The 41,535-nt window shown below is 74.7% G+C and carries 34 protein-coding genes; 18 read left to right on the top strand and 16 right to left on the bottom strand.

Features of this window, described 5'->3' with window-relative positions; genetic code table 11:
- Positions 1–115 precede the first annotated feature (115 nt).
- The 4 genes from AB0C78_RS44420 (at position 116) to AB0C78_RS44405 (ending at position 3,975) form a co-directional block, all read left to right on the top strand.
- Positions 116–988, top strand: a complete 873-nt coding sequence (locus AB0C78_RS44420) for a branched-chain amino acid ABC transporter permease (protein ID WP_360760601.1) — start codon at positions 116–118, stop codon at positions 986–988.
- A gap of 16 nt (positions 989–1,004) precedes the next feature.
- Positions 1,005–2,111 carry a zinc-binding dehydrogenase gene (locus AB0C78_RS44415; RefSeq protein WP_360760598.1) on the top strand — a complete coding sequence of 369 codons (1,107 nt, stop codon included), beginning with the start codon at positions 1,005–1,007 and terminating at the stop codon, positions 2,109–2,111.
- Between the two features lie 8 nt (positions 2,112–2,119).
- On the top strand, positions 2,120–3,079 hold the full coding sequence (locus AB0C78_RS44410; protein WP_360760595.1) for an aldo/keto reductase: 960 nt from the start codon (positions 2,120–2,122) through the stop codon (positions 3,077–3,079).
- A 92-nt stretch (positions 3,080–3,171) separates the two neighbouring features.
- Entirely contained in the window at positions 3,172–3,975 is an 804-nt protein-coding gene (locus AB0C78_RS44405) for an SAM-dependent methyltransferase (protein ID WP_360760592.1), read from the top strand.
- 104 nt (positions 3,976–4,079) lie between these two features.
- Here AB0C78_RS44405 and AB0C78_RS44400 read toward each other — a convergent pair whose 3' ends face one another.
- From AB0C78_RS44400 to AB0C78_RS44360, 9 genes are all read right to left on the bottom strand, one after another.
- Positions 4,080–4,922: an SMP-30/gluconolactonase/LRE family protein gene (locus AB0C78_RS44400; protein WP_360760589.1), complete on the bottom strand. Its 843-nt coding sequence runs from the start codon at positions 4,920–4,922 to the stop codon at positions 4,080–4,082.
- Positions 4,923–5,034: 112 nt separating this feature from the next.
- Positions 5,035–6,213: an aldose epimerase family protein gene (locus tag AB0C78_RS44395; RefSeq protein WP_360760586.1), complete on the bottom strand. Its 1,179-nt coding sequence runs from the start codon at positions 6,211–6,213 to the stop codon at positions 5,035–5,037.
- A 124-nt stretch (positions 6,214–6,337) separates the two neighbouring features.
- Complete coding sequence (gene mmsB / locus AB0C78_RS44390) at positions 6,338–7,609, bottom strand: multiple monosaccharide ABC transporter permease (RefSeq protein ID WP_360760583.1); 1,272 nt, start codon at positions 7,607–7,609, stop codon at positions 6,338–6,340.
- A complete protein-coding gene (gene mmsA / locus AB0C78_RS44385; protein ID WP_360760607.1) occupies positions 7,606–9,153 on the bottom strand; it encodes a multiple monosaccharide ABC transporter ATP-binding protein in 1,548 nt (515 codons plus the stop codon). The genes mmsB and mmsA overlap by 4 nt, the downstream gene beginning before the upstream one ends.
- A gap of 73 nt (positions 9,154–9,226) precedes the next feature.
- Positions 9,227–10,354 (bottom strand): multiple monosaccharide ABC transporter substrate-binding protein, encoded by a 1,128-nt coding sequence (gene chvE / locus AB0C78_RS44380; RefSeq protein ID WP_360760580.1) that lies wholly within the window; start codon positions 10,352–10,354, stop codon positions 9,227–9,229.
- A gap of 39 nt (positions 10,355–10,393) precedes the next feature.
- Positions 10,394–11,401 (bottom strand): hypothetical protein, encoded by a 1,008-nt coding sequence (locus AB0C78_RS44375; RefSeq protein WP_360760577.1) that lies wholly within the window; start codon positions 11,399–11,401, stop codon positions 10,394–10,396.
- The gene (locus AB0C78_RS44370) at positions 11,385–12,431 is read right to left on the bottom strand and encodes an alcohol dehydrogenase catalytic domain-containing protein (RefSeq protein WP_360760574.1); all 1,047 of its coding nucleotides are present in this window, start codon (positions 12,429–12,431) and stop codon (positions 11,385–11,387) included. The genes AB0C78_RS44375 and AB0C78_RS44370 overlap by 17 nt, the downstream gene beginning before the upstream one ends.
- Positions 12,428–13,579 carry a mandelate racemase/muconate lactonizing enzyme family protein gene (locus tag AB0C78_RS44365; RefSeq protein ID WP_360760571.1) on the bottom strand — a complete coding sequence of 384 codons (1,152 nt, stop codon included), beginning with the start codon at positions 13,577–13,579 and terminating at the stop codon, positions 12,428–12,430. Before AB0C78_RS44365 ends, AB0C78_RS44370 begins: the two co-directional genes overlap by 4 nt.
- Positions 13,580–13,667: 88 nt before the next feature.
- Positions 13,668–14,750 (bottom strand): LacI family DNA-binding transcriptional regulator, encoded by a 1,083-nt coding sequence (locus AB0C78_RS44360; protein ID WP_360760568.1) that lies wholly within the window; start codon positions 14,748–14,750, stop codon positions 13,668–13,670.
- 297 nt (positions 14,751–15,047) lie between these two features.
- On the opposite strand from AB0C78_RS44360, the gene AB0C78_RS44355 reads away from it, so the two are divergent.
- From AB0C78_RS44355 to AB0C78_RS44340, 4 genes are all read left to right on the top strand, one after another.
- A complete protein-coding gene (locus tag AB0C78_RS44355; protein WP_360760565.1) occupies positions 15,048–16,868 on the top strand; it encodes a histidine kinase in 1,821 nt (606 codons plus the stop codon).
- Complete coding sequence (locus tag AB0C78_RS44350; RefSeq protein WP_360760562.1) at positions 16,859–17,533, top strand: response regulator transcription factor; 675 nt, start codon at positions 16,859–16,861, stop codon at positions 17,531–17,533. The genes AB0C78_RS44355 and AB0C78_RS44350 overlap by 10 nt, the downstream gene beginning before the upstream one ends.
- Positions 17,534–17,843: 310 nt before the next feature.
- Positions 17,844–19,595, top strand: coding sequence for an ATP-binding protein (locus AB0C78_RS44345; RefSeq protein WP_360760604.1), 1,752 nt, complete (start codon positions 17,844–17,846; stop codon positions 19,593–19,595).
- Between the two features lie 140 nt (positions 19,596–19,735).
- On the top strand, positions 19,736–20,539 hold the full coding sequence (locus AB0C78_RS44340) for an inositol monophosphatase family protein (protein WP_360760559.1): 804 nt from the start codon (positions 19,736–19,738) through the stop codon (positions 20,537–20,539).
- Here AB0C78_RS44340 and AB0C78_RS44335 read toward each other — a convergent pair.
- Positions 20,493–22,655: a hypothetical protein gene (locus AB0C78_RS44335; RefSeq protein ID WP_360760556.1), complete on the bottom strand. Its 2,163-nt coding sequence runs from the start codon at positions 22,653–22,655 to the stop codon at positions 20,493–20,495. The genes AB0C78_RS44340 and AB0C78_RS44335 overlap by 47 nt on opposite strands.
- A gap of 360 nt (positions 22,656–23,015) precedes the next feature.
- Between AB0C78_RS44335 and AB0C78_RS44330 the strand changes: the two genes are divergently transcribed.
- Positions 23,016–23,636, top strand: coding sequence for a TetR/AcrR family transcriptional regulator (locus tag AB0C78_RS44330; protein WP_360760553.1), 621 nt, complete (start codon positions 23,016–23,018; stop codon positions 23,634–23,636).
- 31 nt (positions 23,637–23,667) lie between these two features.
- Here the strand turns inward: AB0C78_RS44330 and AB0C78_RS44325 are convergent, their stop codons facing one another.
- Complete coding sequence (locus AB0C78_RS44325) at positions 23,668–24,606, bottom strand: PaaX family transcriptional regulator (RefSeq protein ID WP_360760550.1); 939 nt, start codon at positions 24,604–24,606, stop codon at positions 23,668–23,670.
- A gap of 107 nt (positions 24,607–24,713) precedes the next feature.
- Between AB0C78_RS44325 and AB0C78_RS44320 the strand changes: the two genes are divergently transcribed.
- From AB0C78_RS44320 to AB0C78_RS44310, 3 genes are all read left to right on the top strand, one after another.
- Entirely contained in the window at positions 24,714–25,505 is a 792-nt protein-coding gene (locus tag AB0C78_RS44320; protein WP_360760547.1) for an IclR family transcriptional regulator, read from the top strand.
- A 121-nt stretch (positions 25,506–25,626) separates the two neighbouring features.
- A complete protein-coding gene (locus AB0C78_RS44315) occupies positions 25,627–26,649 on the top strand; it encodes an aromatic ring-hydroxylating dioxygenase subunit alpha (protein WP_360760544.1) in 1,023 nt (340 codons plus the stop codon).
- A complete protein-coding gene (locus tag AB0C78_RS44310; protein WP_192808960.1) occupies positions 26,646–26,792 on the top strand; it encodes a hypothetical protein in 147 nt (48 codons plus the stop codon). Before AB0C78_RS44315 ends, AB0C78_RS44310 begins: the two co-directional genes overlap by 4 nt.
- A 27-nt stretch (positions 26,793–26,819) precedes the next feature.
- Here the strand turns inward: AB0C78_RS44310 and AB0C78_RS44305 are convergent, their stop codons facing one another.
- From AB0C78_RS44305 to AB0C78_RS44295, 3 genes are read right to left on the bottom strand one after another with little or no spacing between them, the layout of a single operon-like run.
- Complete coding sequence (locus AB0C78_RS44305) at positions 26,820–28,457, bottom strand: ABC transporter permease (protein ID WP_360760542.1); 1,638 nt, start codon at positions 28,455–28,457, stop codon at positions 26,820–26,822.
- On the bottom strand, positions 28,454–29,371 hold the full coding sequence (locus tag AB0C78_RS44300; protein ID WP_360760540.1) for an ABC transporter ATP-binding protein: 918 nt from the start codon (positions 29,369–29,371) through the stop codon (positions 28,454–28,456). The genes AB0C78_RS44305 and AB0C78_RS44300 overlap by 4 nt, the downstream gene beginning before the upstream one ends.
- A gap of 12 nt (positions 29,372–29,383) precedes the next feature.
- Positions 29,384–30,079 carry a TetR family transcriptional regulator gene (locus AB0C78_RS44295; protein ID WP_360760537.1) on the bottom strand — a complete coding sequence of 232 codons (696 nt, stop codon included), beginning with the start codon at positions 30,077–30,079 and terminating at the stop codon, positions 29,384–29,386.
- A 143-nt stretch (positions 30,080–30,222) separates the two neighbouring features.
- Between AB0C78_RS44295 and AB0C78_RS44290 the strand changes: the two genes are divergently transcribed.
- The 3 genes from AB0C78_RS44290 to AB0C78_RS44280 all read left to right on the top strand — a co-directional run bounded on the left by AB0C78_RS44290 (position 30,223) and on the right by AB0C78_RS44280 (position 35,750).
- Positions 30,223–31,287, top strand: coding sequence for an iron chelate uptake ABC transporter family permease subunit (locus tag AB0C78_RS44290; protein ID WP_360760535.1), 1,065 nt, complete (start codon positions 30,223–30,225; stop codon positions 31,285–31,287).
- On the top strand, positions 31,284–32,309 hold the full coding sequence (locus tag AB0C78_RS44285) for an iron chelate uptake ABC transporter family permease subunit (protein WP_360760532.1): 1,026 nt from the start codon (positions 31,284–31,286) through the stop codon (positions 32,307–32,309). Before AB0C78_RS44290 ends, AB0C78_RS44285 begins: the two co-directional genes overlap by 4 nt.
- 81 nt (positions 32,310–32,390) lie before the next feature.
- Entirely contained in the window at positions 32,391–35,750 is a 3,360-nt protein-coding gene (locus AB0C78_RS44280; RefSeq protein ID WP_360760529.1) for an amino acid adenylation domain-containing protein, read from the top strand.
- Between the two features lie 66 nt (positions 35,751–35,816).
- Here AB0C78_RS44280 and entS read toward each other — a convergent pair whose 3' ends face one another.
- Positions 35,817–37,067 carry an enterobactin transporter EntS gene (gene entS, locus AB0C78_RS44275; RefSeq protein ID WP_360760526.1) on the bottom strand — a complete coding sequence of 417 codons (1,251 nt, stop codon included), beginning with the start codon at positions 37,065–37,067 and terminating at the stop codon, positions 35,817–35,819.
- A gap of 79 nt (positions 37,068–37,146) precedes the next feature.
- Here entS and panD point away from each other — a divergent pair, with 79 nt between their 5' ends.
- Both panD and AB0C78_RS44265 read left to right on the top strand, forming a co-directional pair.
- Positions 37,147–37,554, top strand: a complete 408-nt coding sequence (gene panD / locus AB0C78_RS44270) for an aspartate 1-decarboxylase (RefSeq protein WP_360760524.1) — start codon at positions 37,147–37,149, stop codon at positions 37,552–37,554.
- A 3-nt stretch (positions 37,555–37,557) separates the two neighbouring features.
- Entirely contained in the window at positions 37,558–39,156 is a 1,599-nt protein-coding gene (locus tag AB0C78_RS44265; RefSeq protein ID WP_360760522.1) for an AMP-binding protein, read from the top strand.
- A gap of 75 nt (positions 39,157–39,231) precedes the next feature.
- Here the strand turns inward: AB0C78_RS44265 and AB0C78_RS44260 are convergent, their stop codons facing one another.
- Positions 39,232–40,542 carry a salicylate synthase gene (locus AB0C78_RS44260; protein WP_360760519.1) on the bottom strand — a complete coding sequence of 437 codons (1,311 nt, stop codon included), beginning with the start codon at positions 40,540–40,542 and terminating at the stop codon, positions 39,232–39,234.
- Positions 40,543–40,684: 142 nt separating this feature from the next.
- Between AB0C78_RS44260 and AB0C78_RS44255 the strand changes: the two genes are divergently transcribed.
- Positions 40,685–41,535: condensation domain-containing protein (locus AB0C78_RS44255; RefSeq protein WP_360760516.1), on the top strand; the 851-nt coding region annotated here is incomplete at its 3' end.

Here is a 41,535-nt window from a genome sequence, read left to right as displayed (position 1 = left end):
GGCGGGGTGCGGGCCCGCCCGGGGGGTAACCCCGCCCCCCCCCCCCCCCCGGGGGGGCCCCCCCCCCCCCCCGGGCGGCCCCCCCCCCCCCCCCCGGCACCACCCGGAGGTATCCATGGTGAACTCTGTGATCGCCGGGCTGACCAGCGGCGGCGGCTACGCCCTGCTCGGCCTGTGCGTCGTGCTGACCTACCGGCTCGTCGCCGTGGTCAACTTCGCGCTGACGGCGGTCGGCGCCCTCGGCGCGTTCGTGATGGTGTCGCTCACCGACCGCGGCGTGAACGCGCCGCTCGCCCTGCTCGCCGGCGTGGTGTTCGCGGCGCTGCTGTCCGCGCTGCTCGGCGCGGCGCTGGTGCGCTGGTTCGCCGGGCACAAGGAGGGCACCAAGGCGGCCGTGACCGTGGCGATCTTCGTCGCGCTGACCGCGGTCGGGGTGCGGCTGTTCGGCGGCAACACCACCGGCGCGCACCGCTTCCCCAACCCGTTCGGCGCCCCGCTGTTCACCGTCGGCGACGTCGTCGTCCCGCAGTCGGTGCCGGTGTCGCTGGCGTTCGCGGTGCTGATCACCGTCGCGGTCGGGCTGCTGCTGGCCCGCACCCGGATCGGGCTGAGACTGCAGGCGCTGTCGGAGCGGCCCGGCACCGCCGAGGTCGTCGGCATCCCCGCGCCGCGGCTGGCCGTCGGCGTCTGGGCCGGCGTCGGCGCCGTCACCACGATGGTGGTCGTGCTGGTCGCGCCGCGGCTCGGCGGCGACTTCTCCACCCTGTCCGGGCTGATCAGCACGGCGCTGGCGGTCGCGATGGTGGGCGCGTTCCGCAGCCTGCCGCTGACCCTCGCCGGCGGGCTGATCCTCGGCTGCCTGGAGGGCCTGTCGTCCGCCCTCGACTCGATCCAGAAGTACCAGGGCGTGGTGCCCTTCCTGGTGATCCTCGTCCTGCTGTGGTGGCGCAGCCGCCGCGAGGTCTGGGACACCGAGCACGGCCGCTGACGAAACGAGGAGAGCGATGTCCCGGCTGACGTCCACGAGGGCGGCGGTGCTGCGCGAGCACGGCGCCCCCCTCGTCATCGAGGAACTGCCGCTGCCCGCCGAGGTGGAGCCCGGCGCGGCGGTCGTGCGGGTCGACTGCGCCACCCTGTGCGCGACCGACGTGCACCTGTGGTCCGGGGCGATGGCGTTCCCGGACATGCTGCCGATCGTCCTCGGCCACGAGACGATGGGCACCGTCTGCGCCGTCGGCCCGGGAACCCGCGACGCGCTCGGCCGCGCCGTCAAGGTCGGCGACCGGATCGGCTGGTCGGAGTCGGTGTGCGGGCACTGCTACGGCTGCACCGTGCTCCGCAACCCGGTCGCCTGCTCCGAACGCGGCTACGGCTTCCTGCTGCGCTCCGACCGGTTCCCCTACGCCACCGGCGGGCTCGCCGCGCACAACTACGTGACGCCCGGCGCGCTGAAGGTCGTCCTGCCCGACGACGTGAAGGACACGTGGGCGGCGTCCGCCGGATGCGCGGTCAAGACCGTCCTGCACGCCTGCGACCGCGCCGGGGGAGTGCGGCAGGGCTCCAGCGTCGTGGTGCAGGGCGCGGGCGCGCTCGGCATCGTCGCCACCGCGGTCGCGCGCGCGTCCGGCGCCGGCACCATCATCACGATCGGCGCCCCCGACGCCCGCCTGGAACTAGCCCGCGCGTTCGGCGCGGACGTCGTCATCGGCCTCGACGGCGGCGCCGAAGCGCGGCTCGCCACCGTCATGGACGCCACCCGCGGGCGCGGCGCCGACCTCGTCCTCGACCTCGCGGGCGCGCCCGGCGTCGGCGCCGAGGCGGTGGGCATGGCGGCGTTCGGGGGACGGTTCGTCGTGGTCGGCAGCACCGGCCCGCGCCCCGACGAGCTGCCGCTCGGCACCATCATGGGCAAGGAGCTGAACGTCCTCGGCTCGCTCAACGGCGACGTCGGTGACCTGTACCGCGCGATCGAGTTCCTGCGCGCCTCCCAGGACCGCTTCCCCTGGGACGACCTGTTCGGCGAGCCCGGCGGCCTCGGCAGCGCGTCCGGCGCGCTCGCGTCGATGCAGCGGCTCGAACAGGTCAAGGCCGTCGTCCACCCGCACCGGTAAGGAGAAACGTGAGCACCATCGTTCCGCGCCGCCGCCTCGGCACGGCCGGGCCCGAGGCGTCCGTGCTGTCCCTCGGCTCCTGGCACACCTACGACCGAATGGACTTCCGCGACGCCGTCACGATGCTGCGGCGCGCCGTCGACTCCGGCATCAACCTGTTCGACGTCGCCGTCTACGGCATGCCGGGCCACCCGCCCGTCTTCACCGACGTGCTGTTCTCCGCGATGGTGCGCGCGGCGGGCCTCGCCCGCGACGCCTACCTGCTGTCCACCAAGCTGTGGCTGGAGGGGTACCCGGAGCGGCCGCTGCGCGAGCAGCTCGCGAACGCGCTGTTCCGCGTCGGCGCCGACCACGCCGACGTCGCCGTGCTCGGGGACATCCGCAGCGACGACCTCGACCTGAAGCGGCTCGCCGAGGACCTCGCCGAACTGGAGAGTGAGGGGCTGCTCGGCTGCTGGGGCGTCAACAACTGGTCGGCGACCGCCGTCCGGACGATCCGCGCGCACGCGCGGGCCGCGGGCTCGCCCGGCCCCCAGCTCGCCCAGCTGAAGTACAGCCCGTGCCGCCGCTCCATCCCCGACGGCGAGCCGTTCGCCGCCGTCTTCGCCGAAGGCGTGTCGATGCAGGCGTCGGACGTGCTGGAGGGCGGCGTCCTCGCCGGCAAGAGCGGCACGTCCCGGCAGATCGGCCGCGATCCCGGCGGCGTCCGCGACAGGATCGTGGACGCGGCGAAGGGCATCGGCGAGCTCGCCGCCGACCTGGACGCGACGCCCGCGCAGCTCTGCATCGCCTTCACCCTCACGCACCCGTCCACCAGCACCGTGCTTTTCGGCGCGACCAGCGTCGACCAGCTCGAGGACGACATCGGCGCCCTGGACGTGCTGGAGCGGGTCGGCGCCGAGCGGCTGCGCTCGCTGCTCGACCCGTTCTGGGCCGACCGCGACGCCGTCGACCCGGAAGGCCGCTGAAAGCCCGGAAAGCCCGGCCGCGGTGCGTCCCGGCGCGAGCACGGCGCGTCCCATGAGACGATCGTTCTCCCCGGGACGAAGCGGAGTGTGCCATGGCCGAGGAGAGGTGGTCCCCCGCGGACGTCGACCTGACGACGCCCAACACCGCGCGGATCTACGACTACCTGCTCGGCGGCAAGGACAACTATGCCGCCGACCGGGAGGTGGCCGAGCAGCTGCTGGCCGTCATCCCGGAGGCGCGGGCGGCGGCCCGGGCGAACCACGCCTTCATCGGCCGCGCCGTCCGGCACCTCGCCCGGCAGGGCGTGCGGCAGTTCATCGACATCGGCAGCAAGCTGCCCGCCGCCGGCAACGTGCACGAGGTCGCGGCGCAGGTCGCGCCGGACGCGACCGTGGTGTTCGCCGACGGCGACCCCGTCGTCCTGGTGCACGCGCGGGCGCTGCTCGCCGGCACGAAGCGGACGGCGGTCGTGCACTGCGACCTCGCGCGGCCCGAGTCGCTCGCCGACGACCCGGACGTCCGCGAGCACATCGACTTCACCGAGCCGGTGGCGATCGTGCTCGACCGCGTCCTGCACTTCATCGGCGACGCCGCCGACGCCCGGCGGTCCGTCCGGCGGCTGCACGACGCCCTCCCGCCCGGCGGCCACGTGGTGTTCACGCACATCACGCAGGACCCGCAGCCGGAGTCGAGCGGCGACGTCGGGCAGGTGTTCAAGCCGACCAGCGGGCACTTCTGGGGCCGCACCCGCGCCGAGATCGCGTCGATCGTCGAGCCGTTCGACCTGCTCGACCCCGGCCTCACCTACACCCCGCTGTGGCGGCCCGACCCCGGCGAGGACGTGGCGCACCCCGAGCGGACGTTCACGCTCGCGGGCGTCGGCCGCCGCACCTGACGCGCGGCACCTGACTCGCGGCACCTGACTCGCGGCACCTGACTCGCGGCACCTGATCCGCGGCAGGCGATCCGCCGCGCCTGACGCGCGGCCCCGGGACAGGGTCAGGCGGCGAACGCGGGGGAGGGCAGGCCCTGCCCCGCGCCGGGGACGACGAACAGCGATCCGCCGTGGGGGTCGTCCTTCGGCGCGCCCACGGTCGCCGTCGTGACGTAGAGGTCGCGGAGGTCCGGGCCGCCGAACGCGCAGGCGGTGGTCTGCGCGGCGGGCACCTCGACGGTGCGGTCGAGGCCGCCGCCGGGCGTGTAGCACAGCACGCGGCCGCCGCCCCACAGGGCCACCCAGACCCGGCCGTCGGCGTCGGTGGTCAGCCCGTCCGGCTGCCCCGGAACGGTGGCGAACGCGCGGCGGCGGGCGGCGCCCTCCTCGGGATCGAAGTCGAAGACGTCGATCCGGCGCGTGGGCGTGTCCACGTAGTACATCAGCCGCCCGTCGGGGCTCCAGGCGATCCCGTTGCTGACCGTCACGTCGTCCAGCACCGTGGTCGTGCCGCCGTCCGGGCGGACGCGGCGCAGCCGGCCGCCTCCCGGCGCCTCGTCGTAGCGCATGGTCCCGGCCCAGAACGCGCCGTCCGGGCCGACGGCGGCGTCGTTGCCGCGGCAGCCCGGGACGGGATGCTCGGCGAGCCAGCGGAACGAGCCGTCGGGGTCGTAGAGCCCGACGCCGTCGCGGAGGTTGACGACCAGGCCGCCGCCCGCCCGGGGCCTGGCCGCGCCCACGTGCTGGGCCGTGTGGCGGACGGTGTCGGCGCCGGTGGCCGGGTCGTAGGCGTGCACCTCGTTGCCGAGGATGTCGACCCAGAGCAGCACGCCGGCGGCGGCGTCCCAGTTGGGCCCCTCACCGAGCCGGGCGCGGGCGGGCAGGGCGATCTCGATGCTGTGGTCCATGGGAATCCTCGGCTGGTCCATGGCGATCCTCGGCCGGCCCGGACGGCCGGGGGCGGGCACCGGCGTCGTGCCGGCCGGTGCCCGCCCCCGGCCCGGGGTCAGGACTCTGAGGTCAGGACGTGGAGAAGGAGTAGACGCTGGTGGAGTCGTAAGTCTGGCCGGGCCGCAGCGTGGTGCTCGGGAACTGCGGCTTGTTGGGCGAGTCGGGGAAGTGCTGGGTCTCCATGGCGAACCCGTCGCCCTGCCGGTACATCTTCCCGCCGGTGCCGACGAGCCGGCCGTCGAGGAAGTTGCCGGAGTAGAACTGCAGGCCGGGCTGGTCGGTGCGGATCTCCATCACCCGCCCGGTGGTCGGCTCGGTGACGCGGGCGGCGAGCTTCATGCCGGTGCCGTCGAGCACGAAGTTGTGGTCGTAGCCGCGCCCGTACACCATCTGCTGGTGGCCGTCGCGGACGCGCTCGCCGATCGTGTGCGGGCGGGTGAAGTCCAGCGGCGTGCCGTGCACGCTCGCGAGCTGCCCGGTCGGGATGAGGGTGGAGTCGACCGGCGTGTAGCGGGACGCGTTGATCTGCACCTTGTGGTCGTAGACCTCGCCGGACCCCTCGCCGGCCAGGTTGAAGTACGTGTGGTTGGTCAGGTTGACCACCGTCGGCTTGTCGGTGGTGGCCTGGTAGTGGATGCGCAGCTCGTTCGTACGGGTGACGGTGTAGGTGACGGTGGTGCGGAGGGTGCCGGGGTAGCCCTCCTCGCCGTCCGGGCTGACGTACGACAGCCGCAGCGACGCCCCGTTCCCGTCCTTGGCCGGCTGGGCCGTCCACACCCGCTTGTCGAAGCCGGTCGTGCCACCGTGCAGGCTGTTGTTCCCGTCGTTGGCGGGGACCTTGTAGGTCTTGCCGTCGAGGGTGAACTGGGCGCCGCCGATCCGGTTGCCGTAGCGCCCGATGAGCGCCCCGAAGTAGGGGTTCTCGTCCTTGTAGGTGTCGCTGAGGTAGCCGTCCAGGGTGCGGAACCCGAGCGCGACGTCGCCGGAGCGGCCGTGCTTGTCGGGGACGTCGAGGGACTGGACGATGCCGCCGTAGGTGAGGATGCGGACCTTCATCCCGTGGCCGCTGCCGAGCGTGTACCGGTCGATCTTCGTGCCGTCCGGCAGCGCGCCGAACGGCTCCTTGGCGATGGTGGGCGCGGACGACGCGGGCCCGGACGACGCGGCGGTCGCCGGGACGGCGAGCAGGCCGCCCGCGAGGAGGGCGGCGGTGGCGAGCGGGATGGTGAGGGGTGGGACGCGCTTCATCGGTGTTCCTCTCGCTGGGGGGGAGGGAGGAGACGGACTGGCGTGTACTTCTGGTCGGGGGGACCGGCGGATCGCCGCCGGCCCCCGGGAATCGTTTGGCCGGGTCGGACGGGTGGGCGCCGGGTCAGCGCAGCAGCGGCGACCCGGCCCGCCGCTTGGTCCAGACGTCGAACGCGACGGCGGCCAGCAGGACGAGGCCCTTGACGAGCATCACCCGCTCGCTGGGGGCGCCCATCAGCGACATGCCGTTGTTGATCACGCCCATGATCAGGCCGCCGGTGATGGCGCCGACCACCTTGCCGACGCCGCCCTGCACCGCGGCGCCGCCGATGAACGCCGCGGCGATCGCGTCCAGCTCGAAGGTGTTGCCGGCGGTGGGCCCCGCCTGGTTGAGCCGCCCCGCGAAGATGATCCCGGCCAGCGCCGACAGCACGCCCATGTTGACGAACAGCCAGAACACCACCGACTTGGCGCGCACGCCGGACAGCACCGCCGCCTGCAGGTTGCCGCCGACGGCGTACACGTGCCGGCCGAACACCGACCGGGCCGTCAGCAGCGAGTACGCCAGCACCAGCACCGCCAGCAGCACCAGCACCCACGGCAGGTTGTGGAACCGGGCCAGCTGCACGGTCACCGCCATGATCAGCGCGCCCGCCGCGACGATCTTCAGCAGGAACACCGGCACCGGGTCGACGGTCTGCCCGTAGCCGAGCCGCGTCGCGCGGGTCCGCCACCGGGACACCGCCAGCCCCGCCACGAGCACGATCCCGACGAGCAGGCTGAACAGGTCCGCGCCGCCCAGCGGGCCGAGCCCGACGTTGCCGAGGTAACCGGAGGTGAACCCGTTCGACAGCGTCCGGACCTGGTCGGGGAACGGGCCGAGGCCCTGGTTGCCGAGCACCGTCATGGTCAGCGCCCGGAACAGCAGCATCCCGGCCAGCGTGACGATGAACGACGGGATGCCGAAGAAGGCCGTCCAGTACCCCTGCCACGCGCCGATCGCGGCGCCCGCCACCAGCGTCAGCAGCAGCGCGACCGGCCACGCCACATGGTGGCTGACCATCAGCCAGGCCGCGATCGCGCCGGTCACGCCGACCAGCGAGCCCACCGACAGGTCGATGTGCCCGGAGATGATGATGAGGATCATCCCGATCGCGAGGATCAGGATGTAGGAGTTCTGCACGATGATGTTGGAGATGTTCTGCGGCTGCAGCAGATCGCCTCCGGTCAGCACCGCGAACAGCACGACGATCAGCGCGAACGCGATGTAGATGCCGCTCTGCCGCACGTTCACGGTCAGCCGCGGCCGGCCGGCGGGCGTCGCCGCCCCGGGCGGTGCCGCCGCGGCGTCCGCGGTGGCCGCGGCGCCGGTCTTCGCAGGTGCGGTACGGCTCATCCGGCCTGCTCCCTTCCCATGGTCATGTAGGACATGAGGCGCTCCTGCGTGGCCTCCGCCCGCGGCACCTCGCCGGTGATCCGGCCGGCCGCCATCGTGTAGATCCGGTCGCACATGCCGAGCAGCTCCGGCAGCTCCGAGGAGATCAGCAGGATCGCCCGGCCCTCCGCGGCGAGCCGGTTGATGATCGTGTAGATCTCGTACTTGGCGCCGACGTCGATGCCGCGGGTCGGCTCGTCCAGGATCAGCACGTCCGGATCCGTGAAGATCCACTTGGACAGCACGACCTTCTGCTGGTTGCCGCCGCTCAGCTGCCCGGCCACGGCCGACACGCTCGGCGCCTTGATGTTCATCCCGCCGCGGAACTCCTCGGCGACCCGGTACTCGTCGTACTCGTTCACCCACCCGGCCCGGGACAGCTTCCCGAGCCGCGCGGCCGACACGTTCCGCTTGATGTCCTGGATGAGGTTGAGCCCGTAGCGCTTGCGGTCCTCGGTGGCGTAGGCGATGCCGTGCCGGATCGCGTCCCGCACGGTCCGCAGCCGGACCTGCTCGCCGTCCTTGTAGACGCGACCGGAGATGTCCACCCCGTAGGACCGCCCGAACACGCTCATCGCCAGCTCGGTGCGGCCCGCGCCCATCAGCCCGGCGAGGCCCACGATCTCGCCGCGCCGGAGCGTCAGGGCGGCGCCCGACACCACCGCGCGGTCGCGCTGCGCCGGGCTGTGCACCGTCCAGTCCTCGATCCGCAGCGCCTCCTCGCCGATCTCCGGTTCGCGGGGCGGGAAGCGGTGCTCCAGGTCCCGGCCGACCATCCCGGAGATGATCCGGTCCTCGGTGACGCCGCCGCCGGACGGGTCGAGCGTCTCGATCATCCGGCCGTCGCGCAGCACGCTGACGGTGTCGGCGATCGCGAGCACCTCGTTCAGCTTGTGCGAGATGATCACGCAGGTGATGCCGTCGTCGCGGAGCCCGCGCATCAGGTTCAGCAGGTGCGCGGAGTCCGCGTCGTTCAGCGCGGCGGTCGGCTCGTCCAGGATCAGCAGCCGCACCCGCTTGGACAGCGCCTTGGCGATCTCCACCAGCTGCTGCTTGCCGACGCCGAGGTCGGCGATCGGGGTCACCGGGTTCTCCGGCAGCCCGACCCTCTCCAGCAGCTGGCCCGCCTCGTGGTTGGTGCGGTTCCAGTCGACCAGGCCCCGGCCGAGGAGCCGCCCGCCGAGGAGCCCGCGCGCCGCCCGCTCGTTGCCGAGGAAGATGTTCTCGGCGATCGACAGCTGCGGGCACAGCGCCAGCTCCTGGTGGATGATGACGATCCCGCGCTCCTCGCTGTCGCGGATGCCGGAGAACCGGCACGGCTCGCCGTCGAAGAGGATCTCCCCGTCGTACGAGCCGTGCGGGTAGACCCCGGACAGCACCTTCATCAGCGTGGACTTGCCGGCCCCGTTCTCGCCGCAGATCGCGTGGATCTCGCCGCGGCGCACGGTCAGGTCGACGTCGGCGAGCGCGTTCACCCCGGGGAACGTCTTGGTGATGCCGCGCATCCGCAGGATGTCGCCGCCTCCCGGGCCGCCGGCCGCGGCCGCCGCTACGGTGGTGTCGTCGGTGGTCACGGCGTCATCCCAGCTGCGCCTGCGTGTAGTAGCCGGACTGCACCAGCTCGGTCTGCACGTTCGACTTGTTGACGATCACCGGCTGCAGCATCTGGGTCGGGACGACCTTCTTGGTGTTGTTGTAGTCGGTGGTGTTGTTGACCTGCGGCTTGCCGCCCTTGAGGATCGCGTCGGACATCTTCGCGGCCTCGTCGGCGAGCTTGCGGACGTCCTTGAAGATGGTGGAGTACTGCTCGCCGGCCAGGATCGACTTCACCGACGCCCGCTCCGCGTCCTGCCCGGTCACCACCGGGTACGGCTGGCTCGGGGTGCCATAGCCGTTGCTCTTGAGCGCCGACAGGATGCCGATCGACAGGCCGTCGTACGGCGACAGCACACCGTCGACCTTGGCGCCGCCCCGGTAGGTCTTGGTGAGGATGTCCTCCATCCGCTTCTGCGCCGTGGCCGGGTCCCAGCGCAGGATCGCCATCGTCTTGAAGTCGGTCTGGCCGCTCTTGACGACCAGCGTGCCCTTGTCGATGTACGGCTTCAGCACCGACATCGCGCCGTTGTAGAAGAACGGGGCGTTGTTGTCGTCGGGGGAGCCGGCGAACAGCTCGATGTTGAACGGGCCCTTCGCCTTGCCCTCCGACCCGTCCTCGTTCTTGATCTTCAGGCCGGTGAGCAGCGAGGTCGCCTGCTCCACGCCGACCTTGAAGTTGTCGAAGGTGACGTAGTAGTCGACGTCCGGGCTGCGCATGATGAGCCGGTCGTAGGAGATCACCGGGATGTGGTTCTGGTGCGCCTCCTGCAGCTGGCTGGTCAGCGCGGTGCCGTCGATGGACGCGACGACCAGCAGCTTGGCGCCCTTGGTGATCTGGTTCTCGATCTGGCTGACCTGCGTCGGGATGTCGTTCTCGGCGTACTGCAGGTCCACCTTGTAGCCGAGCTTCTCCAGGTCGGCCTTGAGGGTGTTGCCGTCGCGGATCCAGCGCTCGGACGACTTCGTCGGCATCGTGACGCCGATCAGCGCGCCCTTGGTGTCGCCGGACTTGGCCTTCTTGTCGATGCTCTTCTCGCTGGAGCCGCACGCCGTCATGGCGGTCGCCAGGACCAGCGCGGACATAACCGTGGTGATGCGCCGGAGTCTCATCTCGTTCTCCTTCGGGGTGGGGGAGGGCAGCGGAGCGAATCAGCGTGGGACGGCGGACGTGGGCAGGGCCTCGGGCAGGGCCGGGAACCGCCGCAGCGGCCCCGGGGCCCGGGACCCGATCGGGGACATCCCCTCGCCCGCCCCGAGCCGGGCGAGGGTGTCCAGGACGAGCCGGCCGCGCCGCACCCGCTCCCGCGCGCTCGCCACGGCGGCGGGCAGCAGGTGGTGGCCGACCGGATAGATGCCGGGCGCGTTGCGCAGCCCGAACTTCAGATAGAGGGGCGCGCCGCAGCGGATCAGCTCCGCCGCGTCGTAGAAGCGGACGAACCCGCCGAGGTCGTCGGGCGCCTCGACGTAGAAGTCCATCGGCGCGGCGCTGACCGCGCGGATCTCGGCGAGCTGGCCGAGCGCAAGGTCGCTCGGCACATTGACCGAGTCGGCGCCGAGGCCCTCCCACACCGCGAACGAGGCGGGGTTCACCGGCCCGACCAGCGCGGACACCTTGAACGTGGTGTCGGCGGGCAGCCGCCCGGCCTCGCGCAGCCGGTGCAGCGTCCACAGCACGCCCTCGTCGGCGACCAGCAGCGACCGGACACCGAGCGCCGTCGCGCGCTCGGCGTCCTCGACGCACTGCGCGAGCTGGTCGCGGCCCCGGGCGCGCGGCCCGGAGGCGTTGTAGGAGCGGCCGCCGGCGCCCGGCTCCCAGGTGCCGCGCGGGCCGAGGAACAGGCACAGCTCGATGCCGCGCGCGTCGCAGCCGTCCACCATCTCGCCGATCTCGGCGTCGGTGAGCATCCAGACGCCGCTGCCCTGGCTGATGCGGTGCAGCGGGACGTCGAGCCGCTCGCTCTCCTCCAGCACCGCCGCCAGCACGGCGGGCCCCTCGCAGGACGGCAGCTCGGTGCGCCAGCTGCCGCCGTCGGGGAACCGCAGGCCGGACGCGGGCGGCCGCGGCGGGGCGCCGGGCCAGCCGAGCGAGCGCAGCGCGTCCTCGCCGGGCGCGCGGCCGCCGGCCGAATCGGCGAGCTCGTCAGAGAAGGGGTCCATCGGTCCTCCCGCCGGTCGGGGAAGTGTCGAGGTCGGGGCGCAGCAGCACCTTCCCGGCGTCGGGGGAGCCGCTGAGCTTCAGCGCCGCCGCGAACTCGGTCAGCGGCAGCTCGTGGGTGATCAGGGACGCCGGCCGCAGCACGCCGCTGCCGAACGCGCGCACCGCGTACGCCCAGTCGGCCGGGCCGGAGCCGAACACGGTGTGCAGCGACAGGGCGCGGGTGACCAGCAGCGACGTCGGGACGGCGTCGGCCGGGTCGGCGGGGATGCCGGTGACGACGACCCGCCCGCCGCGGCGCGCCAGCCGCACCGCCGAGGCGGCCGTGCCGGGCGCGCCGGCGGTCTCGACGACCACGTCGAACGCGCCCTCGGGGGCCTCGCCGGGGCGGCTGAACGCGGTCGCGCCCGCGTCCAGCGCCGGCTCGCCGCGCTCCACCCGCGGGTCGATCGCGACGAGCCGGGCCGGCGACGACGCGGCGAGGAACTGCAGCGCGAGCATCCCGAGCGTGCCGGCGCCGACGACCGCGACGGTCTCGCCGGGACGCGGCGCCGCGTGCCGGACGGCCCCGGCGATGACCGCGGCCGGCTCCAGCAGCGCCGCCGCGCGCAGGTCGGCGCCGGGCGGCAGCACGTGCAGCAGCCGGGCCGGGACGAGCAGGTGGTCGGCGAACGCGCCGGGCCGGGTGAAGCCCGTCTCGTCGTAGCGGCTCGCGCACAGGTTCGGGGCGCCCTCCCGGCAGCGTCCGCACGCCATGCAGCCGCGGAACCCCTCGCCGACGACGGGCGCGCCGACCAGCGACGGGTCGGTGTCGGGGCCGACCGCGTCGACCGTGCCGGACCACTCGTGCCCGGGGACGACCGGGTAGCTGGCGAAGCCCTCGGGGCGCGCGCCGTCGAACAGCTCGCGGTCGCTGCCGCACAGCCCGGCGGCGGCGACCCGGACCCGGGCCTCGCCGCGGCCCGGCTCCGGCGGGTCGCCGGCGTCGATCCGCCAGCGGCCCGGCGCCTCCACGAGCACCGCGCGGCTCAACGGCGCGTCCCGCGGAAGTGCCAGCCGTCGGCGTACAGGTCGAAGTCGGCGTGCTGCTGGGGGAAGGCGGCGACCGCGTCGAGGTCCAGCTCGACGCCGAGGCCGGGCGCCTCCGGCAGGGCGAAGTACCCGTCGACGACCTGCGGGGCGCCCTTCGCGACGTCCTTGACGGCGGCGTCGGCGAAGTCGTTGAAGTGCTCGAGGATCTTGAAGTTGGGGGTGCAGACGCCGAGCTGGAGGCTCGCGGCGGTCAGCACCGGCCCGCCGACGTTGTGCGGCGCGACCTGCACGTAGTAGGTCTCGGCGGTCGCGGCGAGCTTGCGGACCTCGGCGATGCCGCCGCTGTGCCCGACGTCGGGCTGCAGGACGTCGGCGGCCTGCAGCTCCAGCAGCTCGCGGAACTCGATGCGGTCGTGGACGCGCTCGCCGGTGGCGATCGGCAGCCCGGTGTGCGCGGAGACCTTGGCGAGCGCCTTGAGGTTCTCGGGCGGGACGGGCTCCTCCAGCCAGGCCGGGTCGAACGGGGCGAGCAGGCCGGCGAGCCGGATCGCGGTCGCGGGGGAGAAGCGGCCGTGCATCTCGACGAGCAGTTCGACGTCGGGGCCGACCGCGTCGCGGACCGCCTCGACCAGGTCGATGGCCAGCACCGTCTCCGCGTGGTCCAGCTCCATCCGTCCCGCGCCGAAGGGGTCCAGCTTGAGTGCCCGGTATCCGCGTTCGACGACGCGCTTGGCCGCCGCGTGGAAGTCCTCGGGGGTCCGGTCGACGGTGTACCAGCCGTTCGCGTACGCCTTGACGCGGTCGCGCACCTTGCCGCCGAGCAGCCGCCACACCGGCTGGCCGAGCGCCTTGCCGACGATGTCCCAGCACGCCATCTCGACGCACGCGATGCCCGACATGACGATCTCGCCCGCCCGGCCGAAGTCGCCGTACTTCATCCGGTGGACGAGGTCCTCGACGTCGAACGGGTCGCTGCCCGCGATGTGCCGGCGCTCCGCCTCGGCGAGGTAGCCGACCAGCGCGTCGGTGTGGCCGAGCATCCGGGCCTCGCCGACGCCGGTGAGGCCCTCGTCGGTGCGGACGGTCACGAACGTGAGATTCCGCCACGGGGTCCCCAGGACATGGGTGCCGATCTCGGTGATGCGCAACGTGCCGCCCCTCTCAATCAACCTGGCACTAGCTTGTGTTAGCGCTAACATTCCGCGCCCGCGGAACCGGTCCCTCCCTCGCCCGGGGTCAGCGGCCGCCGGGCCGCACGGCGGTGCTCTCCCTCACCACGAGCTCCGGTTCCACGGTGCGCCGCGCCGGCGGGCCGGCGCCCTCGCCCGCGGGGTCGTCGACGCGTTCCAGCAGCAGCTGGAACGCGTGCCGCCCGACCTCGCCGAACGGCTGCCGGACACTGGTCAGCGGCGGCGCGAAGTAGGGCGCCTCCGGAACGTCGTCGAAGCCCACCACGCTCACCTCCTCCGGGACGCGGCGGCCCGCCTCGCGCAGCGCGCGCAGCAGGCCGAGGGCCATCGGGTCGTTGGCGGCGAACACCGCGGTCACCGCCGGGTCGGCGGCCAGCCGCCGGCCGAGCTCGTACCCCGACCGGGCGCTCCAGTCGCCGGACAGCGGCTCGGGGACCTCCCGGCCCTCCTCCGCCAGCACCGAGCGCCAGCCGTCCACGCGGGCGCTGGCGTCGATCCAGTCCGCGGGGCCCGCCATGTGCCACACGGTCTCGTGGCCGAGGCTCAGCAGGTGCCGGACGGCCCGCACCGCGCCCGCCCGGTGGTCCACCGCCGCGACCGGCACCGGCAGGTCGTCGCCCGCGCCGACCGCCACCACCGGCATGTCCGGCGGCAGCCGCCGCAGCCCCTCGGCCGCCGACTGGTGCGGCGCGATGATGACGATCCCGTCGACCGACTGGGCGCGCAGCCGCTGCACGCCGTCCTCGATGGAGCGCCGGGTGAGCGAGCCGAGGCTGGCGATGTTGATCATGTAGTCGGCGGTGCGCGCGGCCCGCTCGATCCCGTACAGGGTCGAGGCGGGCCCGTACAGCGTCGTGTCGAAGCTGACCACGCCGAGCACCCCGGACCGGCCGGTCGCGAGGACGCGCGCCGCCGAGTTCGGCCGGTAGTCCAGCTCGCGCATCGCGGCGAGGACCCGCTCGCGGGTCCGCGGCGCGACCTTGCCGGGGTCGTTCAGCACCCGCGACACCGTCATCGCGGACACACCCGCGAGCGCCGCGACGTCGTCCATGACCGCCGCGCGCGACCGCCCGCCGCCCGGCCCGGACGGGCCGGTGCCGGGCGGGGGAGGGGGCGCTGCGGTGGTCACTGTGATCTGCTCCACATCCGGTCGGGTGCCCTGAATGTTTGCGGTAACGCGAATCGATGTCAATACCCAGGAAGCAATCGTGGTAGCGCAAACATCTGGCGCCATGCCGTGGAGCTCGTCCGCGGCCGCGTCGTCCGTGGTGCGCGCGGCGGACGGCCCGCGCGTCGCGATCCGGTAACGGCGCTCTCCCCGGCGGGGCGGAGCCGGGACACTTCCGGTGCGTCCGGGAAAGCACGGTGTGCCCGCCCGTGGGATCCCGGTACCGGGAGACGGTCCCGGGGCCCGAGCATGGAAAGGATGGTCGTGGTGATATCCGCCCCGCGGAGGCGCAGGTCGCCACCGTGGTTCGGCGCGGAGACGAGGCGCGCCCTCGCCGCCGGCCTCGCGGTGGCCGCGCTCGCCTTCGCCGCGGGATGGCCGTACTGGCGCGACCACGCCGCCGCCGCGGCGCTCTCCCTGGTCAGCACCGGCGGGATCGCGGTCGTCGGCGCGCTGCTGGCGACGGGCGCCCGCACCCGGCGGACGGGCCTGCTGTTCCTCGCCGCGTCCCTGTTCTGGGCGGTGAACTGGCTGGCGAGCTGGAACGCCGGGCCCGGGCCGCTGTTGTCGCCGTACGCCCAGGCCGACTTCTACCTCACCCTCGCGGTGGGCGTCCTGCTGTACCCGGCCGGGCGGCTGGAGTACCGCGCCGACCGGATCTGGACGGTGTTCGCCTGCGCGGTCCTGTGGGGCTGCCCGACCGCGCTGTGGGTCACCTCGCGCCCGGCGTGGGCGGCGTTCCGCGGGCGGCACGTGTGGTGGCCGGCGCCGTTCCCCGACCACGCGGCGTTCCGCGCCGTCCTGGAGGTCTCCGCCGCGCTGTACGTCGTGCTCGCCGTCTCCTTCGCCATCGTCCTCCTGCTGCGGCTGCCGAAGATGAGCCGGATGCGGCGCGTGGTCGCGCTGCCGGTCACCCTGGCCCTGGCCTTCGTCGGGCTCTCCGCGGCGCTGACGCAGCGGCCGATCATGGAGGAGTCCATCTCGCTGGACGCGCTGCTGCGGGTGTACGCGATCCAGGGCGCGGTGTCCGCCCTCATCCCGCTCGCGCTGCTGGCGTCCGGGCTGCGCGTCCGGCTCGCGGAGCTGGCCGTCGCCGGGCGGATGCTGCGGCTGACCGCCCCGGTGTCGGTGGAGCGGATCCGCGACGCCCTGCGCGACGTCCTGCAGGACCCGTCCCTGCAGCTGTGGTTCTGGGCGCCCGCCGAGCAGGTCTACGTCGACATCTCCGGACGTCCCGTCGCCATGGACTTCGACGACGCGCTGCCGGTGGGCCAGGACGCCGGCGACCCGGCGGAGGGGGACGCGGGGCGGTGGCGCCGCCGCGTCGAGACCGCCGCGGGCGAGCCCCTCGCGATCGTGGAGCTCGGCGCGGCGCTGCGCGACCACGGGTCGCTGGTCGAGGCGGCGCTGGAGGCCGGCGGCCGGGCGCTGGAGACGGCGCGGCTGCAGTCCAACGTCCAGGCCGGTCTGGAGCAGGTGCGGTCGGCGTACGAGCGGCTGGTGCGCGCCGAGACCGTGGAACGCGAGCGCCTAGCCCGCGACCTGCACGACGGCGCGCAGCAGCGGCTGCTGGCGCTCGGCGCGATGCTCGGCACCCTGGAGGCCCTCGCCGAGGACCCGGCCGTCAAGGAGCACGCGCGCACCTGCCGCGCCGAGCTGATGGCGGCGCTCGCCGAGCTGCGCGCGCTCGCCCGCGAGGTGCAGCCCGCACTGCTCGTCCAGGACGGCCTCGGCCCGGCGCTGGAGGTCGTCGCCGAGCGGCTCGGCACGCGGGTGCTGCTCGACGTGACCGCCGAGCGCTACTCCCGCGAAATCGAGTCCACGCTTTACTCCGTGCTTTGCGAGGCTTTGTCGTACGCTGTCGAGCGCGCGCGGGCGACCCGCGTGACCGTCCGGGTGCGCCCGGACGGCCACCTGCTGGTGGCCGAGGTCAGCGACGACGGGGAACGTCCGGACGGGGAGCCCGGCGCGGTCCCGGGCGGGCTGGCCGGGCGGATCAGGGCGCTGCGCGGGCACGTGGAAATCGACGGCGAGCCCACCCGGGGCACGACGGTAAGGATGGTCCTGCCATGCGAGTAGCCGTGGCGGAGGACAGCGGGATCTTCCGGCAGGCCCTGGTCACCCTGCTCACCACGGTCGGCATCGAGGTGACGGTGTCGGCGGGGTCGGGCGAGGAGCTGCTCGCCCGCGTCGCCGAGGACCCGCCGGACGTCGCGATCGTCGACCTGCACATGCCGCCGACGCACACCAACGAGGGCGTGGTCGCGGCGCGCGAGCTGATGCGGCGCCACCCCGGGATCGGGGTGCTGGTGCTGTCGGCCTTCAACGAGACGCCGCAGGCGATGGAGCTGTTCCGCGACCAGCCGCGGCGCGTCGGCTACCTGCTGAAGGACCACGTCACCGACGTCGACAACCTGCGCGGCGCGCTGGAGCGGGTGATGCGCGGCGAGGTCGTCATCGACCCGGACGTGGTGAGCCGGCTGGTCGAGGCCCGGCACCGGGAGCGCGAGCTGTCCCGGCTGTCCGGCCGCGAGCGCGAGGTGCTCGGCCTGATGGCGGAGGGGCACTCCAACGCGGGCATCGGCAAGCGGCTGCACCTGTCCGCCCGCACCGTGGAGGACCACGTCCGGGCCATCTTCACCAAGCTCAAGATCACCTCGTCGGGCGGCCCGCCGGGGCCGCAGGACAGCAACAAGCGGGTGCTGGCGGTGCTCACCTGGCTGCGCGCCGCCGAGACGCGCTGATCCGCCCGTCCCGCGCATCGATCGGGTAACGGGCTTTCGCGCACGGCGGCGCGGCGGAGAGAATTCAGCGTACGAGTCCGGTCGCGGAACGTGACGCCGGTGGTGGCCCCCGCACGCCACCGGGCGCACCGCGGGCCGTGCCCGTGGCCGTCCGGCGTCCCATCCTCCCGCCGCCGCGCCCCGGGCGCATCCGGGGAAACCCGAGGCCCGCCCGGTGGTTTCCCGGGTCCCGCGGCCGCCGGCTCGCCGTGTGCGCGGTCTCCGGCGCGGCCCCCGGGCCCCCGACAAGGAAGGGACGGCATTGAGCTCGGTGCGCGTGCGGGCGCCGTCATGGCTCGGCGCTCCGCTGCGCCGCGCCGCCGCCGGGGGCGCTGCGGTGGCGGCGGGAGCGCTCGCCGCGGGCTGGCCGTACTGGCGCGGCCATCCCGCCGCCGCCGCGGTCACGCTGGCGTGCTGCGGCGGGTTCGCCGTCGCGGGCGGGCTGCTGGCCGCCGGGCGGCTCGGCCGCCGGACCGGCGCGGCGTTCACCGCGGGCGCGGCGGCGTGGGCGCTGACCTGGACGGCGAGCTGGAACGCGGGCGCCGGCCCGGTGGTGTCGGTGTTCGCGCAGTCGGTCTTCTTCGTCGCGATCGGCGTGGGCGTGCTGCTGTACCCGGGCGGCCGGCTCGACGGCGCCGTCGTCCGGCTGTGGACCGGCGCCACCGCCGCCGTCATGATCGGCGGCCAGGCGCTGCTGTGCGCGCTGTCGCGGCCCGCGTGGAACGGGTTCGACCCCGCGGCGGCGTGGCCGTCCGCCGCCCCCGACCGGGAGGCGTTCGATTGCACGTACCGGGCCGTCACGACCCTGGAGGCGGTGCTGGCCGGCGCGCTCGTCATCATCCTGCTGCTGCGGCTGCCGGGCACCGGCCGGCTCGACCGCCGGTACACCGTGCCCGTCGCCGCCGCCGTCACGGTCGGCGTCGCCGGGGCGCTCGCGGTGCAGGGCTCGCTCATCGGCCGCCACGTGACCCTGGACGACGTGATGGAGGTCTACCTCTTCCAGGGCGTGTCCGCGACGGTGCTGCCGCTGGCGTTCCTCGCCGCGGCGCTGCGCGCCCGGCTGGCCGAGCTGTCCGCCGCCGAGCGGATGCAGCGCCTCACCGACCCGGTGTCGGTGGAGAAGGTGCGGGACGCGCTGCGCCGCGTCCTGCGCGACGCGACCCTCGACCTGTGGCTGTGGGCCGGGGACGGCTACGTCGACGTCACCGGGCGCGGCGCCGGGGCCGGTGACGGGCCGGTGCCGGGCCGGTGGCGGCACGAGGTCCGCACGTCGGCGGGGGAGCCGCTCGCGGCCGTCGACGCCGACGACCGGCTGCGCGGGCACGAGCCGCTCGTCGAGGCGGCGCTCGTCGCGGGCGGCCGCGCGCTGGAGACCGTCCGGCTGCAGGCCGCGGCGCGGGCGAACCTGGAGCGGGCGCGCGACGCGCGGGAACGGCTCGTCCGCGTCCAGGCGGCGGAGCGCGAGCGCCTCGCGGGCGAGCTGCAGCGCAGCGCCCAGCAGCGGCTGCGCGCGCTGGAGGACCTGCTCGAGGGGCTGGAGGAGGCGGCCGGCCCGCGGGCCCGCGAGCAGGCGCGCGCGTGCCGCCGGGAACTGGCGGAGGCGGCCGCCGAGCTGGACGGCCTGGCCCGCGGCGTGCACCCGGCGATCCTCACCGACGCGGGCTTGGCCCCCGCGATGCGGCTCGTCGCCGCGCGGGCGGCGGTGCCCGTCCGGCTCGACCTGCCCGCCCGCCGGTACCCGCCGGAGGTCGAGTCGACGCTGTACTTCGCGCTGTGCGAGGCCCTCGCGAACGCGGCCAAGCATGCGGGCGCCGACGAGATCCGGGTGAGCGTGCGCGAGGAGGCGGGCCGCGTCGTCGCCGAGGTCCGCGACGACGGGGCGGGCGGCGCGGGCGCCGTCCCCGGCGGCGGGCTCGCGGGCCTCACCGACCGGGTCCGCGCGCTGCGCGGGCACGTCGACGTCGACAGCCCGCGCGGCGCGGGCACCACCGTCCGGATCGCCCTCCCGGCGCCCGGCGGCTGACGCGGTACCGGGCACCCGCATCGCCGGAACACGGCAGTGCCGCCTGGCAGGGCGGGCCGCGGTGCGACCTGGTGGAGTGCGCGGAAGGGGCGGCCGCACGATTTCGGCCCGGCCGGATGCGATGCGGTTAAGGTGAGAGGATGCGTGACGACGCCGCCCTTCAGGCGGAGGCGGCCCAGCAGGCCGTCGCGGCTGCGATCGAGGTCGCCCGCGCGAACTTCGGCCGGGCGCTGGACATCGAGGTGAAGGGCCCGCGCGGGGACGTGGTCACCAGCGTCGACCGGGAGGCGGAGCGCCTCATCGTCTCCATGCTCCATGAGCGGTTCCCCGAGCACGCCGTCCTCGCCGAGGAATCCGGCGCCCTCTACGGCGAATCGGACCACGTGTGGCTGGTCGATCCGCTGGACGGCACGAACAACTACGCCTACGGGCTTCCCCTTTACGGGGCCGCCGTCACGTTGTGCCATCGGGGCGAGCCGGTGGTGACCGCGATCGGCGAAGCGACCACGGGGGACGTCGCCTGCGCCGTCAAGGGCCGCGGCGTCGTCGTGAACGGCCGGCCGTTCGAGCGCGCGGCTTCGACGCCCGTGGGCCCGCCCGCCACCGCGCTGTGGGTCGGCTATCACACCCAGTCGGATCCGCGTCTGGAGATGCTGGCGTCCAGGCTCTACGGCCGGAGCCGGCGGCTGTTCTCGACCTGGGCGCCGACGATCGACGCCTTCCTGTACCTGCGCGGCGGTCTCGACGCCGTCACCGCGTACCAGTGCACGGGCACCGAGCTCCTCGGCGCGCTCCTGCTGCTGCGCGAGGCCGGTGCCGAGGTCCGGGGCGTCGACGGCGCCCTGGTCCGGAACCTCGCCGAGCTCCCCGAGCTCAGCTTCGCCGGCACCCGGTCGGTCATCCTGCCGCTGATCGAGGACTGCGGTCTGGCAGCAGCGCTCTGATCTCGGCGCGCAGCAGCAGCCGCTGCCTGTCGTACTCCTCGCCCAGGACGGGATCGGGCTCGTCGAGCAGGCCCGCCAGATTCCGCAGCGTCGGCGCCTCGTGGCCGACCAGGTACCGCCGCCGGTCCGGGTTGCCGAGCAGCGTGCGGAGCGAGTAGAGGTCCATGACGCGGATGTAGCGGTAGGCGGGCGACGTCAGATGGCGGATCGACGCCCGGAAGAACCGTCCGCACTCGGGATGGTTGTCATCGAGCCATTGCCCGTCCCCGAACGCCTGGTCACCGTAGTAGATGCGGTTGTACCCCATGTGGAAGGACTCGGCCTCATGGTCGCGCTCCATCCGCTTGACGAACTCGTCCAGGAGTTCATGGCGGTCGTGGTGGAGCGCGTCGGCGACGGCGACGGCCCGCTGCAGGAACGGGTGCTCGTTGAAGAGCTCGCCCGACCGGAGCCTTTCCATCGTCTCCTGACCGGCGACGATGGGCGCCAGGTTGGCGGCCTGCTGCGCCGCCATGAGCTGGCCCGTGCCCGCGTCGATGTCGACGTCGGCGAGGATGGCGAGGAACGTCGCCTCGGTCGCCGCCCGCCGCTCGGGATCGGCGGTGACGGCGGCCAGGAGCTCCCGGACGAAGTCGATGACCTCGTCCGGGAGCGGGTGGACGAGCAGCTCGGCGCGCGCCGCCCGCAGGCCGGGGCGGCGCTCGTCGAGGCAGCCGACCACATGCCGCGCCACGCAGAACTCGAAGAACGACTTGTGCGCGAACCGGTAGCGCCGGCGGTCACTGGAGATGATGAGGAAGGACCGGTCGGCGATCTCCCGGCAGATCTCGTCGACGCCTCCCTCGACCCGGATGCTGGACGCCAGCCACCGTTCGGTGATCCGCCGCAGCTCGTCCCCCTCGACCAGCAGGTCCTTGAGCTCGAAGTGACCCCACCCGCGGCCCGAGGCCAGCGACTTGGAGAAGATCTCCCAGGCGACGCACTCGATCAGCTGGCCCTTCTGCCACCAGGTGAGCTTGGAGGGCTCCTTCTCCTGCTCGCGCTGCAGCCATGTGTCGATGTAGCGGCTGTAGACGGCCGAGGTCTCGGCGCCGTGGCCGACCGTGAGGAAGCTGTCGGCCTGGTGGTCGTCCGCGATCAGGTCGAGCAGGACCTCCGCCGTCATCCGGAGCACGAGCGGGCGCGCGACCACCTCGCGCAGCGACGGGTTGCCGCCGATGACCTTGACGAGCTGGCCGGCCAGATCCGCCCGCCCGCGCGCCTCCGCGTACCAGCGGAGGAACCGCTCCCCCTGGTCCTCGAACCGCAGCGGCAGCAGCCGTCCGGTGCTCGTGAACCCCGACATCAGGCGGGTCGCGTCCACGTAGATGCTGTAGAAGGCGGTCCGCGACGTCAGCAGCGACGGGGCCTGGAACAGGCCGAACAGCGGCTCGGGGACGATGCTCGTCAGCAGGTGGGGGGAGCGCATGACGGGCGCCTCGTCGAGCCCGTCGCAGATCAGCACGACCCGGCCGCGGGCCAGCTGCCGGGCGAGCCTGCGCGGCTCGGGGAGCGCGACCTCGGCCGCGAGCTGGTCCCGCAGCCAGGCGGCCTGCTCCTCGGCGCGGGTCGCGCCGGAGTCGGCGGGCCGCGTGTCCGGTCTCATGGCGTTGAGGTGGAGGAACACGGGGCAGGGCGCCTTGCGCGGGGAGGCGGCGAACTCGTCGGCGAGGCGCGCGAACACCAGCCCGGCGACGAGGGACTTCCCGGATCCGGGCTCCCCCATGAGCATGACCTTCTCGCCGGAGCGCAGGACGTCCGCCAGCGCGTCGACGATGGGGGCGTCGTCCCGCAGCGAGCCGGAGGCGCTGAAGGACGGGCCGACGAAGCCGTACCCGGCGCGCAGCCGCTCCTCGTGGGTCTCGGATCCGAGGTCCCCGTCGACCGGAAGCCGGGCGGCGAGGTTCTTCGTCTCCGCCCGGTGGTAGGCGCGCAGCCTCCGCCGCTCCAGCAGCCCGAACCGGTGGCGCGGGGCGAGGATCCGGACGCCGAGCAGCGCCCCCAGCGCGAGGCTTCCCGCGCTCGCGCCGACGAGCCAGGCGGATCCGAGGACGAGGTGCGCGACCGGCCACGGCACGGTGAGGGCGCCGATGCGGCCGAGCCAGTCCAGGGCCTCCCGGACGGTCCGCGTGTGCCGTCCGGCCGGAGTCTGCGGGGCCGGACCGTCTGACCGGATGGCTCATGCCGACTGGCCTCTCGTGCCGACCGGAAGCGATCGCTGTTCGGACGTTCGGGAACCGGCTGCGGTTCCGTCCATGAGATCACACGCCTGGCATGTCGCCTATACGGGTTATCCCGGTGGCGCGTCAGCGGCGGCCGGCGGCTGGCCTCGCCGCGGGCGTGACGTGGCGGGGCGTGCTTCTGGAACACTGGAACGCGCCGCCGTGCGACCCGGACCAGCGGGCGCGGCAGGCGAAGAGGGCGCGGACAGGGAGACATGGGCGAGCGGGTACGGGTGCGCAAGGACCGTGACGAGCGGCGCGAGCAGATCCTGGTGTGCGCGCGGGAGCTGTTCAGCGAACGGCCGTACGAGGAGGTCTCCAACACCGAGATCGCGGCGGTGGCGGGCGTCAGCCGGGGCCTGCTGAACCACTACTTCGGCACCAAGCGCGAGCTGTACCTGGCGGTCGTGGAGCGGATGCTGCACATCCCGCCGGTGCCGGTGCCCGCCTACGAGCCCGGCGCGAGCGTCCGCGAACGGGTGACCGAGAGCATCACCGGCTGGCTGGAGCTGCTGGAGCGCAACGCCGGCACCTGGCTCGTCGCGCTGGACATGGCGGCCGGGACGGCGGGCGACGACGAGCTCGCCCGGCTGGTGGACGCGGCGCGGGAGGGCGCGGTCGACCACATCACCGAGGTGGTGGGGCTGTCCCGGCTCGCCGCCGAGCATCCGGAGGTGCGCTCGGCGCTGCGCGGGTTCAGCGGGATGGCGGAGGCCGCCACCCGCGAGTGGCTGCGGCACGGCCGGCTCACCCGGCCGCAGGTGCACCTGCTGCTGGAGGACACGATCATGCATCTGATCGAGGAGACCGTGCCGAGGATGACGGCGCGGGCCTGAGCCGCGGCGGAGGCCTGAGCCGCGGCGGCGGTCAGACCTCGATGCACTCCATGGCCGCGTCGGCGATGCCGCGGGCCGGCGCCTCCCAGCGGCGGCGCAGCTCCATCACCACCCGCTGGCCGCGGACGGCGGGCCAGCCGTCCGGCAGGTGCTCCACCGGCAGCCGCGGGTCGGCGCGGACGAGCTCCAGCCACTCGGCGGACATCCACAGGTAGCGGGCCAGGTCGTCGGGTGCGCCGGGCAGCGGCTCGGGGCGGTCCCAGCGGCGGAGGAAGGCGCGGTGGCCGGCGGCGAGGGGGCCGAGGTCGAACGCCTCGCGGAGCATCGCCGGGACGTCGGTCGGCGCCTGCGCCGGGCCGGTGAACACCTTGAGGCGCCCGTCCAGGCCGAGCCCGTCGACGAGCGCGGGGACGTCGACCGGCGACGGCGCGATCCAGGTGCCGTTGCCGAGCGACCCGAAGCCCGCCCAGCCCAGCCGGGCGCGCAGGTCGTGGCGGACGCGCCGCCAGGACTCCGGCAGCGAGAACGCCAGCACGGTCCACATCCCGTCCCAGTCGGTGTTCAGCACGCCGCGCCGCCAGACCCGGTCCTCGCCGTCGAGCAGGATCGCCTCGGAGCGCGGGGTGAGGCCGAAGTGCATCCGGCGGCCCGCGCGGTGCCGCGCCAGCAGCCCGCGGTCGACCATGCGGGCCAGCGTCGAGCGGACGGCGTGCTCGCCGACGCCGAGCCGGGCGAACGCGTCGATGAAGCTGCCGGAGAACACCGCGACGCGGCGGCCGAGCACGTAGTTCCCGAGGTAGGTGAGCATCAGCGTCCGGGGCCTGAGCCGTGGCGGCGCCGCGCCGCCGTCCGGGGCGTCGCCGCCGTCCGGGGCGTCCACCGCCGCGTGGGCTCCTCGTCCCATCCGCTCGGCTCCCGTCGTCCCGCCGCGCAGCGCGGCCCGGGCGTCCGGGACCTCGATGTTCGGCACAAGCTTGACCGCCGTGAAGTATACGCCTAACTTCAACGTGACGCCCCGAGAGGACGGCCCGCATGCGCCACGAAGGACCTGGCGCCCGGCCGGCGGAGCACCGAGCCGTGACCGCCGCGCCCGGGCGGCGCCCCACCGTGACCAGCCGGGTCCTCGGCATCCTCGGCGCGTTCACGCCGGAGCGCCCGGCGCTGACGATCACCCAGATCGCGCGCCGCGCCGGGCTGCCGCTGTCCACCGCCCACCGGCTCGTCGGCGAGCTGGCGTGCTGGGGCGCGCTCGAACGCGACGACGCGGGCCTCTACCGCGTCGGGCTGCGGCTGTGGGAGGTCGGCGCGCTCGCGCGGGGGCCGGCGCTCCGCGAGGCGGCGATGCCGTTCCTGGAGGACCTGTACGAGGCCACCCACGAGAACGTGCACCTCGCCGTCCTGGACGGCCTCGACGTCGTCTACATCGAGCGGATCTCCGCCCGCGACGCCGTGCACGTGTTCTCCCGCGTCGGCGGCCGGTGGCCGGCGCACGCGACCGGCGTCGGCCTCGCCATGCTCGCGCACTCCGGCCGCGACCTGCAGGAACGGGCGATCGCCGGGCCGCTGCGCCGGTTCACGCCCCGGACCATCGCCACCGGTCCCGAGCTGCGCCGCGTCCTGGCGGAGGTCCGCCGCACCGGGGCCGCCGTCAGCGACGGACAGGTGGAGACGTTCGCGATGTCGGTCGGCGCGCCCGTGTTCGGCCCGGACGACGCGGTGGTGGCGGCCGTCGCGGTGGTCGTCCCGGCGTCCGGGTGGGAGGCGCGCTCGCTCGTCCCCGTGGTGCGGGCCGGCGCCCGCGGCATCTCGCGGGCCCTCGGCGCGCCGCGCGCCCTGCGGCCCCCGGAAACGGCGATGCGCGAGGTGTGACCCGTCCGGAGGCCGCGCCGGCGGGTTCTTCCGTTGGACGGAATCGGTGTGGCCCGGCCTCGCGGGCGGCGGTGATGGTCGTCTCCACGGTCCTTCCTTCGTCCACCCCGAGGAGCAGCCCATGGCCATCGCACGCAACCAGTGGTACGTCGCCGCCTACAGCGAGGAGGTGGGCGAGGGCCTGCTCGCCCGGACGATCTGCGGCGAGCCGCTCGTCATGTACCGGACGGGAGCGGGGGAGGCCGTCACGCTCGCCGACCGGTGCGTGCACCGGCGCTTCCCGCTCTCGCGCAGCAACCGCGACGGCGACCGGATCGTCTGCGGCTACCACGGCTTCACCTACGCGCCCGACGGGGCGTGCGTCGCCGTACCGGGTCAGACCCGGATCCCGCGCACCGCCCGCGTCCCCGCCTACCAGGTCGTCGAGCAGGACTCGCTGGTCTGGGTGTGGATCGGCGACGGGACGGGCGACGCCGCCGCGATCCCGCGCGCCCCCTGGCTGACCTCGCCGGACTATGTGACCGTCCGGGGGATGGAGCCGCTCGCCGCCCGCTACGAGCTGCTCGTCGACAACCTGCTCGACCTGTCCCACGAGACGTACCTGCACGCCGGGTACATCGGCACGCCCGAGGTCGCGCAGACCCCGATCACCACGGAGGTCGACGACGAGGCCGGGATCGTCTACGTGAGCCGCCGCATGAAGGACGTCGAGTGCCCGCCGTTCTACGCGAATTCGACCGGGATCGAGGGCCGCATCGACCGGTGGCAGGACATCGAGTACCACCCGCCGTGCTTCTACCTGCTGCACAGCCGGATCGCGCCGACCGGCGTGGAGCCCGGCCCGGACGGCGACGACCCGCGCGCGTTCCACGTGGAGGTCGGCTACGCGATCGTCCCGGAGACCGATACGACCACCCACGACTTCTGGTGGGTCGCCCGCGACTTCGCGCTGGACGACGCGGACGTCTCGCGGTTCCTGCACGACAGCAACCGGACCGTCGTCCTCCAGGACGTCGAGGCGCTGGACGTCCTGGAGACGGTGATCGCCGCCGAACCGGAGGGCTACCAGGAGCTGTCCATCAACATCGACACCGGCGGGCTGGCGGCCCGGCGCGTCCTCCAGCGGCTCACGGGCGCGCGATGAGCGCGGGCCGCCTGCGGGTGGAGTGGTCGCCGGGCTCGGACCGGCTCACCGGCATCTGCCACTGCGGCGCCCGGTGCACCGCCGAGGACCCGGCCGCCGTCTGGGCGTGGCTGCTCTCCCACCCCGACCACGACGCCTCCTGAGACCCCGGGGGCTCCGCGCCCCCGGGCTCAGCAGATGTCGCGGCGCCGGAAACCGAGCAGCGCCACCGCGGCGACCGCGACCGCGACGGCGGTCAGGGCGGCGACCGGCAGGACGTCGAAGCCGCCGCCGGGCAGCTTCGGCGTGTGCGTGAACGGCGAGACGTCCATGACCGCCTGCGGCAGCTTCAGCAGCGGCCCGACCTGCCCGAGCAGCAGGCAGGCGGCCAGCACGCCCCAGCCGGCGGACGTCGCGCGGGGGAGCAGGCCGAAGATCAGCGCGGTGACCGCGGCGACGACCCACACCGCCGGCAGCTGCACGAGCGCGGCGCCGAGCTGCCGGGGGAGCTGGCCGCCCAGGTCGTGCGAGCGGGCGCCGTGCACCAGCCCGACGGCGAGCCCGCTGGCGCCGAGGAGGGCCACGGTGCCCGCGACGGTGACGGCGAGGCCCGCGAGGGCCCAGCGGGTCCGGCCGACGGCGGCCGCGAGCACCGGCTCGAGGCGCCCGGCGCTCTCCTCCGCCCGCATCCGCAGCACGCTCTGCACCGCGTAGGCCGACGTGAACAGGGCCATGAGGCCCATGGCGGTGGCGAGGAACGCGTCCGCGAGATCCTGCTGCCCGCCCATCTTGCGGATGTCGTCGAGGACGGCGTCGCTGCCGTTGACCAGGTCGCCGACGCCGTCGGCGACGCCGCCGATGGCGAGCCCGTACACCAGGAACGCGACGGACCAGCCGAGCAGCGAGCCGCGCTGCAGCCGCCACGCCAGGGCGAGCGGGCCGCGCAGCGACGCGGCGGCCCGGGCCGGGCCCGGCGAGGGGGCGATGATCCCGGCGCCGAGGTCGCGGTGCCCGGCCAGCAGGTAGGCGGCGGCGACAAGGACCGCGAACGCCAGCAGGGGGAGCAGCAGCACGGCCCAGTGCTCGCCAGCGTGCGGCCGCACCCGCTGCGCCCAGCCGATCGGCGACAGCCACGACACCCAGTGCGCGGACCCGGCGTCCGCCACGCCCCGGACCAGGTACGCGGCGGCGAGGACGGCGAACGCCAGCCCGTTGGCCAGCCGGGACGTCTCGGCGAGCTGGGCGGTGACGGCGGCGACCCCGGCGAACACCAGGCCCGCCCCGAACCAGGACAGCCCGAACGCGACCGACCCCGCGGCCGGCAGCCCGAAGAGCAGCATGACGATCGCGGCCAGGGACGCCGCGGTCGCGGCGGCCGTGACGGCGGTGGCGAGCGCGGCGGCCAGCGGCGCGCGGCGCCCGACGGCGGCGGCGCCGACCAGCTCCAGCCGGCCCGTCTCCTCCTCGGCGCGCGTGTGTCGGACGACGAGCAGCACGCACATGACGGCGGTGAGCGCGGCGCCGGTCGTGCCGACGCGCCACGCGCTGACGCCCGCGGCGGTGTGGTCGTTCAGCACCGGCCCGTACAGTGCCCGCATGGACGGGTTCCCGTCGATGCCGCGCGCGAAGCTCTCCAGCGACGCGGGCGAGTCGTACCCGTTCTTGAAGCTGTACACGGTGCTGGCGACCAGCGCCGTCAGCACGTAGATCCAGGACGGCATCATGATGCGGTCGCGGCGCAGCCACATCCTCAGCAGCGTGCCCGCGCCCGCGAGGCCGCCCTCCGCGCGGGCGGCCCGCGCGCCCGGGCGCAGCGTCGTGGCGGTCATGCCACGCCGCCTTCCTGCAGCGCCCGCCCGCCGTGGTCGTCCTCGTAGTGCCGCAGGAACAGCTCCTCGAGCGTGGGCGGCCGGCTGGTGAGGGACCGGACGCCGATCTCGGTGAGCTGCCGGAGCGCGGCGTCCAGCTCGGCCGTCTCGACCTCGAAGGAGATGGTGTCGCCCTCGATGCGCACGTCGTGCGCGCCGGGAAGCGGGACGCCGTCGGGCGGCCCGGCGAGCTCCGCGCGGATGGACGTGCGGGTCAGGTGGCGCAGCTCGGCGAGCGTGCCGGTCTCCACCGTGCGGCCCTTGCGGATGATGGTGACGCGGTCGCAGAGCGCCTCCACCTCGCTGAGGATGTGGCTCGACAGCAGGACCGTCCGCCCGGCGCGCCGCTCCTCCCGCACGCACTCCTGGAACGCCTCCTCCATGAGCGGGTCGAGGCCGGACGTGGGCTCGTCGAGGATGAGCAGCTCCGCGTCGGACGCGAACGCCGCGACGAGCGCGACCTTCTGCCGGTTGCCCTTGGAGTAGGCGCGGCCCCGCTTCTTCGGGTCCAGCTCGAAGCGGTCGAGCAGGTCGGCGCGGCGGCGGTCGTCGAGCCCGCCGCGCAGCCGCCCGAGCAGGTCGATGACCTCGCCGCCGGACAGGTTCGGCCACAGCGTCACGTCGCCGGGGACGTAGGCGAGGCGCCGGTGCAGGGCGGTCGCGTCGCGCCACGGGTCGCCGCCGAGCAGCGCGGCGGTCCCGGCGTCGGCGCGCATCAGCCCGAGCAGGACGCGGACGGCGGTGGACTTCCCGGCGCCGTTCGGGCCGAGGAAGCCGTGCACCTCGCCGGACGCCACGCGCAGGTCGAGCCCGTCGAGCGCGCGCGTCCGGCCGAACGTCTTGACCAGGCCGTCGGCCCGTACAGCGTCAGTCATCCCAGCCTTCTTTCATGGGCCTTCCTCGGTGGGGGCGCCGTCCCCGGCGCGGGCGGCGCGCCCGAACTCCCCGCTCTCGTACGCGCGCATCGCGGCGCGGGCGCGCGCCGCGAGCTCCGGGCTGAGCAGGCGGTCGTCGAAGATCTCGAACAGGGCGCGGCGCAGCCGCAGCGAGCCCTCGGGGGTGAAGGTGTCGACGCCGAGCACCCGCGACAGGTGCTCGTGCAGGACCTCCATCCCGATCGTCATCGCGACGAGGGCGGCGGAGTAGGCGTGCACGTCGGTGGTGGCGGGCGCGTTCACCCCGGGCGGCAGGTCGGAGGCGAAGTAGGTCTCGGTGGTGTCGACCAGGTCGTCGAATACCCGCGCCGCGGCGGGGGAGCCGTCGACGAGAGCGCGGGCGAGGTAGCGGCGCACCGGCAGGTCGATCCGCATCGCCTTCGCCAGGAATCCCGGGTCGCCGATCCCGTCGATCTTCTCGGCGCTGAGCCGGTGGATCGTGTCGAGCGCGTAGGCGTCGCACGCCTCCCGGAGTTCCTGCTTGGAGCCGAAGTGGTGCTGGACGAGCCCGACCGAGACGCCGGCGGCTTCGGCGATGCCGCGGAACGTCGCGCCCTTCATCCCGTGCTCGGCGAACATCTCCAGCGCCGCGTCCCTGATCCGCGCGCGCGCCGTCAGGTCCTCCGCCGCCGGGCCCGTCTCCGTCACGCCTCCGCCTCCTCCCATACAAACGTTCAGCTTCCAATATGCATGTATACCATACGCGTGTATTGGCGTTGGACGCGAGGGGCCCGGCCGGGGAATCGGGAGGGGTGGAAGCGGCGAGTTAGCTTAGGCTAGCCTTATTAACCGTGCTGTCCCTCGCGCGGAGAACCCCCCGCACACCCCCGGCGAAGGAGGCCGCCGCGCCCCCCGTCCGGCGTCCGGCGGCCCGCTGGGCCGGGCTCGGCGCCCTCGCCGTCCTCCTGCTGCTGGCGGCCGCGGCGAGCCTCGCCGTCGGCGCCGAGCACGTCCCGATCGGGAAGGTCGCCCCCGCCGTCCTCGCGCCGGACGGGTCGCGGGACGCGCTGATCGTGCACGACCTGCGGCTCCCGCGCACCCTCCTCGGGCTCGGCGTCGGCGTCGCGCTCGGCCTCGCCGGCGCGGTGATGCAGGCGCTCACCCGCAACCCCCTGGCGGAACCGGGCCTGCTCGGCGTGAACGGCGGCGCCGCCCTCGCCGTCGTCATCGTCATCGGGGCGTTCCGCGCCGACGACGTCCTGGTCTACGTGTGGGCGGCGTTCCTCGGCGCGGCGGGCGCCGCGGTGCTCGTCCACACGATCGGCGCGCGCGGGCGCGGCGGCACCTCGCCCGCGCGGCTGGTGCTCGCCGGCGCCGCCGTCAACGCCGTGTTCAGCGCGCTGACGGCCGGGCTGATGCTGCTCAGCCCGCGCGCCTTCAACGGCTTCCGGTTCTGGCAGGTCGGCACCCTCGCCGGGCGGGACACCGCGGTGCTCGTCCGCGTCCTGCCGTTCATCGCCGCCGGGACGGTCCTGGCGCTGCTGCTGGCCCGCCCGCTGAACGCCCTCGGCCTCGGCGACGAGGCGGGCCGCGCGCTCGGCGCGCACCCCGGCCGGACGCGGGCGCTCGGCGCGGTCGCGGTCGTGCTGCTGTGCGGGGCGGCGACCGCGGCCGTCGGGCCGATCACGTTCCTCGGCCTCGCCGTCCCGTACGCCGTGCGCGCGCTCGTCGGGCCCGACCAGCGCTGGGTGCTGCCGTACTCGCTGCTCCTCGCGCCCGTCGTGCTCCTCGCCGCCGACGTCGCCGGACGCGCCGTCGCCGCGCCCGGCGAGCTGCAGACCGGGATCGTCACCGCGTTCCTCGGCGCGCCGCTGTTCATGCTGATCGTCCGGCGCGGAAGGACGCGGGACCTGTGAGCCGGGTGGTGCGCGCGGGCGGGGTGTCGGTGCGGTGGGAGCCGCGGGCGGCGCTGGTGTGCGGGCTGGTGGCGCTGGTCGCGGCGGGCGCCGCGGTGCTCGTGGTCGGCTCCGGCGAGTTCCCCGTCTCGCCCGCCGACGTGGTGCGCTCGCTCGCCGGGCAGGGCGACCAGGCGACCGGCTTCATCGTCCGGACGCTGCGGCTGCCGCGCGCCGTCACCGGGCTGCTGGCCGGGCTGGCGCTCGGCATGAGCGGGGCGATCTTCCAGAGCATGTCCCGCAACCCGCTCGGCAGCCCCGACCTCATCGGCTTCACCACCGGGTCGGCGACCGGCGCGCTGCTGCAGATCCTGGTGTTCGGCGGCGGCGCGGTCGCGATCACGGTCAGCTCGGTCGCGGGCGCCTTCCTCACCGCGGCCGCCGTGTACCTGGTCGCCTACCGGCGGGGCGGCGGCGTGCACGGCGTCCGGCTGGTGCTGATCGGCGTGGCCGCCGCCGCGATGCTGGAGGCGGCGAACTCCTACCTCATCACCCGCGCCGAACTGCGCGAGGCGTACGAGGCCGCGTTCTGGCTGACCGGGAGCCTGAACGGGCGAGGCTGGGCGCAAGCGACGCCGCTCGCGGTCGCGCTGGCGGTGCTCGTCCCGGCGGCGCTGCTGCTCGCGCGCCCGCTCGGGATGGGGGAGATGGGTGACGACGCGGCGCGCGCGCTGGGCGTGCCCGTCCAGCGGACGCGCGCGCTGCTCATGGTCGTGGGCGTCGGCCTCGTCGCGGCGGCGACCGCGGCGGCGGGCCCGGTGCCGTTCGTCGCGCTCGCGGCGCCGCAGCTGGCGCGGCGGCTGACGCGGCGTCCCGGCGCGCAGCTGCTGCCCGCCGGGCTGACCGGCGCCGCGCTGCTGGCCTGCGGCGACCTGATCTCGCTGCACCTGCCGGTGGCGATGCCGGTCGGGGTGGTGACCGGCGTGCTCGGCGGCGCCTACCTGGCCTGGCTGCTGCTCACGGCGGGCCGCCGCGCTGCCTGACGGCCGCCGCGGCCGCGCCCCGCGTTGACGGCCGACCGGCGATCAATTTAGGTTAGCCTTACCTAAGTTGAGGGGAGTTCCGTGCTGACCCGAGAAGAGCTGCACGCCGCGCTGACCGACGTGCTGGGCGAGGACGCAGGGCCGGGCGACAATCTCATCGAGCTCGGGATGGACTCGATCCGCCTCATGCAGCTGACCGGCCGGCTCCGCCGCCGCGGCGTCGAGGTGCGCTTCGCCGAGCTGGCCGAGCGGCCCACCCTCGCCGGCTGGTGGGATCTGCTCGCCGAGCGCGGCCAGATGGAGGCCCGCCCGCCCGAGCCCGCCCCGGAGCCGGACGAGGGGGAACCGGACGGCCCGTTCCCGCTCGCGCTCATGCAGCACGCGTACTGGATCGGCCGCGACTCCGGCCAGTCGCTCGGTTCCGTCGCCGCGCACCTGTACGTCGAGCTCGACGGCCGCGCCATCGACCCGTCCCGGTTCGAGGCGGCCGTGCGCGCGCTCGCCGAACGCCACCCGATGCTGCGCGCCGCGTTCGGTGACGACGGGACGCAGCGGATCCTGCCGGAGCGTCCGGGGCCCGCCGTGACCGTCCACGACCTGCGGGCCTCCGCCGATCCCGGCGCGGAGCTGGACCGGATCCGCGCCGAGATGTCGCGGCAGCGGCTTCCCATCGAGGACGGCCGCGTCTTCGACGCCCGCCTCAGCCTGCTCCCCGACGGGACCGCCCGGCTCCACCTCGACGTCGACATGGTCGCCGCCGACGCGATGAGCTACCGCGTCATGCTGGCCGACCTCGCCGCGCTCTACGAGCGCGAGTCCCTCGCCCCCATCCGGTACGGCTACGCCCGCTACCTCGCCGACGACCCGCGCGCCGCCGCCCGCGAGCGGGACCGGCGGTGGTGGGCCGAGCGGCTCGCCGGCCTGCCCGGCCCGCCCGAACTGCCGGTCGTCCCCGAACCGGGCGACGAGGTCGAGCGCCTGCACCACTGGCTGCCGCCGGAGGGCAAGGCCCGGCTCATCGCCCGCGCGCACGCGGCGGGCGTCACGCCGGCGATGGCGCTCGCCGCCGTGTTCGCCGAGGTCATCGGCGCGTGGTCGGCGACGCCGCGGTTCCTGCTGAACCTGCCGCTGTTCCACCGCGAGCCCGTCCACCCGGACGTGGACTCCGTCGTCGGCGACTTCACCGGCTCGATCATGCTGGAGGCCGACCTCACCGAGGAGCTGCCGTTCGTCGCGCGCGCCCGCGCCCTGCAGGCGAACCTGCACACCGCCGGAGCGCACAGCGACTACTCCGGCCTGGAGGTGCTGCGCGACCTGTCGCGGCTGCGGGGCGAGCAGGTCCTCGCCCCGATCGTCTACACCAGCGCGCTGAACCTCGGCGAGCTGTTCGGCGACGCGGTCCGCGAGCGGTTCGGCGAGCCCGCCTGGATCATCTCGCAGGGCCCGCAGGTGCTGCTGGACGCGCAGGTCACCGAGGTGTCCGGCGGGCTGCTGCTGAACTGGGACGTGCGCCGCCCCGCGTTCCCGGACGGCGTCGCCGAGGCGATGTTCGCCGCCTACACCGCCGCGATCGCCCGGCTCGGCGCGGACGGCGCCGACTGGGACGCGCCGCTCGGCATCGGCGCGCCGCCGGAGCAGCTGCGCGTCCGGCACCGCCTCAACGCGACCGAGGCCCCGCCGCCCTCGACCCTGACCAAGGGCTTCTTCGAGCACGCCCGCCGCACCCCGGACGCCCCCGCGCTGCACTGGGGCGACGACGGCACCCTCACCTACGCCGAACTCGCCGACCGGGCGCTGCGCATCGCGTCCGCCCTGGTCGTGCAGGGTGTCCGCCCGGGGGACCGGGTGTCGGTCGAGCTTCCCAAGGGGCCTGGCCAGGCCGCCGCCGTGCTCGGCGTCCTCGCGGCGGGCGCCGCCTACGTGCCGATTGGCCCCGAGCAGCCGGCCGCGCGCCGCGAGAGGATCCGCGCGAGCGCCGCCGTCGCCGCGTCCGTGACCCCGTCCTTCGAGCCCGCCTCCGAACCACTGCCCGAACCGGTCGCGGTCCGCCCCGACCAGGTCGCCTACGTGCTGTTCACATCCGGCTCGACGGGCGAGCCAAAGGGCGTCGAGGTGTCGCACGGCGCCGCGATGAACACCATCGGCGACCTCGTCGACCGCTTCGCCATCGGTTCGGACGACGTCACCCTCGGCGTCTCCGCCCTCGACTTCGACCTGTCGGTGTTCGACCTGTTCGCCCCATGGACGGCGGGCGGCGCCGTGGTCATCCCGGACGAGGACGAGCGGCGCGACGCCGCCCGGTGGAACGCCCTCGCCGAACGCTGGTCGGTGACGGTGCTGAACAGTGTCCCGTCCGTGCTGGAGATGCTGCTGCGGACCGGGCCCGTCCCGTCGCTGCGGCTGGTGCTGCTCGGCGGCGACTGGGTCGGGACGCACCTGCCCGGGCTGCTCGCCGAGCGCGCGGCGGGCGCCCGGTTCGTCGCGCTCGGCGGCACCACCGAGACCGCGATCCACTCCACGGTGCAGGAGGTCGCGGGGGAGGTCCCGGCCGACTGGCGCGCCGTCCCGTACGGGGTGCCGCTCGGCGGCGTCGCCTGCCGGGTCGCCGACGACCTGGGTCGCGACCGCCCCGACTGGGTCGCGGGCGAGCTGTGGATCGGCGGCGCGGGCGTCGCCGACGGCTACACCGGCGACCCGGAGCGCACCGCCGACCGGTTCGTCGTCCGCGACGGCGTCCGCTGGTACCGGACCGGCGACCTCGCCCGCTACCGCCCGGACGGCACGCTGGAGTTCCTCGGCCGCCGCGACCACCAGGTGAAGGTCCGCGGCTTCCGCATCGAGCTCGGCGAGGTCGAGGCGGCGCTGCGCGACCACCCGGCCGTGGAACGCGCCGTCGCGCTGCTCGCCGGGAACCGGCTGTGCGCGGCCGTCACGCCCGCCGACGTTCCCGCCGACGCGGTGCTCGCGCACGTCCGCGACCTGGTGCCGCCGCACATGGTGCCGGAGGTGCTCGTCCCGGTCGCCGAGCTGCCGCTCACCGCGAACGGCAAGGTCGACCGCAAGGCGCTCGCCGCGCTCGCCGCCGCCGGGGCCGGGGAGGACGCCGCCCCCTACGCCGAGCCCGCGACGTCCCTGGAAAGGGTGCTGGCCCGGATCGCCGCCGAGGTGCTGGGGAGGGAGCGCGTCGGCGCGGACGCCGACTTCTTCGCCCTCGGCGGCGACTCCGTCCTCGCGACGACCGTGGTCGCGCGGCTCCGCGAGGCCCTGGACACCTCCGCCCTGCCGGTGCGGGTCCTGTTCGCCGAGCGGACGATCGCGCGCATCGCCCGCCGCTTCACCGAGCTGGAGGACGAGCCCGGCCGCCTGGAGGCCGTCGCCGCGATCTGGCTGGAGATCGACGCGATGTCCGACGACGAGGTCGAAGCCCACCTCGCCGGCTGACCCGATCCCGCTCACGTGCGGCGAGTCGTCGCCATGAGGCGTCCCATGGCGACGATTCGCCGCAGGTCAACGTTCGGGGGCGGGGTCCGGGGTGAGGGTGGCGGTGCGGAGGGTCGTGAGAGTGAGGGCCAGGATCAGGGCGAGGACGGCGCTGACCGTGCCGTAGACGACGATCGCCGAGCCCGGGGCCATGTAGCGGCCGAGGGCGCCGGCGCCGAGCGACCCGATGGCGGACCCGCCGGTCTCCTGCGCCGCCCACAGGGAGTTCACGCGGCCGAGATGCGAGTCGGGGGTGTGCGACTGGATGAGGCCGTACCGCAGGATCTCCTCGACGGACGCGGCGAACCCGTACCCGAACAGGATCGCGACGGCGAGCGCCGGATGGCGGGCCAGGCCGGTGCACGCCAGCAGCACGAACCCGGCGACCGACGCCGCGAGCAGCGCGAGGCCGGGAACCCGGACCGACCCCGCCCACCCGCTGGTGACGGAGGCGAGGACGGCTCCGCACGCGGGCGCGGCGTACAGCAGCCCGACCGTGGTGGGGCCGCCGCCGAGGCCGCGCTCGGCGAACGCCGGCATGAGCACGGGGATGCCGCCCGCGACCATGAACAGCAGGCCGAGCAGCATCAGCGAGCCGACGACGCGGTGCGAGGCGACGAACCGCACCCCGCCGCCGATCGACTTCAGCGGGTGCGCGTCCGTCTCGTCGCCGCGTGCGGGCTCCAGCGCCGGCAGCGACGTCAGCAGCCCGAGCGTGCCGAGGGTCCCGGCGGCGGCCGCCGCGTAGTTCCAGCCGACGCCGAACGCCGACACGACGAGGCCGCCGAGCGCGGGCGACAGCATCGACCCGAGCCGGACGGTCAGCGCGTTCAGCGCGCCGGCCGCGACGAGCTTGTCCGGGCCGACGAGCGCGGGCGTCGCGGCGAGCAGCGCGGTGATCGCGACGCCGGTGGCGAGCCCGTCCCACGTGGCGAGGACGTACAGCGCGGCGGACGACGGGGACGGCAGGAACGCGTTCAGCGCGAGCAGCGCGAACGCGATCCCGGAGGCGGTGCGGGCGCGCAGCATCAGCCGCCGCCGGTCCTGCCGGTCGGCGAGGACGCCGCCCCACAGGAACCCGGCGAGCAGCGCGAGGCCCTCGGCGGCGGAGACGGCGCCGACCTGCACGGTCGAGCCGGTCAGGTCGTAGACCTGCACGGGGACGGCGACGGCCAGCATGCCGATCCCGAAGACCGAGACGGTGCGGGCGATGAACACGTTGCGGAACGGCCGGCTGTCGCGCAGCGGGCCGATGTCCAGGGCGAGGCGCCGGAGCATCGTCGGGGGTTCTCCTCGGATGGGGGAGTAGCTAAGGTAAGCCTATCCTTAGTTGATCGTGAGAGAAGGGGCCCTCCCGGTGCAGCGCACGCTGATGAACGGAAAGATCCACCGAGCGACCGTGACCCAGGCCGACCTGCACTACGTCGGCTCGCTGACGATCGACGCCGGGCTGATGGAGGCGGCGGGCATCGTCGAGGGCGAGCAGGTCCACCTCGTCGACATCACCAACGGCTCGCGGCTGGTCACCTACGCCATCACCGGCGAGGCGGGCAGCGGCGTCATCGGCGTGAACGGCGCGGCGGCGCGCCTCGTCCAGCCCGGCGACCTCGTCATCATCATCACCTACGCCGCCCTCGACGACGCCGAGCTCGCCGCGCACGAGCCGCGCGTCGTGCACGTCGACGCCGCGAACCGGATCGTCGCGCTCGGCTCCGACCCCGCCGAGCCCGTCCCGGGCACCCCCGCCCAGCTCGCCGGGCGCTGAGCCATGCCGGACACCACTCCGGCCGTCATGGACGGCTTCACCCCCTGGCCCTCCGAGCTCGAAGAGCGCTACAAGGCGGAGGGCTACTGGAACGACCGGGTCCTCGGCGACGTCCTGCGCGGCGACCCCGGCCGGACCGCGCTCGTCGCCGGCGGCGACCGCCTCACCTACGCCGACCTCGACCGGCGCGCCGAACGGACCGCCGCCGGATTCCTGCGGCTGGGCGTCCGGCGCGGTGACCGCGTCGTCGTCCAGCTGCCCAACACGGCCGGCTTCGTCGTGGCGTTCCTGGCGCTCGTGCGGATCGGCGCGGCGCCCGTCCTCGCGCTGCCCGCGCACCGCGAGAGCGAGATCCGGTACCTGTGCGAGCTGGCCGAGGCCCGCGCCTACGTGTGCGGCGAGACGGACGCCGGCTTCGACTACCGCGCGATGGCCCGGACGCTGCCCGTCGAGCACGTCGTCGTGGACGGCGACGCCCAGGAGTTCACCGCCCTCGCCGACCTGGACGCCGAGCCCGTGGAGTATCCGCGTCCCGATCCCGCCGACGTCGGCGTGCTGCTGCTGTCGGGCGGCACGACGGGGCTGCCGAAGCTGATCCCGCGCACGCACCGCGACTACGTCTACAACCTGGAGGCCAGCGCCGAGCTGTGCGGCTTCGACCGCGACACCGTCTACCTCGTGGTGCTGCCCGCCGCGCACAACTTCGCGCTCGCCTGCCCCGGGCTGCTCGGCGTGTTCGCGACCGGCGGGACGGTGGTGCTGGCGCCGTCCGGGTCGCCGGACGACGCGTTCCCCCTCATCGAGCGCGAGCGCGTCACCGCCTGCGCCGCCGTCCCGCCGATCGCGCTGCTGTGGCTGGACGCGGCGACCTGGTCCGGGGACGACCTGTCGTCCCTCGAACTCCTGCAGGTGGGCGGCGCGAAGCTGGCCGCCGAGCGCGCGGCGGAGGTACCGGGCGTCCTCGGCTGCCGCGTCCAGCAGGTGTTCGGGATGGCGGAGGGCCTGCTGAACTTCACCCGCCTCGACGACCCGCCCGGCCTCGTCGAGCGGACGCAGGGCCGCCCGCTGTCCCCGGCCGACGAGATCCGGATCGTGGACGCCGACGGCAGGACGGTCGCGCCGGGCGAGGTCGGCGAGCTGCTCACCCGCGGCCCCTACACGCTGCGCGGCTACTACCGCGCGCCCGCGCACAACGCCCGCGCGTTCACGCCGGACGGCTACTACCGCACCGGCGACCTCGTCCGCGAGCTGCCGTCCGGGCACCTCGTCGTGGAGGGCCGCGAGAAGGACCAGATCAACCGGGGCGGCGACAAGGTGTCCGCGGAGGAGCTGGAGGACCACCTCCTCGCGCACCCGGCGATCCACGACGCGGCCGTCGTCGGCGTCCCCGACCCGATGATGGGGGAGCGGACCTGCGCGTTCCTCATCCTCCGCACCGCCGCGAAGGCCGCGCCGCCGACGCTGCGCGACATCAAGGACTTCCTCCGCGACCGCGGCCTCGCCGCCTACAAGTGGCCCGACCGCCTGGAGACCGCCGACGCCTTCCCCCGCACGCCGGTGGGCAAGGTCAGCAAGAAGGCCCTAGCCGCGCGCCTGCGGTAACCGACAAGCGCCGCCCTCGCGGAGACTTCCGGGAGGGCGGCGCGCGCCGTATGCGGGTCGTTCAGGGGAGGTCGTTCAGGGGAGAGGGACGACGTACGGGGAGATGCTGGAGAGCTTCTCGCAGGTCTCCTCGTACTCGCGGTCGGGCGTCGAGCCACTGACGATGCCGGCGCCGGCGCGCAGCCAGGCCCGACCGTCCTGGTTGTAGAGCGCGCGCAGGACGAGCGCCGAGTCGAGGGCGCCGGTGTGCGACACGGCGGCCACCGCGCCCGCGTACAGGCCGCGGCGCTCCTCCAGCCCGCCGATCGCCTCGATCGCGTCGGCCTTCGGGATGCCGGAGGCCGTCACGCCGGGGAACAGCGCGTCCAGCGCGTCCCAGCAGGTGCGGCCGGGCGCGAGGACGCCGCCGACGCTGGAGCCGAGGTGCTGCACGCTGCCGCGCTCCTTCACCGTCATGAACCCGGTGACGTGGACGGAGTCCGGGTCGCACACCCGGTACAGCTCCTCTTGCGACGTGCGGACCGACACGGCGTGCTCGAAGATCTCCTTCGGGTCGGTCTCCAGCTCCTTGCGGGTCCGCGCGTCGGCGTCGCCGCCGAACCCGAACGCGCGGGTGCCGGCGAGCGGCTGCGTCATGACGCGCCCGTCCTCGTCCACGCTCGCGAGGACCTCCGGGCTGAACCCGGTGGCCTGGAACCCGCCGAGGTCGAGCAGGAACGACCGCGCCGGGGTGTTCGCGGCACGCCCGCGCGCGTACGTGGCGACGACGTCCACCGGGTAAGGGACGTCCAGCCGCCGGGACACGATGACCTTCTGGTAGCGGCCCGCCGCGATGTCGCCGACGGCGCGGGCGACGCGCGCACGGTAGACGTCGCCGCCCTGCCGCACGTCGACCGGCGACGGCGCCGGGAGGCGGGACGGGACGTCCGCCGCCAGCAGGTCCGCGACGCGCTCGACGTCGCGGGGGTCGGTGCCGGTCACGCGGGCCTCGCCGTCCTCCACGTGCACCTCGACGCGCGGGACGACGAAGTGCGCCAGGCGTCCGGACGGGCGGGCCGAGGCGAACTCGAACGCGATCCAGCCGTAGGCGTTCCAGGCCGGGAGCGGCGCGGCGGCGAACGCGTCGCGCAGCGCGTCGGCGGGGCTTGCGGTGCGGGGCGCGCTCGCCGGCTCGCGGTCCGGCCAGCGGGTGTGCACGGCGCCGGCGTCGAGGACGACCTCGCCGCGGACGCCGCCGGCGAACGTCCAGCGTCCGGGCCGCTCGTAGACGACGTGGTCGGTGAAGAGTCCGGACCCGGCCAGCCGGGTCATCAGGTCGAGCGGCGCGCGGGCGGCCTCGACCACCCGTTCCGTGGGCTTCTCGTCAGTGCGCAGACCGGGGGACAAGGCAGTGGGCTCCCTTGGGTGAAGACGTCCGGCTCTGTCGGGATGCGAGCCGAAAACTTAGGTAAGGCTAACCTTGTGCGATTTTGATAGGCAAGGCTAACCTAACTTCTGCTGATCAAGCCGACGACGAAAGAGCTGAGGCGTGCAGGAGCAGACGACGACGGCGGCGCGGAGCCCGGAGCGGCGACGCGAACTGATGCGGCGGATGATGGCGGAGGCCGGGCTCCCGGCGGACCGCCCCGGGCCCGGTGCCGGACGCCCCGCCCCCCGCGAGAACGCCGGCCCCGCCCCCCTGTCCTACGCGCAGCAGAGCATGTGGCTGCACCACCGCGCCTTCCCGGCGAGCCCCGCCTACAACGTGTGCCTGCTCGTCCGCATGTCCGGCCCGCTCGACGCCGCCGCGCTCCGCGACGCGCTGCGCGGCCTCATCCGCCGCCACGCCGTCCTGCGCACCGTCTACGCCGACGGGCCCGGCGACGGCGCCGTCCAGATCGTCACCGGCGACGACTCGCTCGACCTCGCCCCGGTCGACTGCGCCGACCCCGACGCGCGCGCCGCCGAACTCGCGGCGACGCCGTTCGACCTGCGCGCCGAGCGGCCCGTCCGGCTGGAACTGCTGCGCACCGGCGCGGACGAGCACGCGCTGGTCCTCGTCGTCCACCACATCGCCTGGGACGGCATGACCTGGGGCTCGATCTCGCGGGACCTGTCGGCCCTGTACCGCGCCGCCGTGACCGGCGAGCCGGACGGCCTCCCCGCGCTGGACGTGCAGTACGCCGACTTCGCCGAATGGGAGCAGAAGCGGCCCCTCGCCGAGGACGACCTGGCCTACTGGCGCGGCCGGCTCGACCCGCCGCCCCCGCCCCTCGACCTGCCCGCCGACCGGCCGCGCGCCGCCGCCAGCGGCCCCGCCTGCCCGACGACCTGCTCGAACGCCGGCTGCACGCTGGTCTGCGTGATCGCCGCGTGGTTCGCCAGGAACGGGCCGCGGTC

Source organism: Actinomadura sp. NPDC048394 (genome assembly GCF_040651755.1).
Classification (GTDB): domain Bacteria; phylum Actinomycetota; class Actinomycetes; order Streptosporangiales; family Streptosporangiaceae; genus Spirillospora; species Spirillospora montaniterrae.
The sequence above is the reverse complement of the archived record's forward strand: the minus strand, read 5'-3'. Positions and strand labels throughout refer to the sequence as shown.

What these genes read in the sequence shown, in the direction of transcription:
- AB0C78_RS44420 (WP_360760601.1), top strand. Translation starts at nt 116, where the DNA reads ATGGTGAACTCTGTGATCGCCGGGCTGACCAGCGGCGGCGGCTACGCC.
- AB0C78_RS44415 (WP_360760598.1), top strand. Translation starts at nt 1,005, where the DNA reads ATGTCCCGGCTGACGTCCACGAGGGCGGCGGTGCTGCGCGAGCACGGC.
- AB0C78_RS44405 (WP_360760592.1), top strand. Translation starts at nt 3,172, where the DNA reads ATGGCCGAGGAGAGGTGGTCCCCCGCGGACGTCGACCTGACGACGCCC.
- AB0C78_RS44400 (WP_360760589.1), bottom strand. Translation starts at nt 4,922, where the DNA reads ATGGACCACAGCATCGAGATCGCCCTGCCCGCCCGCGCCCGGCTCGGT.
- AB0C78_RS44395 (WP_360760586.1), bottom strand. Translation starts at nt 6,213, where the DNA reads ATGAAGCGCGTCCCACCCCTCACCATCCCGCTCGCCACCGCCGCCCTC.
- mmsB (WP_360760583.1), bottom strand. Translation starts at nt 7,609, where the DNA reads ATGAGCCGTACCGCACCTGCGAAGACCGGCGCCGCGGCCACCGCGGAC.
- mmsA (WP_360760607.1), bottom strand. Translation starts at nt 9,153, where the DNA reads ATGCGCGGCATCACCAAGACGTTCCCCGGGGTGAACGCGCTCGCCGAC.
- chvE (WP_360760580.1), bottom strand. Translation starts at nt 10,354, where the DNA reads ATGAGACTCCGGCGCATCACCACGGTTATGTCCGCGCTGGTCCTGGCG.
- AB0C78_RS44375 (WP_360760577.1), bottom strand. Translation starts at nt 11,401, where the DNA reads ATGGACCCCTTCTCTGACGAGCTCGCCGATTCGGCCGGCGGCCGCGCG.
- AB0C78_RS44355 (WP_360760565.1), top strand. Translation starts at nt 15,048, where the DNA reads ATGGTCGTGGTGATATCCGCCCCGCGGAGGCGCAGGTCGCCACCGTGG.
- AB0C78_RS44350 (WP_360760562.1), top strand. Translation starts at nt 16,859, where the DNA reads ATGCGAGTAGCCGTGGCGGAGGACAGCGGGATCTTCCGGCAGGCCCTG.
- AB0C78_RS44340 (WP_360760559.1), top strand. Translation starts at nt 19,736, where the DNA reads ATGCGTGACGACGCCGCCCTTCAGGCGGAGGCGGCCCAGCAGGCCGTC.
- AB0C78_RS44330 (WP_360760553.1), top strand. Translation starts at nt 23,016, where the DNA reads ATGGGCGAGCGGGTACGGGTGCGCAAGGACCGTGACGAGCGGCGCGAG.
- AB0C78_RS44315 (WP_360760544.1), top strand. Translation starts at nt 25,627, where the DNA reads ATGGCCATCGCACGCAACCAGTGGTACGTCGCCGCCTACAGCGAGGAG.
- AB0C78_RS44310 (WP_192808960.1), top strand. Translation starts at nt 26,646, where the DNA reads ATGAGCGCGGGCCGCCTGCGGGTGGAGTGGTCGCCGGGCTCGGACCGG.
- AB0C78_RS44305 (WP_360760542.1), bottom strand. Translation starts at nt 28,457, where the DNA reads ATGACCGCCACGACGCTGCGCCCGGGCGCGCGGGCCGCCCGCGCGGAG.
- AB0C78_RS44300 (WP_360760540.1), bottom strand. Translation starts at nt 29,371, where the DNA reads ATGACTGACGCTGTACGGGCCGACGGCCTGGTCAAGACGTTCGGCCGG.
- entS (WP_360760526.1), bottom strand. Translation starts at nt 37,067, where the DNA reads ATGCTCCGGCGCCTCGCCCTGGACATCGGCCCGCTGCGCGACAGCCGG.
- AB0C78_RS44265 (WP_360760522.1), top strand. Translation starts at nt 37,558, where the DNA reads ATGCCGGACACCACTCCGGCCGTCATGGACGGCTTCACCCCCTGGCCC.